The 56268-nt window shown below is 67.6% G+C and carries 56 protein-coding genes (2 of these 56 running past the window's edge); 16 read left to right on the top strand and 40 right to left on the bottom strand.

Annotation, left to right across the window (positions count from 1 at the left end; translation table 11 throughout):
• A protein-coding gene (locus DN412_RS11120) for a cupin domain-containing protein (protein WP_208647593.1) crosses the window boundary here: on the top strand, nt 1–821 show its 3' portion. 385 nt of this gene lie to the left of the window's left edge; only the last 821 of its 1206 coding nucleotides appear in the window; its start codon lies beyond the left edge, outside the window; the stop codon is at nt 819–821.
• A gap of 199 nt (nt 822–1020) precedes the next feature.
• Complete coding sequence (locus DN412_RS44465; protein ID WP_115014974.1) at nt 1021–1263, top strand: hypothetical protein; 243 nt, start codon at nt 1021–1023, stop codon at nt 1261–1263.
• A 105-nt stretch (nt 1264–1368) separates the two neighbouring features.
• Here DN412_RS44465 and DN412_RS11130 read toward each other — a convergent pair whose 3' ends face one another.
• The 7 genes from DN412_RS11130 to DN412_RS11160 form a co-directional block, all read right to left on the bottom strand.
• On the bottom strand, nt 1369–2157 hold the full coding sequence (locus DN412_RS11130; RefSeq protein ID WP_115014976.1) for an MBL fold metallo-hydrolase: 789 nt from the start codon (nt 2155–2157) through the stop codon (nt 1369–1371).
• Nucleotides 2158–2224: 67 nt separating this feature from the next.
• Complete coding sequence (gene bamC / locus DN412_RS11135) at nt 2225–3478, bottom strand: outer membrane protein assembly factor BamC (protein WP_115014980.1); 1254 nt, start codon at nt 3476–3478, stop codon at nt 2225–2227.
• 49 nt (nt 3479–3527) lie between these two features.
• Nucleotides 3528–4412: a 4-hydroxy-tetrahydrodipicolinate synthase gene (gene dapA, locus DN412_RS11140; protein WP_115014984.1), complete on the bottom strand. Its 885-nt coding sequence runs from the start codon at nt 4410–4412 to the stop codon at nt 3528–3530.
• Between the two features lie 137 nt (nt 4413–4549).
• On the bottom strand, nt 4550–5128 hold the full coding sequence (locus tag DN412_RS11145) for a class I SAM-dependent methyltransferase (protein ID WP_115014988.1): 579 nt from the start codon (nt 5126–5128) through the stop codon (nt 4550–4552).
• Nucleotides 5129–5144: 16 nt separating this feature from the next.
• Entirely contained in the window at nt 5145–5810 is a 666-nt protein-coding gene (locus DN412_RS11150) for a site-2 protease family protein (RefSeq protein WP_115014991.1), read from the bottom strand.
• A 79-nt stretch (nt 5811–5889) separates the two neighbouring features.
• Nucleotides 5890–6513, bottom strand: a complete 624-nt coding sequence (locus DN412_RS11155; protein WP_115014994.1) for an L-threonylcarbamoyladenylate synthase — start codon at nt 6511–6513, stop codon at nt 5890–5892.
• A gap of 80 nt (nt 6514–6593) precedes the next feature.
• Nucleotides 6594–7439 carry a 3',5'-nucleoside bisphosphate phosphatase gene (locus DN412_RS11160; protein ID WP_115014997.1) on the bottom strand — a complete coding sequence of 282 codons (846 nt, stop codon included), beginning with the start codon at nt 7437–7439 and terminating at the stop codon, nt 6594–6596.
• 168 nt (nt 7440–7607) lie between these two features.
• Between DN412_RS11160 and DN412_RS11165 the strand changes: the two genes are divergently transcribed.
• The gene (locus tag DN412_RS11165) at nt 7608–8684 is read left to right on the top strand and encodes an NAD(P)/FAD-dependent oxidoreductase (protein WP_115015046.1); all 1077 of its coding nucleotides are present in this window, start codon (nt 7608–7610) and stop codon (nt 8682–8684) included.
• 17 nt (nt 8685–8701) lie between these two features.
• On the opposite strand, the gene DN412_RS11170 is transcribed toward DN412_RS11165, so the two are convergent.
• Complete coding sequence (locus DN412_RS11170) at nt 8702–9601, bottom strand: alpha/beta fold hydrolase (RefSeq protein WP_115015049.1); 900 nt, start codon at nt 9599–9601, stop codon at nt 8702–8704.
• Between the two features lie 148 nt (nt 9602–9749).
• Here DN412_RS11170 and DN412_RS11175 point away from each other — a divergent pair, with 148 nt between their 5' ends.
• Nucleotides 9750–11480, top strand: coding sequence for an acetate--CoA ligase (locus DN412_RS11175; RefSeq protein WP_115015052.1), 1731 nt, complete (start codon nt 9750–9752; stop codon nt 11478–11480).
• A gap of 10 nt (nt 11481–11490) precedes the next feature.
• Here DN412_RS11175 and DN412_RS11180 read toward each other — a convergent pair whose 3' ends face one another.
• Nucleotides 11491–12372 (bottom strand): ferritin-like domain-containing protein, encoded by an 882-nt coding sequence (locus DN412_RS11180; protein ID WP_115015054.1) that lies wholly within the window; start codon nt 12370–12372, stop codon nt 11491–11493.
• A gap of 138 nt (nt 12373–12510) precedes the next feature.
• Here DN412_RS11180 and DN412_RS11185 point away from each other — a divergent pair, with 138 nt between their 5' ends.
• The 3 genes from DN412_RS11185 (at nt 12511) to DN412_RS11195 (ending at nt 14623) form a co-directional block, all read left to right on the top strand.
• Nucleotides 12511–13035, top strand: a complete 525-nt coding sequence (locus DN412_RS11185; RefSeq protein ID WP_078195843.1) for a gamma carbonic anhydrase family protein — start codon at nt 12511–12513, stop codon at nt 13033–13035.
• Between the two features lie 37 nt (nt 13036–13072).
• A complete protein-coding gene (gene hslO / locus DN412_RS11190; RefSeq protein ID WP_115015056.1) occupies nt 13073–14074 on the top strand; it encodes an Hsp33 family molecular chaperone HslO in 1002 nt (333 codons plus the stop codon).
• A 126-nt stretch (nt 14075–14200) separates the two neighbouring features.
• Entirely contained in the window at nt 14201–14623 is a 423-nt protein-coding gene (locus DN412_RS11195; RefSeq protein ID WP_115015059.1) for a hypothetical protein, read from the top strand.
• Between the two features lie 55 nt (nt 14624–14678).
• On the opposite strand, the gene ftsB is transcribed toward DN412_RS11195, so the two are convergent.
• From ftsB to edd, 12 genes are all read right to left on the bottom strand, one after another.
• A complete protein-coding gene (gene ftsB / locus DN412_RS11200) occupies nt 14679–15020 on the bottom strand; it encodes a cell division protein FtsB (protein ID WP_018006885.1) in 342 nt (113 codons plus the stop codon).
• A 168-nt stretch (nt 15021–15188) separates the two neighbouring features.
• Nucleotides 15189–16478 carry a phosphopyruvate hydratase gene (gene eno / locus DN412_RS11205; RefSeq protein WP_115015063.1) on the bottom strand — a complete coding sequence of 430 codons (1290 nt, stop codon included), beginning with the start codon at nt 16476–16478 and terminating at the stop codon, nt 15189–15191.
• Nucleotides 16479–16583: 105 nt separating this feature from the next.
• Nucleotides 16584–16877 (bottom strand): DUF1330 domain-containing protein, encoded by a 294-nt coding sequence (locus DN412_RS11210; protein WP_115015066.1) that lies wholly within the window; start codon nt 16875–16877, stop codon nt 16584–16586.
• Nucleotides 16878–16968: 91 nt separating this feature from the next.
• Complete coding sequence (gene kdsA, locus DN412_RS11215; RefSeq protein ID WP_078195839.1) at nt 16969–17838, bottom strand: 3-deoxy-8-phosphooctulonate synthase; 870 nt, start codon at nt 17836–17838, stop codon at nt 16969–16971.
• A gap of 28 nt (nt 17839–17866) precedes the next feature.
• Nucleotides 17867–19519 (bottom strand): CTP synthase, encoded by a 1653-nt coding sequence (locus DN412_RS11220; protein WP_078195838.1) that lies wholly within the window; start codon nt 19517–19519, stop codon nt 17867–17869.
• Between the two features lie 151 nt (nt 19520–19670).
• Nucleotides 19671–20477, bottom strand: coding sequence for an alpha/beta fold hydrolase (locus DN412_RS11225; protein WP_115015069.1), 807 nt, complete (start codon nt 20475–20477; stop codon nt 19671–19673).
• 22 nt (nt 20478–20499) lie between these two features.
• The gene (locus tag DN412_RS11230; protein ID WP_208647594.1) at nt 20500–21321 is read right to left on the bottom strand and encodes a proteasome-type protease; all 822 of its coding nucleotides are present in this window, start codon (nt 21319–21321) and stop codon (nt 20500–20502) included.
• 115 nt (nt 21322–21436) lie between these two features.
• Nucleotides 21437–22276, bottom strand: a complete 840-nt coding sequence (locus DN412_RS11235; RefSeq protein ID WP_206363365.1) for a transglutaminase family protein — start codon at nt 22274–22276, stop codon at nt 21437–21439.
• 47 nt (nt 22277–22323) lie between these two features.
• Nucleotides 22324–23277 (bottom strand): alpha-E domain-containing protein, encoded by a 954-nt coding sequence (locus DN412_RS11240; RefSeq protein ID WP_115015075.1) that lies wholly within the window; start codon nt 23275–23277, stop codon nt 22324–22326.
• Nucleotides 23278–23332: 55 nt separating this feature from the next.
• Entirely contained in the window at nt 23333–24808 is a 1476-nt protein-coding gene (locus DN412_RS11245) for a circularly permuted type 2 ATP-grasp protein (protein WP_078195833.1), read from the bottom strand.
• 341 nt (nt 24809–25149) lie between these two features.
• On the bottom strand, nt 25150–25656 hold the full coding sequence (locus tag DN412_RS11250; protein ID WP_208647595.1) for a gluconokinase: 507 nt from the start codon (nt 25654–25656) through the stop codon (nt 25150–25152).
• A 165-nt stretch (nt 25657–25821) separates the two neighbouring features.
• Nucleotides 25822–27702, bottom strand: a complete 1881-nt coding sequence (edd, locus tag DN412_RS11255; RefSeq protein WP_115015079.1) for a phosphogluconate dehydratase — start codon at nt 27700–27702, stop codon at nt 25822–25824.
• Between the two features lie 253 nt (nt 27703–27955).
• Here edd and DN412_RS11260 point away from each other — a divergent pair, with 253 nt between their 5' ends.
• Nucleotides 27956–28894: a MurR/RpiR family transcriptional regulator gene (locus DN412_RS11260; RefSeq protein ID WP_078195830.1), complete on the top strand. Its 939-nt coding sequence runs from the start codon at nt 27956–27958 to the stop codon at nt 28892–28894.
• Nucleotides 28895–28934: 40 nt separating this feature from the next.
• Here DN412_RS11260 and DN412_RS11265 read toward each other — a convergent pair whose 3' ends face one another.
• The 4 genes from DN412_RS11265 to DN412_RS11280 form a co-directional block, all read right to left on the bottom strand.
• Nucleotides 28935–31280: a DNA internalization-related competence protein ComEC/Rec2 gene (locus DN412_RS11265; RefSeq protein WP_244222629.1), complete on the bottom strand. Its 2346-nt coding sequence runs from the start codon at nt 31278–31280 to the stop codon at nt 28935–28937.
• A 111-nt stretch (nt 31281–31391) separates the two neighbouring features.
• On the bottom strand, nt 31392–32252 hold the full coding sequence (locus DN412_RS11270) for a TatD family hydrolase (RefSeq protein WP_115015085.1): 861 nt from the start codon (nt 32250–32252) through the stop codon (nt 31392–31394).
• Between the two features lie 13 nt (nt 32253–32265).
• Nucleotides 32266–33006: an ABC transporter ATP-binding protein gene (locus tag DN412_RS11275; protein ID WP_115015088.1), complete on the bottom strand. Its 741-nt coding sequence runs from the start codon at nt 33004–33006 to the stop codon at nt 32266–32268.
• Nucleotides 32999–34249 carry a lipoprotein-releasing ABC transporter permease subunit gene (locus DN412_RS11280; RefSeq protein ID WP_115015091.1) on the bottom strand — a complete coding sequence of 417 codons (1251 nt, stop codon included), beginning with the start codon at nt 34247–34249 and terminating at the stop codon, nt 32999–33001. The genes DN412_RS11275 and DN412_RS11280 overlap by 8 nt, the downstream gene beginning before the upstream one ends.
• A gap of 146 nt (nt 34250–34395) precedes the next feature.
• On the opposite strand from DN412_RS11280, the gene DN412_RS11285 reads away from it, so the two are divergent.
• Nucleotides 34396–35505 carry a hypothetical protein gene (locus tag DN412_RS11285; RefSeq protein ID WP_115015094.1) on the top strand — a complete coding sequence of 370 codons (1110 nt, stop codon included), beginning with the start codon at nt 34396–34398 and terminating at the stop codon, nt 35503–35505.
• Nucleotides 35506–35547: 42 nt separating this feature from the next.
• Nucleotides 35548–37245 carry a single-stranded-DNA-specific exonuclease RecJ gene (gene recJ, locus DN412_RS11290; protein WP_115015097.1) on the top strand — a complete coding sequence of 566 codons (1698 nt, stop codon included), beginning with the start codon at nt 35548–35550 and terminating at the stop codon, nt 37243–37245.
• Nucleotides 37246–37271: 26 nt separating this feature from the next.
• Here recJ and DN412_RS11295 read toward each other — a convergent pair whose 3' ends face one another.
• Nucleotides 37272–37982, bottom strand: coding sequence for a peptidoglycan DD-metalloendopeptidase family protein (locus DN412_RS11295; RefSeq protein WP_115015100.1), 711 nt, complete (start codon nt 37980–37982; stop codon nt 37272–37274).
• A gap of 191 nt (nt 37983–38173) precedes the next feature.
• Between DN412_RS11295 and prfB the strand changes: the two genes are divergently transcribed.
• The 5 genes from prfB to DN412_RS11320 all read left to right on the top strand — a co-directional run bounded on the left by prfB (nt 38174) and on the right by DN412_RS11320 (nt 43917).
• A protein-coding gene (gene prfB, locus DN412_RS11300; RefSeq protein ID WP_106062022.1) for a peptide chain release factor 2 occupies nt 38174–39278 on the top strand; the annotation gives its coding sequence in 2 pieces (ribosomal slippage) (nt 38174–38254 and nt 38256–39278; 1104 coding nt in all).
• Nucleotides 39279–39399: 121 nt separating this feature from the next.
• Nucleotides 39400–40158 carry an SDR family oxidoreductase gene (locus DN412_RS11305; RefSeq protein WP_115015103.1) on the top strand — a complete coding sequence of 253 codons (759 nt, stop codon included), beginning with the start codon at nt 39400–39402 and terminating at the stop codon, nt 40156–40158.
• A gap of 63 nt (nt 40159–40221) precedes the next feature.
• Nucleotides 40222–41766, top strand: coding sequence for a lysine--tRNA ligase (gene lysS / locus DN412_RS11310; protein ID WP_115015105.1), 1545 nt, complete (start codon nt 40222–40224; stop codon nt 41764–41766).
• 251 nt (nt 41767–42017) lie between these two features.
• Nucleotides 42018–42764, top strand: coding sequence for a glycine zipper 2TM domain-containing protein (locus DN412_RS11315; protein ID WP_115015108.1), 747 nt, complete (start codon nt 42018–42020; stop codon nt 42762–42764).
• A gap of 133 nt (nt 42765–42897) precedes the next feature.
• A complete protein-coding gene (locus DN412_RS11320; protein ID WP_115015111.1) occupies nt 42898–43917 on the top strand; it encodes a hypothetical protein in 1020 nt (339 codons plus the stop codon).
• Nucleotides 43918–43960: 43 nt separating this feature from the next.
• On the opposite strand, the gene iscX is transcribed toward DN412_RS11320, so the two are convergent.
• The 14 genes from iscX to uvrB all read right to left on the bottom strand — a co-directional run bounded on the left by iscX (nt 43961) and on the right by uvrB (nt 55560).
• Complete coding sequence (gene iscX, locus DN412_RS11325; RefSeq protein WP_115015115.1) at nt 43961–44155, bottom strand: Fe-S cluster assembly protein IscX; 195 nt, start codon at nt 44153–44155, stop codon at nt 43961–43963.
• A gap of 33 nt (nt 44156–44188) precedes the next feature.
• Complete coding sequence (gene fdx, locus DN412_RS11330; RefSeq protein WP_078195820.1) at nt 44189–44527, bottom strand: ISC system 2Fe-2S type ferredoxin; 339 nt, start codon at nt 44525–44527, stop codon at nt 44189–44191.
• A gap of 40 nt (nt 44528–44567) precedes the next feature.
• A complete protein-coding gene (gene hscA, locus DN412_RS11335) occupies nt 44568–46433 on the bottom strand; it encodes a Fe-S protein assembly chaperone HscA (protein ID WP_115015117.1) in 1866 nt (621 codons plus the stop codon).
• 106 nt (nt 46434–46539) lie between these two features.
• Nucleotides 46540–47058: a Fe-S protein assembly co-chaperone HscB gene (gene hscB / locus DN412_RS11340; RefSeq protein WP_115015241.1), complete on the bottom strand. Its 519-nt coding sequence runs from the start codon at nt 47056–47058 to the stop codon at nt 46540–46542.
• 63 nt (nt 47059–47121) lie between these two features.
• Nucleotides 47122–47343, bottom strand: coding sequence for a DUF3565 domain-containing protein (locus DN412_RS11345; protein WP_010809023.1), 222 nt, complete (start codon nt 47341–47343; stop codon nt 47122–47124).
• A 25-nt stretch (nt 47344–47368) separates the two neighbouring features.
• A complete protein-coding gene (iscA, locus tag DN412_RS11350; protein WP_010809024.1) occupies nt 47369–47689 on the bottom strand; it encodes an iron-sulfur cluster assembly protein IscA in 321 nt (106 codons plus the stop codon).
• A 43-nt stretch (nt 47690–47732) separates the two neighbouring features.
• On the bottom strand, nt 47733–48131 hold the full coding sequence (iscU, locus tag DN412_RS11355) for a Fe-S cluster assembly scaffold IscU (RefSeq protein ID WP_010809025.1): 399 nt from the start codon (nt 48129–48131) through the stop codon (nt 47733–47735).
• A 64-nt stretch (nt 48132–48195) separates the two neighbouring features.
• Nucleotides 48196–49419, bottom strand: coding sequence for an IscS subfamily cysteine desulfurase (locus tag DN412_RS11360; protein ID WP_279635176.1), 1224 nt, complete (start codon nt 49417–49419; stop codon nt 48196–48198).
• Nucleotides 49420–49473: 54 nt separating this feature from the next.
• A complete protein-coding gene (gene iscR, locus DN412_RS11365) occupies nt 49474–50031 on the bottom strand; it encodes a Fe-S cluster assembly transcriptional regulator IscR (protein ID WP_115015122.1) in 558 nt (185 codons plus the stop codon).
• A 105-nt stretch (nt 50032–50136) separates the two neighbouring features.
• Nucleotides 50137–52233, bottom strand: coding sequence for a site-specific recombinase (locus DN412_RS11370; protein WP_115015125.1), 2097 nt, complete (start codon nt 52231–52233; stop codon nt 50137–50139).
• A gap of 84 nt (nt 52234–52317) precedes the next feature.
• A complete protein-coding gene (locus DN412_RS11375) occupies nt 52318–52806 on the bottom strand; it encodes a low molecular weight protein-tyrosine-phosphatase (RefSeq protein ID WP_115015128.1) in 489 nt (162 codons plus the stop codon).
• A gap of 72 nt (nt 52807–52878) precedes the next feature.
• The gene (locus tag DN412_RS11380; protein WP_078195812.1) at nt 52879–53121 is read right to left on the bottom strand and encodes a hypothetical protein; all 243 of its coding nucleotides are present in this window, start codon (nt 53119–53121) and stop codon (nt 52879–52881) included.
• A gap of 41 nt (nt 53122–53162) precedes the next feature.
• Entirely contained in the window at nt 53163–53384 is a 222-nt protein-coding gene (locus DN412_RS11385; protein WP_115015131.1) for a hypothetical protein, read from the bottom strand.
• 91 nt (nt 53385–53475) lie between these two features.
• On the bottom strand, nt 53476–55560 hold the full coding sequence (gene uvrB / locus DN412_RS11390) for an excinuclease ABC subunit UvrB (protein ID WP_115015134.1): 2085 nt from the start codon (nt 55558–55560) through the stop codon (nt 53476–53478).
• 167 nt (nt 55561–55727) lie between these two features.
• On the opposite strand from uvrB, the gene DN412_RS11395 reads away from it, so the two are divergent.
• Nucleotides 55728–56268, top strand: partial view of an amino acid aminotransferase gene (locus DN412_RS11395; RefSeq protein WP_115015137.1) — the 5' portion only. It continues 656 nt past the right edge of the window; the window shows 541 of its 1197 coding nt (coding positions 1–541); the start codon lies at nt 55728–55730; the stop codon falls past the right edge of the window.

Raw genomic sequence — 56268 nt, forward strand, 5'->3', positions numbered from 1 at the left:
CGCGCCTGGACGACCTGATGATCAGCTACGCCTCGGACGGCGGCGGCGTGGGTCCGCACTTCGATTCGTACGACGTGTTCCTGCTGCAAGTCTCGGGCCGGCGCCGCTGGCGCATCTCGTCGCAGGCCAGCCTGGACCTGATTCCGGACATGCCGCTGAAGATCCTGGCCGACTTCAACGCCGAACAGGAATGGGTGCTCGAACCCGGCGACATGCTGTACCTGCCGCCACAGTATGCGCACGATGGCGTTGCCGAGGGCGAATGCATGACCTGCTCGATCGGCTTCCGCGCGCCGGCCTATCGCGAACTGGCCGGGCACTTCCTGGCCTGGCTGTCGGAAACGGTCGAGGATAACGAAGACCTCGGCGGCCGTTATGCCGACCCCGGCGAGCGCGCCGCCACGCGCCCCGCGCAATTGCCCGCCGGCATGACCAAGGCCGTAGCCGAACGGCTCAAGGCGCTGCAATGGAACATCCAGATGGTGTCGGAATTCCTCGGCAGCCATCTGTCCGAACCCAAACCCGGCGTTGAATTTGCGGAGATCGCCGACATCCCGTTGCGCTGTTATGCAACACTGGCGGCCCGCCATGGTGTCGTCCTTGCCCCGGCATCGATCGCGCTTTACGACCGCGCCAATTTCTTCCTGAATGGAGAAGCCTACGAACCGCCGGCCGAACTGATGCAGTGGTTGAAAAAATTGGCCGATTATCGGCAACTTAGTGGCGAAGATGTTGCTGCTTGCGCGGATCTCCCTGACCTGATGGAAACGTTCCATCACTGGGCGCTGGAAGGATGGTTGCAGTTGGGCCCGCGGCTGTAATAATGCGTAACATTGCGAATCAGTAAATTTCGGCGCTACACAAGCCGGGAAAACGCGGATATAATCGTCGGCTGGCTAGTACTGCGGACCACTGCATATGTCGGCACCCGGGAGGGCCTCTATTTTGCAGTTCAAGAGCGATAATTACCGGTAATTATTCATCGCCTGTTTTTCGTTATTACAAGTTAAAGGACGAACAATGAAGAAGTCTCTCCTGATCGCATCGCTGCTGGCCGCTGTTGCTCTCGCCGCTTGCGGCAAGAAGGAAGAAGCTGCCGCTCCGGCCGCTGACACGGCTGCTCCGGCTGCTGCTGCTCCCGCTGCTGAAGCTTCGGCCCCGGCTGCTGAAGCCCCGGCTGCTGCCGCTGCAGAAGCTTCGGCCCCGGCTGCTGAAGCCTCGGCTCCGGCTGCTGACGCTTCGGCTCCGGCTGCCAAGCAGTAATCGGTTCCACACCGATAAAAAAACCGGCCTTCGGGCCGGTTTTTTTATTTGGAGCGCTGCTACCGCACTGCGCTCCGCCGTGCTCACTTCGCACTCACTCATCCCTCAGGCGCGCACCGCCTGCCAGTCCAGCCCCTCGTCCTGGTCCGCCACCAGCACCTCGGAGGGCAGCGCTCCCAATGCCGCCGCCAGCGCCCCGGTGGCCAGCTCACGCGTGTTGTTCTGCTTGCTGAGATGGGCCGCGACCACGCGGTTCAGTCCGGCATGGGCAACCTGCGCCAGGATGCTGGCCGCGACTTCATTGGCGAGGTGGCCGAAGTCGCCGCCAATGCGCCGCTTCAGCGAGGCCGGATAGACCGAGTTGCGCAGCATCTCGCGGTCATGGTTGCATTCCAGCACCAGCGCATCCACGCCTGACAGGCGCGCTGTCACATAGGGCGTTTCCATGCCCGCGTCGGTCAGCACACCCAGCCGCGCCTGCCCGTCCGACAGCACGAACTGCACCGGCTCGCGCGCGTCGTGCGGCACGGTATAGGGCAGTACCTGCAGGCTCCCAATAGCGAAGGCATGGTCGGCGCAGCAGACCCGTACATCGGCAGCATCGGCGCCGCGCAGGTGCGAGGTCGCCAGCCACGTGCCGTGGCTGGTGTAGACCGCCAGGCGATGGCGCGCGGCAAAGGCATAGGCCGAGCCGACATGGTCGCCGTGCTCGTGCGTGACCAGCACGGCGTCAAGCTGGTCCGGCGTGACACCCAGGCGCTCCAGGCGCCGGGCGGTCTCGCGGATGCCGAAGCCGCAGTCCAGCAGCACGCGCGTCGTGGTGGTGTCTTCGCGGGATTCGATCAGCAGCGAGTTGCCCTCGCTGCCACTGCCGAGGAAGGCGAAGCGCATCATGGCCGCGCCCTACCCGCCAGGCACCGGCCAGGACGGCCGGCTGGCAAGCCAGCAGTCATGCGCCGGCTCAGTGCAGTTGCTCGTCGAGCAGCGACAGGATGCGCTTGCCGACTTCGCCGTTCTCCGGCTGGCCGGCTTCGTTGAGCACCGTCACCAGCGTGCCGCTGCTGGTGCCCTTGAGCGCCACGCGATACTTCTTGGCGGTCTTGGGATCGTCCGGCTTGGTGAACAGCTTGGAGAAGAAGCCGCGGCTGTCGACATTGGTACGCGGATCGACATAGCGCACGTAGTACAGGCCCTGGGCGCGGTCGCGGTCTTCGACGGTGAAGTTCACGCGATCCAGCGACAGGCCGACCGAGCGCCAGGCACGGTCGAACGGCTCGGGCAGCTGCAGCGCCGGGGCACCGTTGACCTGGGCCAGGTACGACTTGCTTTGCGCGGCGCCGTCGGCTGCCGCGGCAGTGCCAGCAGCAGCGGTCGCGCCGGCGGCGGCACCAGCAGCCTCAGTACCGGCCGCGGCGCCCGTGTTGCCAGCTGCCGCCGGGTTCTTGGCCATGCGGTCAGCCTGCTCCTTCTGCACACCCAGGCGCTGGGCCAGGCGCGACAGGAATTCGGCTTCCAGTTCGGGATCGGCCGGACGCGGGGTCCAGACCGTGGTCGACTTGTCGACGCCGGTCAGCTGTTCCTGCGCGCCGCGGTGGCTGATGAAGACCTCGAGCGTGCCGTTCTGCGCGCGCTCGACGCGGGTGCGGAACTTGTCGCGCTCGGAGGTCGAGTACAGGCCGTCGAACACCTTGCCGATGGTATTGCGGATGATGTCCTGCGGAATCTTGGCGCGGTTCTCGGCCCAGTCGGTTTCCATGATGCCGGTCTCGGGCGAGTCCTGCACCAGCAGGAAACCGCTTTCCTGCCAGAAGCCGCGCAGCTGCTGCCACAGCTGGTCGCCGCGCATGCCGTTGCTGATCACCAGCCAGCGCTGGTTGCCGTCGCGCTCCATGCGGATGCCCTGCGCCGAGGGCAGCACGTTTTCGCTCGGGGATTGCTCGCGGACCTTGGTGGCCTGGCTGTAGGTCGACAGCGTCGAGGTGCCGTTCGCATCGGGTACCGAATAGCGGCGGTCGCCTTCCAGCTTGGTCAGGTCGGGCGGCACGTCCAGCGTGGGCGTGCGCTTCGAGGCCGACGACTTGTAGTCGATCTTGTCAGGCTGCATCGCCTCGTTGATGCTGCTGCAGCCGGTGATCAGGCCGGCGGCAAGCACGGGCACAACCAGGGCGGCACGGCGGACTTGCGTCGCGCCGCGGCGGTTAAGCTTCTGTTTCATTGACACGCAATCCTAGTAGATGGGGCGGACAGCAGGACGCCGTGGAGAATCAGGCCAGCAGGCCGGCGGCGGCCAGTGCCTTGCGGACATAGTCGTGGTTGCTCTCGGACAGCGGGGTCAGCGGCAGGCGGATACCACCTGCCATCCTGCCCATCTGCTGGAGCGCCCACTTGACCGGGATCGGATTGGCTTCGATGAACATGGCCTGGTTCAGCCCGATCAGTTCCATGTGCAGGCGGCGCGCGGTGACGACGTCGCCCTTCAGTGCCGCAGCGCACATCTCATGCATCTTGCGCGGCGCCACGTTCGCGGTGACCGAGATATTACCGTGTCCGCCCAGCAGGATCAGCGCAACCGCCGTGGGGTCGTCGCCGCTGTAGATGGCAAAGCCTTCCGGCGCGTCCTTGATCAGCTGCGCGGCACGGTCGATATTGCCGGTGGCTTCCTTGACGCCGACGATGCCCGGCACCTGCGCCAGGCGCAGGATGGTCTCGTTGTTCATGTCCGCGACCGTGCGGCCCGGCACGTTGTACAGCAGCACCGGCAGGTCCACCGCCTCGGCGATGGTGCGGAAATGCCGGTACATGCCTTCCTGGGTCGGCTTGTTGTAGTACGGCACGACCTGCAGCGAGGCATCGGCACCCACCTTCTTCGCGAAGGCGGTCAGCTCGATGGCTTCCTTGGTGGAATTGCCGCCGGTACCGGCGATGATCGGGATGCGCTTGCCGGCCTGTTCCACGGCAACGCGGACCAGTTCGCAGTGCTCCTCGACGGTAACCGTCGGGGACTCACCAGTGGTGCCCACGATCACGATGGCGTCGGTGCCCTCGGCCACGTGCCAGTCGACCAGTGCGCGCAGGGCCGGGAAGTCCAGGCTGCCGTCCTCATGCATCGGGGTGACGATGGCGACAATGCTGCCGGTAATCTGTGTCATAACGTTAAGGAATTCGGGATGCGAATAACGGGATTGTACCGGAACCGCAGGCCGCTTCGACCGCTGCCCGGACAGGGGTTGATACCAACTGTTTCAACGCGTGCCGCGCGATTCCCGCCGACAGCACGGCGCCCCGCTCAGGGATCGAGCCGGTAGCGTGGCGGCGCGGGCGCATCGGCGGCCGCCGCCACCTCGCGTACCGCACAAATGCGCTGCACGAAGGCTGTTTTCGGCACTTCTGCGAGGCCATCCTCATAGGCGACCACACGCAGGCCAGACTCGCGCGCCACCTCGAGCAATTCGCCCGGCCGCAGCAGAAAATCTGGCCGCGACGGCTTGCCGACGGTCTCATTGCCGACGGCGAAGGTCTCATGGATCCAGAACCCGCCCGGCGCTAGTGCCGCCGCCAGGTGCGGCCACAGCGGCCGGTGCAGGTAATTGGTGACGACGATGGCGTCGAACGGCGCCTCGCCGGCCAGCGGCCAGGCGCCCTGCTCCAGGTCCGCCACCCGCCCGGTTACGCCGGCCGGCAGGCCGGCAATCGCTTCGGTATCGCGGTCGACCGCCAGCACCGTGTGGCCGCAAGCGGCCAGCCAGGCGGCGTGGCGGCCGCTGCCGCAGGCCAGGTCCAGCACCCGCGCGCCGGGGCGCAGCAGGTGCGCCCAGCGGGTGACCCAGGCGGACGGGGCTGAAATACCGGCATGTGTAAGCTTCATTGCGTTCCCCGGCACCTCAATGCAGCAGCATCACGATCGGGCGCAGCAGCAACTCGATCAGCGCCATCAGCACATTGACCACCGGCGTCATCCAGATCGTGGTGATCACGCCCGCGGCCACCAACGCCAGCACCACGAAGATGCCATACGGCTCGATGCGCGACACCGCGCGGGCAATGCCCTGCGGCAGCAGCGCGGTCAGCACGCGGCCGCCGTCCAGCGGCGGCACCGGGAACAGGTTGAAGGCGGCCACCACCAGGTTGACGCGCACGCCCGCCAGTGCCATCTCGCCGAAAAACGGCTCGCGCACCCCGCCCCAGGTCAGGCCGATGGCCAGCAGCACCCAGACGAAGGCCTGCACCACGTTGCTGGCCGGGCCGGCCAGCGCCACCCACATGCCATGCCAGCGCGGGTTGCGCAGGCGCTCGAACACCACCGGCACCGGCTTGGCGTAGCCAAACACGAACTGGCCGCTGGTCATGATGTAGAGCAGCAGCGGCACCGCGATGGTGCCGATCGGGTCGATATGGCGGATCGGGTTCAGGCTGACGCGCCCGAGCGCGTAGGCCGTGTTGTCGCCGAACACCTTGGCCACGTAGCCGTGTGCGGCTTCGTGCAGCGTTATGGCGAACAGCACCGGCAGGGCATAGACCGCGAAGGTCTGGATAAGGGAGGAATCCATGGTGTCTATTGTAACGGTCCGGCGGCGCCCAGGCGCACGCTGGTGCACCCGTCTGCGGAGGTAGCGGCGCCGGAGGAACTCAGAGCCCGAAGCGCTCGACGTCGCCGCGGCCCGCGCGGATCAGCTCGGGTTCGCCGCTGGTCAGGTCGATCACCGTGGTCGGCTGTGCCGGCGCCGGGCCGCCGCATACCACCAGGTCGAGCTGCTTTTCCAGCCGCGCGCGGATTTCCGCCGGATCGTTGAGCGGTTCCTCGTCACCCGGCATCTGCAGCGTGGCCGAGATCAGCGGCTCGCCGGTCTCGCCCAGCAGCGCCAGCGGGATCGCGTGTTCAGGCACGCGCACGCCGATGGTCTTGCGCGCCGGGTGCGACAGCCGCCGCGGCACTTCCTTGGTGGCTTCGAGGATGAATACGTACGGGCCCGGCGTGGCGCCCTTGAGCCAGCGGTATTGCCGGTTGTCGACGCGGGCAAAGTTGCCCAGCTCAGACAGGTCGCTGCACATCAGCGTCAGGTGGTGGCGGTCGTCGATGCCGCGCAGCCGGCGCAGGCGCTCGACGGCGGCCTTGTCGTCGAGCCGGCAGGCCAGCGCATAGCTGGAGTCGGTCGGCAACGCGATCAGCCCGCCCTTCTGCAGGATCTGGGCGGCCTGCTTGATCAGGCGCGACTGCGGATTGAGCGGATGGATCTCGAAGTACTGTGACATGGGCCAGGGGGGACGGATTCGGACGGGACGGAGCGGAATCTGGGGGGGTACCCCGGCCAGGCCGGGCACGCGCCTGCCACCTACCAGTCGTGCCAGACGGGGGTGACCGAGGCCGGCAGCGGCGGCAGCGTTCCCAGCCCCACGCGCCCTTCGCCGGGGCCGTGGAAGTCCGAGCCGCGCGAGGCCAGCAACCCATAGTGGCGGGCCACCTCGGCGTAGCGGCGGTACTGGTCGGGCGTATGGCTGCCGGTCACCACCTCGACCGCGCCGCCGCCCAGCGACGTGAATTCATCGAACAGCGCGTCGTGCTGGGTATCGGTGTAGTGGTAGCGGCCCGGGTGCGCCAGCACGGCGATGCCGCCGGCCGTGCGGATCCAGCTTACCGCTTCGGCCAGGCTGGCCCAGCGGTGGCCGACATAGCCGGGACGGCCTTCCGACAGGTACTCGCCGAACACGTCGCCAATCGTGGCGCAGCGGCCCTGGTCGACCAGCCAGCGCGCAAAGTGCGTGCGCGAGATCAGGTCCGGGTTGCCCACGTAGCGCAGCGCGCCTTCATAGGCGTCGGTGATGCCGACCTTGGCCAGCGCGTCGGCGATATCGCGCGCGCGGCGCGCGCGGCCCGAGCGGGTATCGGTCAGGCCATCGATCAGTTCCGGGCAGTGCGGGTCGACCTGCAGGCCGACGATATGCACGGTCTGCCCGGCCCAGGTCACCGAGATTTCCACGCCCGGCACGTAGCGCATGCCGAATTCCTCGGCCGCGGCGCGTGCCTCGGCCTGCCCGCCCAGTTCGTCGTGGTCGGTCAGCGCCCAGTACGCGACCCCCGCGTCGCGGGCGATTGCCGCCACGGCGCGCGGCGCGAGCGTGCCGTCGGATACGGTCGAATGGCAATGCAGGTCGGCATTGATGGCGTGGGCGTTTTGCATGGTGTCATTCTACTCCCGTCGCCCCCCATGCGTGACCCCGGAGCACCCTGGCGGGCCACGCCAAAGCCATGCCGGCAACGCTGGCGTCGGCGGAAACCGGGGTGGCGCGGGGTATAGTCGGGCTTTGCACCGTCTATTCGCGGGCACCTGGCGTGTCCGCCATGCCCAATGCCCACCGCTACCCCTGCAGCCGCCGCACCCGTCACCACCACCGATGTCCTGATTGTGGGCGCCGGCCCGGTCGGCCTGTTCGCCGCATTCCAGGCCGGCGTGCTCGGCCTCAAATGTGAACTGATCGATGTGCTCGACCGCGCCGGCGGCCAGTGCACCGAGCTCTATCCCGAAAAGCCGATCTACGACATCCCCGCCGTGCCGGGCTGCCTGGCGCAGGACCTGGTCGACCGGCTGCTGGAGCAATGCGCGCCGTTCGCCTTCCCGATGCACTTCGGCCAGCGCGCGGAAAGCGTGTCCGAAACCCCGGCACCGGACGGCCATGCCGCCCACGAACGCCTGCTGGTAACCACCGACGGCGGCAAGCGCTTCGACGTCGCCGCGGTGCTGATCTGCGCCGGCGTGGGCGCGTTTGCGCCGCAGCGCGTAGCGCTGCCGGAAGCGCCGGCGCTGGAAGGCCGCCACGTGCACTACGCCGTGCGCGATGTGTCGCGCTTTGCCGGCAAGCGCGTGATCGTGGCCGGCGGCGGCGACTCGGCGCTGGACTGGGCACTGGCGCTGCGCAAGGTGGCCGCGCGCGTGACGCTGATGCACCGGCGCGAAGGCTTCCGCGCGGCGGACGGCACCGTGGCGGAAATGCGCAGGGCGGTGGCGGCCGGCGAGATGGATTTCGTGGTCGGCATGCTGGGCGCCCTGCGCACCGAAGGCCAGGACGGCCCGCTTACCGAGGTCGAGATACGCACCCGCGACGGCAGCACAGTGCTGCCCGCCGATGAACTGGTGGCGCTGTACGGCCTGGTGTCCGAGCCGGGGCCGATCGCGCACTGGGACATGGACATGCGCGCCGGCCGCATCCTGGTCGACACCACCACCTATGAGAGTTCGCGCCGCGGCATCTTTGCCGCGGGCGATATCGCCTACTACACCAACAAGCAGAAGCTGATCCTGTCAGGCTTCCACGAAGCCGCGCTGGCGCTGCGCCGCGCCTACCACTACACCTTCCCGGAAAAGGCGCTGGTGCACGTGCACACCAGCAACAACGCCGCGCTGAAGGAAAAGCTCACGCACGCCTGAACGGCCGCGCGCCGCGCCTACACCGGACCGCAGAACGATTCCACCAGCGCCGCCACCGCGGCGGGCTGGTCGTGATGCAGCATGTGGCCGGCATCTTCCACCACCGCCTCGCGGAAATCGCGGAAGGCGCGGAAGCGCTCCTTGAACTCGTCGATGGTCTGCTTGTGGGCGATATGGCGCAGCGTGTCCGAATCGCGCGCCTCCACATGCAGCACCGGCGCGCTGACCTGCTCCCAGATCGCCATCACTTCATCGACCCGGTACAGCATCGGGTTGACCAGCTTGTGCGCGGGGTCGCCCAGGATCTCCCAGCGGCCGTCCACGTTGCGGCGCGACCAGTGCGCGGCCAGGAAGGCGGCTCGGTCGTCGGGCAGGCGCGGGTTGGTCTTCTGCAGCCGGGCGGCGACGCCGTCCACGCTGTCATACGTCTTCATTTCCGCGCCGGCGCGCAGTTCGTCGAGCCAGCGCGCGTAGCGCTTCGGCGCATGCACCGGCCGCGTCGCCGTCATGCCGAAGCCCTCCAGGTCCACCACGCGGCGCACGCGCTGCGGGCGGATGCCGGCATACAGGCAGATCACGTTGGCGCCCATGCTGTGGCCGACCAGGTCGACCTGGCCGTCGGGCGCGTAGTGGTCGAGCAAGGCCTCCAGGTCGGCAATGTAGTCGGCAAACCAGTAGGACTGCGTGCCCGGGTAGCGCGTCGGCCAGTCGGTCTCGCCAAAGCCGCGCCAGTCGGGCGCGATCACGTGCCAGTCGCCGCGCAGGTGGTCGACCAGGAACTGGAACGACGCAGCCACGTCCATCCAGCCGTGCAGCATGAACAGCTTGCGCGCGCCGGGCGTGCCCCAGTGGCGCACGTGGTAGCGCAGCCCACGCAACGTGATAAATTCAGACTGCGAGGTTTCCTTGATAGTCATTGTCTCCACCCTTGCGTCGGGGTCTTCCTGCCGCTGGGGCTGGCGCGGGAAGCCACGACAAAATAGAACGATCGTTCGCTTGCGGGCATTATAGCGGCCAGCGCCGTTGGCAACTTGCCGCGCCAGGCGGACCTACCGGAGACCCTGGATGGCCGCAGCTGCCTTGCCGGAAAGCCGGCGCGACGACTACCGCGCCCTGTACGAATCCTTCCGCTGGGAAATCCCGCCGCAGTTCAATATCGCCGAGGCCTGCTGCGGGCGCTGGGCCCGCGACCCGGCCACGATGGACCGCATCGCGGTCTATACCGAGCATGAGGACGGCCGCCGCAACGCGCATACCTTTGCCCATATCCAGGCCGAGGCCAACCGCCTGTCGTCGGCGCTGCGCGCGCTCGGCGTGGCGCGCGGCGACCGCGTGGCGATCGTGATGCCGCAGCGGATCGAGACCGTGATCGCGCATATGGCGATCTACCAGCTAGGCGCCATCGCCATGCCGCTGTCGATGCTGTTCGGCCCCGAGGCACTGGCCTACCGCATCGCGCACAGCGAGGCCAGCGTGGCGATCGCCGACGAGACCTCGACCGATAACTTGCTGGCCGCGCGCCCGGAATGCCCGACGCTGGCGACGGTCATCGCCGCCGGAGACGCGCACGGCCGCGGCGACCACGACTGGGACGTGCTGCTGGCGGCGCAGCTGCCGACCTTCATCGCCGAGCAGACCAAGGCCGACGCGGCCGCGGTGCTGATCTATACCAGCGGCACCACCGGCCCGCCCAAGGGCGCGCTGATCCCGCACCGCGCGCTGATCGGCAACCTGACCGGCTTTGTCTGCTCGCAGAACTGGTATCCGCAGGACGACGACGTGTTCTGGAGCCCGGCCGACTGGGCCTGGACCGGCGGCCTGTGGGATGCGCTGATGCCGGCGCTGTATTTCGGCAAGCCCATCCTCGGCTACCAGGGACGCTTCTCCGCCGAGCGCGCCTTCGAACTGCTGGAGCGCTACGCCGTCACCAACACCTTCCTGTTCCCGACCGCGCTCAAGCAGATGATGAAGGCCTGCCCGGAGCCGCGCCAGCGCTACGACATCAGGCTGCGTGCGCTGATGAGCGCCGGCGAGGCCGTGGGCGAGACCGTGTTCGGCTGGTGCCGCGAGGCGCTGGGCGTGATCGTCAACGAGATGTTCGGCCAGACCGAGATCAACTACATCGTCGGCAACTGCACCGCGCAGAACGACGACGCGCGCCTGGGCTGGCCGGCGCGGCCGGGTTCGATGGGACGCCCCTACCCCGGCCACCGCGTGCAGGTGATCGACGATGAAGGCCGCCCCTGCCCGCCCGGCGAGGACGGCGAGGTCGCGGTCTGCGCCACCGACAGTGCCGGGCATCCGGACCCTGTCTTCTTCCTCGGCTACTGGAAGAACGAGGCCGCCACTGCCGGCAAGTACGCCGAGCGCGACGGCCTGCGCTGGTGCCGCACCGGCGACCTGGCGCGCGTCGATGCCGAGGGCTACCTGTGGTACCAGGGGCGTGCCGACGATGTGTTCAAGTCCTCGGGCTACCGCATCGGGCCCAGCGAGATCGAGAACTGCCTGCTCAAGCATCCGGCGGTGTCCAACTGCGCCGTGGTGCCCTCGCCCGACCCCGAGCGCGGTGCCGTGGTCAAGGCCTTCGTGGTGCTGACGCCGTCGGTGGCGCGCTCGTTCGACGGCGACGCGGCGCTGGTGGCTGATTTGCAGGCCCATGTGCGCGGCCAGCTGGCGCCCTACGAATACCCGAAGGAGATCGAGTTCATCGACCAGTTGCCGATGACCACCACGGGGAAGATCCAGCGGCGGGTGTTGCGGCTGCTGGAGGAGGAGCGAGCGGGCAAGCGGGCATAGGCCTCACAAACTACCCGGCAGAAGCCTCCAGCCACGCCAGCTCATCCTCATCGAAGCCGGCCGCGCGCCGCGCATCGAGGTTGAACGGCCCGCGCAGCTTCGGCGCGCGGTACTGCTCGGCCAGTTGCGCGTAGGTGGCGACCGGGTCCAGCCCGCGCTGCGCGCACAGCCAGCGGTACCAGTGGTTGCCGATGGCCACGTGGCCAACTTCGTCGCGCAGGATGATGTCGATGATGGCCGCGGCGGCGTGGTCGCCCGCGCCGGCCAGCCTGGCGCGCACCGGCGGCGAGGCGTCGAGCCCGCGTGCCTCCAGCGTGCGCGGCACCAGCGCCATGCGCGCCAGCACGTCGCCGGCGGTCTTGTCGGTCATCTCCCACAGGCTGTTGTGCGCCGGGAAATCGCCATACGCCGCGCCGAGCGTGCCGAGGTGGTCGGCCAGCAGCGTGAAGTGGTACGCCTCTTCATCGGCCACGCGCATCCAGTCGCGGTAGTAGCCGGGCGGCATGCCGGCAAAACGCCAGGCCGCGTCCAGCGCGAGATTGATGGCGTTGAACTCGATATGGCACAACGCATGGATCATCGCCGCGCGCCCGGCCGGGGTATGCAGCGAGCGGCGCCGCTCGACGCCCTGCGGCGCCACCAGCAGCGGTCGCACGGGGCGGCCCGGAATGGCGTGGGCGGCGTCAGCCTGGATCGCCTCGCCGGCGGCGAGCGCTTCGTCCGGCAACGTCATCACGAGTCGGTAAAGTGCCCGCGCCGCCACGGCTTTCTTCCGCGGATCCGTCATGCACAGCACCGCCAGCGCCTGGTGGCGCGGCGAAAGTGACGGATCAGGCAAAGCGGCGGCGGGTGTTTTTTCTGGCATGGGCGTAAAATCCGGGACTGCCGCCATTGTAGGGCCTGGCCGGTGCCCGACTGCCGTGCAAGCCGCGCAGTCGCCGTGGCGCCGCGCGCCCGCACCCCACCCCGGCCCTTTAAAGTCCGGCGGCAACCCCCACTTCAACAAAAGCCTTTCAGTGCAGGAGACCTCATGGCGCTTTACCAGCTCGGCGACGTCAAGCCCAATATCGACAGCGATGCCTACGTGGCCCCAGAAGCCACCATCATCGGCAACGTGACCCTCAAGTCCCGCGCCAGCGCCTGGCCCGGTGTCGTGATCCGCGGCGACAACGAACCGATCGTGGTGGGCGAGGACACCAATATCCAGGAGGGCTCGGTGCTGCATACCGACCCGGGCTGCCCGCTGACCCTGGGCGACAAGGTCTCGATCGGCCACCAGGCCATGCTGCATGGCTGCACCGTGGGCGAAGGCACGCTGATCGGCATCCAGGCCGTGGTGCTGAACCGCGCCGTGATCGGCAAGGAATGCCTGGTCGGCGCCGGTGCCGTGGTGACCGAGGGCAAGGTCTTCCCGGACCGCTCGCTGATCCTGGGCGCGCCGGCCAAGGTAGTGCGCGAGCTGACCGACGCCGACGTCGCCAACCTTTACCGCAACGCCGAGACCTACGCCACGCGACAGGCCATGTACAAGCAACAGCTCAAGCGGATCGGCTGAACCGCAGCGGCATTTACCGAATCATCGACAGATTATTGTGACCGATACCACCACCCCCGACACCCTGCAGAAATTCCTGTTCGACGCGGCTCCCGTGCGCGGCGAGCTGGTGCGCATGGAAGCCACCTGGCAAGAAGTGCTGGGCCGCCACAGCTACCCCGCACCGGTGCGCCGGCTGCTGGGCGAGATGATGGCCGCCGCGGCGCTGCTGTCGGCCAACCTGAAGTTCAACGGGGCGCTGGTCATGCAGCTGCACGGCGACGGCCCGGTGCCCATGCTGGTGGTGGAATGCCTGTCCGACCTGTCGATGCGCGCCACCGCCAAGCTGGCCGAGGGCGCGCAGATCGCCGACGACACCACCCTGGCGCAGATGGTCAATGTCCACGGCCACGGCCGCTTTGCCATCACGCTGGACCCGAAGGACAAGCTGCCGGGCCAGCAGCCCTACCAGGGCATCGTGCCGCTGGCCGACGCACATGGCCCGCTGGCCTCGATCAGCGCCGTGCTGGAGCACTACATGCAGGCGTCCGAGCAGCTCGACACGCGCCTGTGGCTGGCCGCCGACGACCATGTCGCCGCCGGCATGCTGCTGCAGAAGCTACCGGCCTACGGCGGCACCGCGGAAGTCGGCGAGACCGGCGCGCCGCTGGTCAGCCATGCCCGCGCCCAGGACCTGGACACCTGGGACCGTGCCGTGCAGCTTGGCACCACCCTCAAGGCCGACGAACTGCTGGCCGAGACGCCCGACACCCTGCTGCGCCGCCTGTTCTGGGAAGACCTGCAGGACGCCGGCCTGCGCGTGTTTGAGCCGCTGACACCGCATTTCCACTGCTCATGCTCGCGCCCCAAGGTGGCGGGCATGCTGCAGTCGCTGGGCCAGGAAGAGATCGAAGGCATCATCACCGAGCGCGGCCATGTCGAGATCCACTGCGACTTCTGCGGCCAGCGCTATGAGTTCGACCCGGTCGACTGCGCCCAGCTGTTCTCGGCCACCCATATCGCCACCGGCGCCGGTGCCGGCGCGCAGCAGCACCACTGAGCCGCCACGGCGGCGCGGCCCCGGGCAGGCACGGGGTGGCAAGGCGGAAACATCCGCCTTGCCGTCCGGTCCAACGGCTGTACGATGGCAGCATCCAGTTGCCGACCAGCGAGCCTGAGAACAACCATGTCCGCCCGAGCCATCTCCCCCGTGCCAGAACCCCCCGCCACGACACCGCGCGTGCTGCGCCGCATTGCTGCCTGCGCTGCGCTCGCGGCCCTGCTGCTGGCCGCCGGCTGCGCGGAAATCCCGCGCGACGCCAACGGCTCGCCGCCCACCGCGCGGCTGGCGCCCAACGCCATCCCGCCAGCATCGCTGACGACGGAGGACCAGCAGAAGCTGAGCGCGCTGAACCAGCAAGTCCTGCGCGACCAGGCAGCCGCCATCGCGTTCGACCAGCAGGCCGCGGCCGCGCGCGCGGCCTATGGCTATCCGAACACCAGCTGGAACCTGTATTACGGGGGATGGGGTGGCGGCCACTGGGGTGGCGGCGTCAGCGTCGGCATGCCCGGCTGGGGCTGGGGCGGCTATCCGTACGGCTGGTGGTGACAGGCAGGCGGCGGGCTGGATCCAAGCCCACCGACAGTGAGAGACAAGGCGCCTCTTAGTGGCCGCCTCTTCCGGCCACCGAATTCGGTGGCGGCGGCAACGGCGGCGTGGCGCTGACCTTGGGTGCCGGCGCGACAAACTGCACGAAGACCTCGCCTTCCCGCACCATGCCCAGCTCATAGCGAGCACGTTCCTCGATCGCACCGGTGCCGTCCTGCAGGTCGGCGACTTCCCCTTCCAGCTTGGCGTTGCGCAGCTTGAGCGTCTGGTTGCGGGTGCCCTGCTCAGTCAGTTGCCGGTTCAGGTCCCACACGCGCAGCCACCCCCCCTTGCCCAGCCAGAGTGGATACTGGATGGCAAGCAGCAGCACGAACAACAGCAGCGAGATCAGGCGCATGAAGGATTGCGGACAGGAATTTCCGCACAATGATCTGCGAACTCAGCCTAGAAGGCAATTGCCAGGCAGATTTCGATACAAAAACGGCGGCGGCCGGGCAAGGCCGGCCGCCGCCATTTCATCCGCTTGCCGCCGCTCCCGCGCAAGCGGGAACGACGGGGCAAGGTGTCAGCGCAGGTTGTAGAACGCGCCCTTGCCCGGGTAGCTGGCGATGTCGCCCAGGTCTTCCTCGATGCGCAGCAGCTGGTTGTACTTGGCCATGCGGTCCGAGCGCGACAGCGAGCCGGTCTTGATCTGGCCGGCGTTGGTGCCCACTGCGATGTCGGCAATGGTGCTGTCTTCGGTTTCGCCCGAGCGGTGCGAGATCACGGCGGTGTAGCCGGCGCGCTTGGCCATCTCGATGGCTGCAAACGTTTCGGTCAGCGTGCCGATCTGGTTGATCTTGATCAGGATCGAGTTGCCGATGCCCTTCTCGATGCCTTCCTTCAGGATCTTGGTGTTGGTGACGAACAGGTCGTCACCCACCAGTTGCACGCGGGCGCCCAGCTTGTCGGTCAGGGTCTTCCAGCCGTCCCAGTCGCCTTCGGCCATGCCGTCCTCGATCGACACGATCGGGAACTTGTCGCACAGGTTGGCCAGGTAGTCGGCGAACTGCGTCGAGGTCAGCTTCAGGCCTTCGCCTTCCAGCTGGTACACGCCTTCGGCCTCGTGGTAGAACTCGCTGGCGGCGCAGTCCAGCGCCAGCAGCACGTCTTCACCGGCGCGGTAGCCGGCCTTCTCGATGGCCTGCACCACGGTGTTCAGGCATTCCTCGTTGGACGAGAAGTTCGGCGCGAAGCCGCCTTCGTCGCCCACCGCGGTGGACATGCCCTTGTCGGCCAGGATCTTCTTCAGCGCGTGGAAGATCTCGGCGCCGCAGCGCAGGGCTTCGCGGAAGCTGGTCTGCGACACCGGCATGATCATGAATTCCTGGATGTCCAGGCTGTTGTTGGCATGCGCGCCGCCGTTGACGATGTTCATCATCGGCACCGGCAGCTGCATCGCGCCCGAACCGCCGAAGTAGCGGTACAGCGGCAGGCCGGCTTCTTCAGCGGCGGCCTTGGCCACGGCCATCGACACCGCCAGCATGGCGTTGGCACCCAGGCGGCCCTTGTTCTCGGTGCCGTCGAGGTCGATCAGGGTGCGGTCCAGGAAGGCCTGCTCGGAGGCGTCCAGGCCCATGATGGCTTCGGAGATTTCGGTGTTGATATGCTCGACAGCCTTCAGCACGCCCTTGCCCAGGTAGCGGCTCTTGTCGCCGTCGCGCAGTTCGATGGCTTCACGCGAACCGGTGGAGGCGCCCGACGGCACGGCCGCACGGCCCATCACGCCGGATTCCAGCAGCACGTCGCATTCGACGGTGGGATTGCCGCGCGAGTCGAGAACCTCGCGACCGATGATATCTACGATTGCACTCATGAATTCCTCTCTGACTGTTGATTCTTGCTGCTGCTGGTTACTTCAACCTGTGCACGTGTCAGGCGCATGTCATGTGCGCATGACAGCTGCCAGGCACCGGCCTGCTCAGGCGGCGCCCTCGACCACGATCATGTTCATCTTCGCCGCGTGCTCGCGCGCCTTGCGCGCGGCGCGGTAGGCCTCGCCGTCGTGGAAGGCCTTGGCGGCTTCATAGCTGGGGAATTTCAGCACCACGACGCGCGTCGGCGCCCACTCCCCTTCGAGCGGCTCGGTCTTGCCACCGCGCACCAGCACTTCGGCGCCATGGATCTGAATGGCCTTGCTCGAAAGCACCTTGTATTGCTCGTACTGCTGGGGGTCGGTCACGTCGACGTAGGCGATGATAAAGCCCGCGGCCATGGAGTATCTCCCGATTTTTTGTATGGTCTTTCGATATGGTTTGTCACCGCCGGCGGCCAGCAAGGGCGCGGCGGCGACAAACAGGGCCTGCTCAGGCGCAGGCCGGCCAGCCGAAGTTGTCTTCCAGGAACCCGGCGCGCTTGACCAGCGTGTCCAGGTCCTTGAGCACGGCCAGCAGTTCCTTCATGCGCGACAGCGGCACCGCGTTGGGACCATCGGACATGGCCTTGCTCGGGTCCGGGTGCGTTTCCATGAACAGGCCCGCCACGCCGGTGGCGACGGCGGCACGCGACAGCACCGGCACGAACTCGCGCTGGCCGCCAGAGCTGGTGCCCTGGCCGCCCGGCAGCTGCACCGAGTGGGTGGCGTCGAACACCACCGGGGCACCAGTCTCGCGCATGATCGCCAGCGAGCGCATGTCCGACACCAGGTTGTTGTAGCCGAACGAAACGCCGCGCTCGCAGGCCATGAAGACATCGTCAGGCAGACCGGCTTCGCGCGCGGCATCGCGCGCCTTGTCGATCACGTTCTTCATGTCGTGCGGCGCCAGGAACTGGCCCTTCTTGATGTTCACCGGCTTGCCGCTCTGGGCACAGGCGCGGATGAAATCGGTCTGACGGCACAGGAAGGCCGGCGTCTGCAGCACGTCCACCACGGCCGCGACGGGCTTGATCTCGTCGATCTCGTGGATGTCGGTCAACACCGGCACGCCGATCTCGCGCCTGACCGTCGCCAGGATCTCCAGGCCCTTTTCCATCCCCAGGCCGCGGAACGACTTGCCCGACGAACGGTTGGCCTTGTCGAACGACGACTTGTAGATGAATGGAATGCCCAGTTCCGTGGTGATGGCCTTGAGCTCGCCGGCCGTATCCAGGGCCATCTGCTCCGACTCGATCACGCACGGACCCGCGATCAGGAAGAACGGCTTGTCGAGGCCGGCCTCGAATCCACAGAGTTTCATGACAATCTCCTCTCGTGCCGCCCGGGGCTCAGGCGCCCTTGCGCTGCTGGCTGGCCAGCGCGGCTTCGACGTAGGCCTTGAACAGCGGATGGCCGTCGCGCGGCGTCGAGGTGAATTCCGGGTGGAACTGCACGCCGACGAACCAGGGGTGCATCGACTCGGGCAGTTCCATCATTTCCGGCAGGTTTTCCGTCGGCGTGCGGGCCGAGATCACCATGCCGGCCTTTTCCAGCGTCGGCACATAGTGGTTGTTGACCTCGTAGCGGTGACGGTGGCGTTCATTGACCTCGGCGCCGTAGATCGCGGCGGCCTTGGTGCCTTCCTTGACCGGTACGCGCTGCGCGCCCAGGCGCATGGTGCCGCCCAGGTCGGAATCGGCCGAGCGCTGCTCGACCTTGCCTTCGCGGTCCACCCACTCGGTGATCAGCGCGACCACCGGGTGTTCGGTTTCCAGGTTGAATTCGGTCGAGTTGGCGTCGGTCATGCCGGCCAGGTGGCGGGCGATTTCGATCACGGCCAGCTGCATGCCCAGGCAGATGCCGAGGTAAGGGATATTGTTTTCGCGGGCGTACTGGATCGCGCGGATCTTGCCTTCCGTGCCGCGCTTGCCGAAGCCGCCCGGCACCAGGATGGCATCCAGCGGAGCCAGCACTTCGAGGTGGCCCGATTCCAGTTCCTCGGAATCGATGTACTCGATGTTCACGCGGGTTGCCGTATGCATGCCGGCGTGGCGCAGCGCCTCGATCAGCGACTTGTACGACTCGGTCAGGTCGACGTACTTGCCGACCATGCCGATGGTGATCTCGTGCTCGGGATTTTCCTGGGCGTTGACCAGCTTCTGCCACATCGACAGGTCGGCCGGCTTGGGATCCAGGCGCAGTTCCTCGCAGATCAGGCGGTCGAGGCCCTGCTCGTTGAGCATCTGCGGGATCTTGTAGATGGTGTCCGCGTCCCACACCGAAATCACGGCGTCCTGCGGGATATTGGCGAACAGCGAAATCTTGGCGCGCTCGTCGTCCGGGATCGGGCGGTCGGCGCGGCACAGCAGCGCGGTCGGCGAGATGCCGATCTCACGCAGTTTCTGCACCGAGTGCTGGGTCGGCTTGGTCTTCAGCTCGCCGGCGCTGGCAATGAACGGCACCAGCGTCAGGTGCACGAAGGCGCAGTGGTTGCGGCCCATGCGCAGGCTCATCTGGCGCGCGGCTTCCAGGAACGGCAGCGATTCGATGTCACCGACGGTGCCGCCGATCTCCACCAGCGCCACGTCGGCCTTGCCGTCGTGCGAGGCGGCGGCGCCGCGCTCGACAAACGCCTGGATCTCGTTGGTGATATGCGGAATCACCTGCACGGTCTTGCCCAGGTATTCACCGCGGCGTTCCTTGCGGATCACCGATTCGTAGATCTGGCCCGTGGTGAAGTTATTGGACTTGCGCATCTTGGCCGATACGAAACGCTCGTAGTGGCCGAGATCCAGGTCGGTTTCCGCACCGTCTTCCGTGACAAACACCTCGCCATGCTGGAAAGGGCTCATCGTGCCGGGATCGACGTTGATGTAGGGATCGAGCTTGAGGAGGGTGACTTTGAGGCCGCGCGACTCAAGAATGGCCGCGAGCGAGGCAGCAGCGATGCCCTTGCCGAGAGAAGAGACGACGCCACCGGTGACGAAGACGAATTTGGTCATAAACCGAGCTTGCCGGGGAAATCGGGATTATACATGAGAGCCCGTTCCCCGCCGACCCGGAAATTGTGACAGCACCCCTCCACGGCAGGGCTGCAACAGGCTTTCCTGGCGCGTTGCGGCGCATGCGCCGCACGCCCGCTGCACGCCAGCCTCAGCGCCCCTCGCGGCGCATCGCGCCGATCAGGTCGCGCACCAGTTGCGCCGTCTCCTGCGGCCGTTCCATGGGGTACAGATGGCCGCCTTCGATAAAGCGCAAGTTCGGCCCCACCAGCTTGCGGGTCGCACCCAGTCCGCACTGCCGTACCTCGCGCGAGCGCGTGCCGGCGACAAAGCCGACCGGCACCGGGGCGCCGCGCGCCACCTTGCGCCCGAGGCTGGTCGGCAGCGTGCGGTAGATCCAGTATTCGACCTCGCGGTCAAAGCGCAGCCGGCGCTCGTTGTCCTTGCCGGTCGGCTCGGTGCCGTAGATGGCATAGTCGCGCAGCACCTCCTGGTCCCACACGGCAAAGTTGGGCTTGGAACGGAAGTGTTCCCACACCGCCTCGGCATCCGGCCAGTGGGTGCGCCGGTTCCTGGTCACCGCCGCCGGGCCGGGCTTTTCATCCATGCCCAGCATCTGGGCGGTCTTCAGCAGCGATGCGCGCCAGCCGGCGATGATCGGCGAATCCAGCATGACCACGCCGCGCACCCGTTCCGGGCGGCGCAGCGCTGCCATCAGCGACAGGAAGCCGCCCAGCGAATGGCCCACCAGCCACACCGGCTCGCGGTACTGGCGGTCGATCTCGCCCAGCAGCTCCTCCACCAGGTGCGGCCAGCCGCGCGTCACCGGGAATTCGGGCTTGTGCCCGTAGCGGTCGACGGCGCGGAATTCGAAGTCGCCGTCCAGTTCGCCGAACAGCTTGCGGTAGGTGGTCACCGGAAAGCCGTTGGCATGGGAAAAATGAATGATCTCGCGCATCGCGTGTTTCCCCGTCCCGCCCTCAGTCCTGGGTACGCGACGGATTGCGCTTGGCGCGCACCGGCTGCCCCCAGCGGTCGGCCTCGCCGGGCCGCGCGAGCGAGAATTCGGCGGGCACGCCGGGATCCCACTCCGGGTTGTGGATCTCGCCGAAGACCTGGCGCAGGCGCTGCCCCCAGGTGTCGCGGATCATGCGGAAATAGGCATTGCGCTCGTCGATATTGACAAAGCGGGTCACTTGCAGCGAATCGGCCTCATAGACCAGCAGGTCCAGCGGCAGGCCGACCGAGATATTCGACTTGAGCGTCGAATCCATCGAGATCAGCGCGCACTTGGCGCCCTCCGCCAGCGGCAGCGACGGGTGCACCACGCGGTCGACAATGGGCTTGCCATACTTGGCCTCGCCGATCTGGAAGTAGCAGTTTTCGGGCGTGGCCTCGACGAAATTGCCGGCCGCGTAGATATTGAACAGCCGCACGCGCTCGCCGCGCACCTGGCCGCCGAAAATCAGGCTGACATTGAACTCGATGCCGGCGTCGCGCAGCGCATGCGCGTCGCGCTTGTGCACCTGGCGCACCGCTTCGCCGACGATGGAGGCCGCCTCGAACATGTCGCGCGCAGTCCACAGCGAGCGCTTTTCGTCGTGGTTCTCGGCCAGGATCTGGCGCACCGACTGGCTGATGGCCAGGTTGCCGGCGGTCATCAGCACCATCACGCGGTCGCCGGGTTCCTCGAACACCGTCATCTTGCGCGACGTGGAGATCGCGTCCACCCCGGCATTGGTGCGGGAATCGGACAGGAATACCAAGCCGGCATCCAGCCGCATGGCTACACAGTACGTCATGGTTTGTCTTGGTCTTCTTCGCGGCGGCCGGAAGTGGCCAGCCGTGGGCCTGCATCACCCCGGATTCTAGCGCCGGTGCACCGGCACCGCGCCTCGTCTGGAATCAGGCACCTAATCAGGTATAAAGCGGCGTAATAGTTACATTCACTTCCAGCGTTTCGCCGGAGCCTCCTTCCAGGATGCCCCGGACTGGTGCCGCCGAAGCGTAATCGCGCCCCACCGCCAGCCGCACATGGCGCTCGTCGGTCAGGCAGCCGTGCGTGATGTCGACGCTGCACCAGATCTCGCGCGCCGGGTCCAGGCATACGTCGGCCCAGGCATGACTGGCCAGATCGGTGGCGCCCGGGTCGCAGAAGTATCCGCTCACATAGCGTGCAGGGATACCCAGCGCCCGGCACGCCGCCACCATCACCTGCGCCTGGTCCTGGCATACGCCGCTTCCCAGCGCAAAGGCATCGGCGGCCGAGGTGCCGACATCGGTCGTATTGGGCTTGTAGCGCACCCGCTCGGCAATCCCTTGCGCCAGTGCCAGCAGCGCGGGAATGTCATGCCCAGCGGCCAGGAATGGCGCGGCAAAGGCCTGCATCTCGGGGGGTGCCGTTGTCAGTGGCGTGCTACCAAGGTAGTACAGAGGCGACACCCGTGATTCGCCAGGCGGCGGCGCGTCGCAGAACGCATGGTGGCCGTCGCGGTCGAGGTCGCCATGCGGCGGCAGCACTTCCACCTCCCCGGTGGCTTCGATGGAGAGGGTGCTGGTCGGCCCGGCCACGGTAAAGTTGTGCACGATATTGCCGAAGCCATCGCGCGCCGCCGACGGATTGCCGGGCGTCACCAGTTGCCAGCTGTGCACGGACTGCAGCGGGCCCGAGCGCGGCTCGAGCCGCACTTCGTGCACGCTGCGCCGCACCGGTTCGGCGTAGCGGTAGACAGTATGGTGATGGATCTTGTATTTCACGGTATCAGGGCGCGGCGGCGGCACATGGAGGCTGCCGGCGGCCCATCTCAGGCAGCCAGCAGTGGCACGAGGAAGTCCCGGCTGATGCCATTGCCGAGGTCGCCGATGCGCTCCAGGAAGCTGGTCAGGTACGCATGCAGGCCGACGGCGAAAATATCGTCGATCCGCGCGTACTTCAGGTCGGCGTGGAGTTTACCAGCCTGCCGTTCGGTTTCCGCCGATTGCTGGTTCCGCACCGTGTGGAGAATGGCCACCACCTCGTCCATGCTCGACACCAGCGAACGCGGCATGTCCGGGCGCAGGATCAGCAGCTCGGCCACGCGCTGCGGCGTGATGACCGCGCGATAGACCTTGCGGTAGACCTCGAAGCCCGATACCGAGCGCAGCACCGCGGCCCAGTGGTAGAAGTCGTTCTGGCCGCGGTTGGCGTCGCTCTCGTCGCTGCCCGAGGCCTGGAACTTGACGTCCAGGATCCGCGCGGTATTGTCGGCGCGCTCCAGGAAGGTGCCCAACCGCATGAAGTGGAAGGCATCGTCCTTGAGCATGGTGCCGAACTGCACCCCGCGCGCCAGGTGCGAGCGGAACTTGACCCATTCAAAGAAGCGCGCCGGGTCTTCCTTCAGCACGCCGTCGGCGATCAGGCGCTGCACCTCCAGCCAGGTGGTGTTGACGGTCTCCCAGACCTCGGTGGTCAGCGAGCCGCGCACCGCGCGCGCGTTCTCGCGCGCCGCGCGCAGGCAGCTCATGATGGACGAGGCATTGGTCATGTCGCGCACCATGAAGTCAATCACATCGTCGCGCGACAGCAACCCGTACTTGTGGTCAAAGACGTCGGTGAGCTCGGAGATATCGAGCATGGCCCACCAGCCCTGCTCGGCCACTTCGGCCGACTGCGGCAAGAGCGAGGTCTGGTAGTTGACGTCGAGCATGCGCGCGGTATTCTCCGCGCGCTCGGTGTAGCGGGCCATCCAGAACAGGTGGTCGGCGGTGCGGCTCAGCATGTGGGCTCTCCTGGCGTGGCGGTGGTCGTCATGGCGATCATCACGTTGTCGGGGTTCATCGTTCCAGCACCCAGGTGTCCTTGGTGCCGCCCCCTTGCGAGGAATTCACCACCAGCGAACCTTCACGCAGCGCCACGCGGGTCAGCCCGCCGGGCACCATGCGCACTTCCTTGCCCGATAGCACGAACGGGCGCAGGTCGATATGGCGCGGGGCGATGCCCGCCTCCACATAGGTCGGGCAGGTCGACAGCGCCAGCGTGGGCTGCGCGATGTACTGCTCCGGCCTGGACCTGACCACCTCGCGGAAGGCATCGATCTCGGCCCGCGTCGCGGCCGGCCCGACCAGCATGCCGTAGCCGCCGGCGCCGTGGGTTTCCTTGACCACCAGCTCGTCCATATGGTCCAGCACGTACTGCAGGTCGTCCGGGCGCCGGCACATATAGGTGGGCACGTTGCTGAGGATGGCCTCTTCGCCCAGGTAGAAGCGGATCATGTCCGGCACGTACGGATAGATCGACTTGTCGTCGGCCACGCCGGTGCCGATCGCATTGCAGATGGTCACGTTGCCGGCGCGGTAGACCGACAGCAGCCCCGCCGCGCCCAGCGACGAATCGTGGCGGAACACCAGCGGGTCGAGGAAATCGTCGTCGACGCGCCGGTAGATCACGTCGATGCGCTGCGGGCCCTGCGTGGTGCGCATGAACAGGTGGTCGTCCTCGACGAAGAGGTCGCTGCCTTCGACCAGCTCCACGCCCATCTGCTGCGCCAGGAAGGCATGCTCGAAGTACGCCGAGTTGTACATGCCCGGCGTCAGCACCACCACGGTGGGATCGGCGATCGCCTGCGGCGAGACGCCGCGCAGCATGTCGAGCAACAGGTCAGGATAGTGCGCCACCGGCGCCACGCGGTTGCGCGCGAACAGGTCGGGGAATAACCGCATCATCATCTTGCGGTTCTCCAGCATGTACGACACGCCCGAGGGCACGCGCAGGTTGTCTTCCAGCACGTAGAACTCGCCCTCGCCGGCGCGCACCACGTCGATGCCGGCCACGTGCGCATAGATGTCGTGCGGCACGCTCACGCCGAGCATCTCGGGCCGGTACTGGGCGTTGTTGTAGATCTGGTCGGGCGGGATCACGCCCGCGCGGATGATGTCCTGGCCGTGGTAGATATCGTGGATAAAGCGGTTCAGCGCGGCCACGCGCTGGCGCAGGCCTTTTTCCAGCAGCGCCCATTCGCTGGCCGGGAAGATGCGCGGGATCACGTCGAACGGTATGGTGCGCTCGGTGCCGCTGTTGGCTTCATCCTTGTCGCCGTAGACGGCAAAGGTAATGCCCACGCGCCGGAAGATCAGGTCAGCCTCGGCGCGCTTGTTGCCCATCGTGCTTTCGGACTGCCGCGCCAGCCAGTCTGCGAAATGCCGGTAATGCGGGCGTACCGCCCCTTCAGGCAATGCCTGTCCCGCCTGGATAACCATCGGCGCCCCGTCCGTGCGCCAGTCCAGCATCTCGTCGAAATACCGCCCCGCCATGATGGCCGTTCCTCCATGTCGCGGGCTTCCGGTGCTACCGCTTCACCGCGACTTCGCGGTCGCTGCCGGCTGCCCTGGTTTTGCCCTGGCTTTCCTGCCCTGGCCCGCCGCGCCCCCCAGTCCTGCGGGTGCCGCGGAGATGCCGTCGAGTCACTGGCCCTTTCAGCATACCCGTGCCGGCGAAAGCCGCAAGGTGACTAACCCGCACTGGTACGAAAAATGGACTAGCAAGATGCCTGCCAGCGCACGCAAAAACGGCCACCAGCAAGGCTGGCAGCCGTTTGCGAGAAACCTGGGAGCGCGCCGCCCGGAACGATTGGCGGCGCCAGCGGATCAGGAGGTCAGCGTGCCACGCCGGCTCCCTGGGGCACCGTAGCCTGCAGGATGGTGGCGACCAGCGCCTCGGGGGACTGGCGGATATCAAGCACCAGCGCGTCGCTGGGTTCTTCCAGGGTATCGAACTGGCTTTGCAGCAGGTCGGCGTTGAAGAAGTGGTCGGTGCGCGCGGACAGGCGCTGGCCGATCAGCGACGCGTCGCCCTTCATGAAGACGAAGGTCACGCCGCCGTCAGGCGGGGTCAGCCGGTCGCGGTAGGCCTGGCGCAGCGCCGAGCAGGTGAACACATGGGTGCGGCCTTCGGCCCGGGCCGCGTCGATGGCGGCGCGCATGGCGGCCAGCCAGGGCCAGCGGTCGTCGTCGGTCAGCGGGGTGCCCGCGTGCATCTTGGCCTTGTTGGCCTCGCTGTGGAAGGCATCGGCATCATGGAAGCCGCAGCCCAGGCGCTGCGCCAGCAACTGGCCGACCGTGGTCTTGCCGCTGCCGGAAACGCCCATCAGGATATAGATCATGTCTGCTCCGTCGGTCTTGGTATCGGATGGTGTCGCCATCCTTATCTGTCCTTGTCGGTCCAGCCGGACGTCCTTGCGGCGGCGCAAAGGCGTCCCGGGGCGCTGCCGCCCCGCAGGGAACTTCAGGGGAAAAATCGGCCTCTGGCCTGGCTATTGTGCGACGGATTACGCCGCCGCGGTACGTTCGCGCCCGCCTGCGCCGGCTTCGGCATCCGCCTCGGACAGGTCGAGTGCGCTGCCGCCCTCTTCCGCGATGCGCGCATGGCGCCGGAACAGGCCGAACAGGCCGCGCCCGAGGCTGAATTGCGCGAAGTCGTCGGCCGGTGCCGGGGCCAGCTCGCGCGCGGCAAACCCGGCTTCGTCGCCCAGCCATTGCAGCGTGCCGGCGACGGCATCGACCCGGATGCGGTCGCCGTCGCGCACGCGCGCCAGCGCGCCGCCGGCCAGCGCCTCGGGGCCGACGTGGATCACCGCCGGCACCTTGCCCGACGCGCCCGACATGCGGCCGTCGGTCACCAGCGCGACCTTGTGGCCGGCGTCCTGCAGCGCGCCCAGCACCGGCGTCAGGCGGTGCAGTTCGGGCATGCCATTGGCGTTCGGCCCCTGGAAACGCACCACCGCGATCACGTCGCCGGTCAGTTCGCCCGCCTCGAAGGCCGCCTGCAGCGCCTCCTGCGAATCGAACACGCGCGCCGGCGCTTCCACCACGCGGTGCTCCGGCGCCACCGCCGAGACCTTGATCACGCCGCGGCCCAGGTTGCCCTGCATCAGCCGCAGCCCGCCTTCGGCGGAGAAAGGCGCCGCGGCCGTCGCCAGCACCTGCGCGTCGCCACTCTGCGCCGCGCCGTCGCGCCAGCGCAGCACGCCGTCGGTCATCACCGGCTCCTGCGCATAGCGGGCCAGCCCGGGGCCGGCCACGGTCTGCACGTCCTCGTGGAGCAGCCCGGCCTGCAGCAGCTCGCGGATGACGAAACCGGCGCCGCCCGCGGCATGGAAATGGTTCACGTCGGCCGAGCCGTTCGGGTAGACACGCGCCAGCAGCGGTGTGACGCGCGACAGCAGGTCGAAATCGTTCCAGTCGATCACGATGCCCGCGGCGCGCGCCATCGCCACCAGATGGATGGTGTGGTTGGTGGAGCCGCCGGTGGCCAGCAGGCCGACCATGGCGTTGGCAATGGCGCGTTCGTCGACGATGCGCGCCAGCGGCAGGTATTCGTCGCCGCGCGCGCGCAGGGCGATCGCGCGCTGTGCCGCCGCGGCCGTAAGCGCGTCGCGCAGGCCGCTGTCCGGGTGCACGAAGGCCGCGCCCGGCAGGTGCAGGCCCATGATTTCCATCAGGAACTGGTTGCTGTTGGCTGTGCCGTAGAAGGTGCAGGTGCCGGCGCCGTGATAGGCCTGGCATTCGGCCTCGAGCAGCGCCTCGCGCCCGACCTGGCCGGTGGCGTAGAGCTGGCGCACGCGCGCCTTTTCCTTGTTGGGCAGGCCGCTGGCCATCGGGCCCGCCGGCACGAACACCATGGGCAGGTGACCGAACTGCAGCGCGCCCATCAGCAGCCCGGGCACGATCTTGTCGCACACGCCCAGCATCAGTGCCGCATCGAAGGTGTTGTGCGACAGCGCCACCGCGGTGCCCATGGCAATCGCGTCGCGCGAGAACAGCGACAGCTCCATGCCAGGGTTGCCCTGCGTGATGCCGTCGCACATCGCCGGCACGCCGCCCGCCACCTGCGCCACCGCGCCCACCGCGCGCGCGGCCTCGCGGATCACGGCGGGGTAGCGCTCGTACGGCTGGTGCGCCGACAGCATGTCGTTGTACGCGGTGACGATGCCGAGATTGGGGGCATGGTCGACGCGCAGCTTCAGCTTGTCGTTGGCCGGCAATGCGGCAAAGCCGTGCGCCAGGTTGGCGCAGGACATGCCGCGCAGCGGCCCCAGTTCGGCCTGCGCGCGCTCGCAGCGGGCAAGGTAGGCGGCACGGCTGGCGCGGCTGCGCGCAACGATGCGGTCGGTAACGGCAAGAAGCTCGGCATGGACAGCAGAAGGCATGGCGGAGACGTTCCTTGTGGGCTGGGTGGCGGCGCGATAATCCGCGCCATCGCATGTAGATTTTCTACATATCGACGCCATTATACCGAGCACAAACGCGCCGTCGACCCGCTCATGCATCACAATCGCGCAGAAATTCCCGAAATCAGGGCAAACCCCGAGGGCGGGCCATGCACCATTTCGGGCAAGATGCGACGCCATCAGATGTAGAATCTCTACATACCCGCAACCCCGACTCCCCAGCCCTGCCGCCATGCGCGACCGAATCCTAGCCGTCTACGACACGCTCCGCCCTTCTGAACGCCGCCTGGCCGACTACGTCGCCCGGCATGGCGCCGCCGTGATCCGGCTGTCCATGCCCGAGCTGGCCGAGCGTGCCGGCGTGTCGCAGCCCACCATCGCACGCTTCTGCGCGGCGCTGGGCTACGACGGCTTCCGCGAATTCAAGCTGCAATTCGCGCAGAACGTCGGCGGCGGCACGCCCTTCGTGCACCAGGACGTCGCGGCCGACGACCGACCCGCGGACATCGCCGGCAAGGTTTTCGACCGCACCATCGCCACGCTGATGAGCGTGCGCAATGCCCTGTCGGCCGACCAGATCGAGCATGGCATCCAGCTGCTCGCCGGCGCGCGGCGCATCGAGTTCTACGGCTGCGGCAACTCGGGCATCGTCGCGCTGGATATCCAGCACAAGTTCTTCCGCCTGGGCATGCCGACGGTCGCGTATTCCGACCCCCATGTGTTCAGCATGTCCGCCGCGCTGCTGGCCCGTGGCGACGTGGCCGTGCTGGTCTCCAACAGCGGCCGCACCTGGGACATGCTGACCGCCGCCACGCTGGCGCGCAGCAGCGGCGCCAGCGTGCTGGCGATCACCCACAGCGGCTCGCCGCTGGCGCGGCTGGCCGATGTCTGCGTGTTCTCCGACGTCGAGGAAGACAGCGAGGTCTACACGCCGATGACCTCGCGCATCAGCCACCTGGTGCTGGGCGACGTGCTGGCTGCCGGCGTGGCGCTGGCGCGCGCGGACACCGTCGCCCCCCGCCTGCAGCGCGCCAAGGCGCATCTGCGCGAACGGCGCATCGCCGGTGCGGAACCGGCGCCGGCAAGAAGCCGCGCCACGACGGCGGCAGCGCCGGAGCCGGCCACCCCCGCGCCGGCAGCCACGCGCACGCGCCGCCGCAAGGGCAGCTAATCTTGGCAGCCTAGCGTGGCGCCGGCGGCCGCGCCCGCCATTAGCGCGGCTGCGCCTGCCGGAACATCGACAGCGCGTACCCCGATGGCGCAGTGGCCATGGTCACCGCGCCGGTTTCATCGGTCCGGTAGCGCAGGACGCCGGCGCGGCCGTACCTCTCCCACACCTCGGCACCCGGATGCCGATAGCGGTTGGCATGGCCCAGCTGGAACACCGCCGCCGACGGACCCACCGCTTCCACCCAGGCCGCGCCCGACGAGGTGCCGCTGCCATGGTGGGCCACCACCAGCACGTCGGCACGCAACGCCCCGGCTGGCAGCCGGTCGATCAACGCGCGCTCCTGTGCCACGCCGATATCGCCGGTCAGCAGCAGGCTGTGCGCCGCCGTGTCCACGCGCAGCACGCAACTGCGCGCATTGCTGGCCACGGCGGACTGCTGCGCGTCCCCGGCCAGCGGATGCAGCACGCTAAAGCGCACGCCTTCCCACTCCCATTGCTGCCCCGTCGCGCACGGCGACCAGTTGTCTGCCGCCGGCCCAAGCAAGGTGTGGCCGACGGGCGCACCGGTGCTGCGCGCGGCCACGGCCAGCGCCGCCTCGACGTCTGCCACGCCGCCGGCATGGTCGGTGTCTTCATGGCTGACCATCAGGTGGTCGAGCCGGCCGATCCCCTCGCCACGCAGCCACGGCACCACCACCTGCGCACCGGCGCTGGACCCCGACCCATAGGCTGGCCCGGCGTCATACAGCAACGCATGCGAACGCGTGCGCACCAGCACCGCCGTGCCCTGCCCCACGTCGAACATCACCGCGCGGAACTGGCCATGCGCTACCGGCGGCCCGCGCGCCAGCAGCATCGGCAGCATCAGCAGCCCGCCGCGCAGCCGCACGCGCGCCGTGGCCACAGGCGCGACCAGCAGCCCGACCCCGAGCGCAGCCAGCACTAGCGCCAACGGCCCCGCACCGGCCGCTTCCCACATCGCCCACGGCAGCACCGCAAGCCAGTCCAGCACCGCAGCCAGCGCCGCCATCGCCAGGTGCGCCATGGCCAGTACCGACACGGCAAGCGTCGCCGGCAAGGCAGCGCCGAGCAGCGCCAGCGGCGTCACCAGCAGGCTGACCACTGGAATCGCCACTGCATTGGCCAACGGCGACACCACCGATACCTGCCCGAACAGCAGCAACGTCAGCGGCACCAGCCCGATGGTCACGGCCCACTGCGTGCGCGCCCCGGTGGCGAGCGTGGCGCGCAGGCGTTGCCAGCGCCCTGCCTTCGCTGCATCCCGACCCGGCCGGGCGGCGAAGAAGATCACCGCCACCGCGCCGAACGACAGCCAGAAGCCAGGCAGCATCACCGCCCACGGATCCAGCAGCAATGCCACCAGCGCCGCCCACGCCAGCACCACCGAGAGGGGCGGCGCGCGCGCTCCCCACACCGCAACGGCCGCCACGCAGAGCATGGCCACGGTGCGCAGCGCCGGGATCTGCATGCCAGCCAGCAGGCCGTACGCCAGCGCACTGGCCACCGCCACCACCAGCGCAGCCTGCCGGGCCGGCAGCCACAGCGGCAAGGGCCGGCGCAGCCAGCGGCCGAGCCCGAGCGAATGCCGCCACAGCAGCCCGGCAAGCGACCCCGCCATGCCGGCGATCATGGTGATATGCAGCCCGGAAATGGCGACCAGATGGCTCACGCCGGTGCGCCGGAACAGCTTCCAGTCGTCCGCCTCGATGCCGCGCTGGTCGCCAATCACCAGCGCGATCAGCACCGCGCCAAAGCGCGCATCCTTCGGCAGGGCCGCGCGCAGATGCTCGCGCACGGCGGCCCGTCGGGCCTCGATACGCCACGCCAGCCGCTCCCCCGACGCATCCTGCGGCGAACCCTGTGCGCTGCGCACATAGCCGGTGGCGCCATAGCCTTGCGCCAGCAGCCAGTAGGCGTAATCGAAACCGAATGGATTGGCGAGCCCGCGCGGACGCCGCAGGCGAACTGTCAGCGCGAGGCGCTGCCCCGGACGCAGGTCGGGGGGCGCACCACGCCAGTTGAGGATCACGCGGCGAGGCAGAGGCTGGCCCGCTTCGCCCTGCTCCACGGTAAAGGCAAAACGCGTCCCGGCGGCAGCATCGGCCGGCAGCCCTGATACCACGCCACGAACGTCAAGGTCGCGTGCCTCCAGCGTCGTTGGCAGCCAGTCGCGCATGCGCAGATCGGCCCGCCAGGCAGCCCAGCAGAAGGCAGCGCCGAATGCCACCCCGGCAAGCAAAAGGCCATGCAGCACGACATGCAGGCGTCTGCCCCACAAGGCCATGCCGAGCACGACCAACGCCAGTACGACTACGCCCAGGCGCACGTCATCCTGCGGCGGCAGCGTTGACTGCTGCTGCAGCATCCAGCTCCCCGCCACGAATGTCAACACGAACCGACGCACGGCACCTCCCCCGACTGATCTTGCATAGCCGGAGTTGTACCCGCGCCAACGCGCGGCAAGCTTGTCAGCCTGTCAAGAAGGATTGGAAGTTGTGTGTCCGGTGGGAACCCGGGGCGCCATGGTGTCTGCAAACGCAGCCAGGCGCGGCATCGCCTCCACGGCGTTGCGCCATGTCGCCTGCGCGAGCGTCATCGCGTCGATGCCGCGCAATTCGCCCATCACACGCGCCACGCCCGCCACCTCCGCCGGCGTGTTGCGCGCCTTGTGCTGTTCCCCGAACTGGTCGTCCGACAGCCACGCCGGCGCAATATCTGGCGCGTCGGTTTCCAGCACCAGCGCTTCCAGTGGCAGTTCCGTCGCCAGCCGGCGGATCTGCCGCGCACGGCTGAAGGTGACGTTGCCGCCGAAGCCGAGCTTCAGGCCCTGCTCGACAAAGCGCCGCGCCTGCTCGTTGCTGCCATTGAAGGCGTGGGCAATGCCGCGCTTCACGCCCAGCTTGCGCAGTTGCGCGCCGACCTGGTCCTGCGACTTGCGCACATGCAGCAGCACCGGCAGGTCGAATTCGCGCGCGATCTTCAGTTGCTCGGCGTAGAGCCAGGTCTGGTGATCCGCATCCAGCCCCGCGACGAAAAAGTCCAGCCCGATCTCGCCGATGCCGACAAAGCGCGGATCGCCCATGCTGGCCGCCACCTCGCGCCGCAGCGTGTCGAGGTCGGGCTGGCCGGCGCCCGGCGAGCACAGCGGATGGATGCCCAGCGCGTAGACGCAGCGCGCGTTCTGCCGCGCCAGCGCGCGCACGGCCTCGAAGTTCCACACTGCCACCGCCGGCACCACGATGCCGCGCACGCCGGCGGCCTCGGCCGCGTCGGCGACCTGCTCGCGGTCAGCGTCGAACTCGCTGGCGTCGAGGTGGCAATGGGTGTCGATCCACATGGGCGCAGCCGGCTCAGCGTTCCTGGTGCAGGTGCCCGTCGCGCAGCCGCAGCACGCGGTCGCAGCGGCCGGCGAGGTCCAGGTCGTGCGTGACGATGACAAAGCTGGTGCCGAGCGTGCGCGACAGTTCCAGCATCAGGTCGTAGACGCCGCCGGCGGTGTGGTCGTCGAGGTTGCCGGTGGGCTCGTCGGCCAGCACGCAGGCGGGCTGCCCCACCAGTGCGCGGGCGACGGCCACGCGCTGGCGCTCGCCGCCGGACAGTTCGCCCGGCCGGTGCCTGGCGCGCCCGCCCAGCCCCACCCGATCCAGCATGGCCTGGGCGACGCCGCGCGCGTCATGCTGGATCAGGCCGCGGATGCGCATCGGCATCGCCACGTTGTCCAGCGCGGTGAATTCCGGCAGCAGGTGGTGGAACTGGTAGACAAAGCCCAGCGAGCGGTTGCGCACCACGTTGCGCTCGCGCTCGCGCAGCGCCGTGAAGGGCTTGCCGAGCAGCGCGACGCGGCCGGAGTCGGGCTCGTCGAGCCCGCCCAGCACATGCAGCAGCGTGCTCTTGCCCGAGCCCGAGGCGCCGACGATGGCAACCTTCTCGCCCGCATTGACGCGCACGTCGACGCCGCGCAGCACCTCCACGTCGAGTTCGCCCTGGCGGAAACGCTTGGTGAGTCCTTCGGCCACCAGCACCGGCGAGCCGATGCTGGGGTGCCCTGCGGCGGGCGTGGAAGTATCGGCTTGCAGCACGGCTTCACTCATAGCGCAGCGCCTCCGCCGGGTTGACGCGGGCGGCACGCCAGCTGGGATAGAGCGTGGCCAGCGTGGCCAGCACGAAAGAGATGATGCCGATGGTGGCGATGTCGTTCACGCGGGGATCCGAAGGCAGTTCGCTGATGAAATAGATGTCGCGCGGCAGGAACTGCACGTGCAGCAGCCGCTCGATGAAGGGCACGATCACGTCGATATTGGTGGCGATCAGCGTGCCGCCGACCACGCCCAGCAACGTGCCGATAAAGCCGATGGCCACGCCCTGCACGATGAAGATCTTCATGATCGAGCCCGGCTGCGCGCCCATGGTGCGCAGGATGGCGATATCGGCCTGCTTGTCGGTGACGGTCATCACCAGGGTGGAGACGAGGTTGAACGCGGCAACCGCGATGATCAGCGTCAGGATGATGAACATCATGCGCTTCTCGGTCTGCACCGCGGCAAACCAGTTGCGGTTCTGCTTGGACCAGTCGCGCAGGTAGAGCTCGCCCGACATGGTGCCAGCCAGCTCCTGCGCCACCTGCGGCGCGCGTTGCATATCCTGCAGCTTCAGGCGCACGCCGGTGGGTCCGCTCAGGCGGAACAGGGTCTCGGCGTCATGCATGTTGATCAGCGCGAGCGCGCTGTCGAACTCGAAGTGCCCCGACGAGAACACGCCCACCACGGTGAACTGCTTGAGCCGCGGCAGCACGCCCGCCGGCGTGATGGTGCCCTGCGGCGCCACCAGCGTGACCTTGTCGCCGACCTGCACGCCCATGGCGTTGGCCAGCTCGTTGCCCAGGGCGATGCCGAAGCCGCCCGGCTCCAGCGCGGTCATGCTGCCGGACCGGAACTGGCTGCCGATGTCGGAGACCTTGGGCTCCTGCGACGGCTCCACGCCGCGCAGCAGCACGCCGCGCACGGCGTCCTCGCGGGTCAGCATGGCCTGGGCCGCCACGTAGGGCGCGGCACCGACCACTTCCTTGTTCTGCAAGGCCTCTGCCGCGGTCTTCTGCCAGTCCGGCAGCGCCGACGGCCCGATCACCTCGATATGCGACAGCACCGACAGCATGCGGTCGCGCACTTCCTTCTGGAACCCGTTCATCACTGACAGCACCACGATCAGTGCAGCCACGCCAAGGGCGATCCCCAGCATCGAGATCATCGAGATGAAGGAAATGAAGGTGTTGCGGCTGGCGTGCTTGCTTGCGCGGGTATATCGCCAGCCGATCTGCCATTCGTAGGGAAAGTTCAAGAGGATTCCTGTTGTTTCGGGAAAGCGCCGGTGCCCGGTGGAGGGGCGCCGGCGGCACGCATGCGGGCCGTCTGGTGCGCCGCCTGCCTGTCGCCGGACGGGACAACACTGGCGCCGGCCAGCCGGGAGTTTACAATCTCGCCACCATGATGACGCACCTGACCCTGATTGTGCCCTTTTCCGTCCCGCCGGGCGCCGGCGACGACGGCCGGGACGATGTCGTTCCCGGCGCCCTGCTGCGGCAATTGGAGCTGCCAGCGCTCGGAAAGTTGCTGACCCGGGCCGCGCCCGGACCGCGCGAGTGGCACGACGACCCCTTCCTGCGCAGCCTGCCGCAGGAGCGCTGGCTGGCCGGCAGGGCTGGGTTGGACACGGCCCGGGTGCCGCTGGCGCCCTATATGCGGCTGGCCGACGGTGGCGGCGCCGTGCCGGCCGCCCCCGACGGCCAGTCCTGGACCTGCCTGCAGCCGGTGCACATCCACGCCGCGCGCGATCACCTGGTGCTGATGCCGCCCGCCCAGTTGGGCATCCGGCAGCAAGAAGCCACGGCCCTGCGCGCCGCCGTCGACGAACTGCTGCAGGAATCCGGCATTGCGCTGGAAACGCCCTGCCCCCAGCGCTGGTATCTGCCCGAGGCCGTGTTCGGCCCGCTGGAGGCCACCACGCCGCTGCGCGCGGCGGGCCGCAATATCGATATCTGGATGCAGGCCGGCGAGCGCGCCCGCGACTGGCGCCGCCTGCAGAACGAGATCCAGATGACCTGGTACGACCACCGCGTCAACCAGGCCCGCGAGGCCGCCGGCGAGGCGCCGGTCAACTCGGTCTGGCTGTATGGCGGCGGCGCGCTGCAGCCGGTGCCGCGGCTGGCCGACACGGTGCTGAGCAACGATCCCTTCCTGAGCGGCCTGGCGCTGGCAGCGGGCAGCCGCGCGGTGCCGGTTCCGGCCAGCCTGGCGGGTGCTGCCGGGTCGGAGGGCACGGTGCTGGCCATGCTCGACAGCGCCACCGAAGCGCATATCGCCGAAGACTGGGGCCTGTGGCTGGACCGCATGCATGCGCTGGATGCCGACTGGTTCGCGCCGGCGCTGGAAGCGCTCGTGGCCGGCCAGATCGGCGCCATCACGCTGGTGCTGGGTGGCGAGAACCACTTTGCCGAGTTCACCGTGCGCCGCGCCGACCTGCGCAAGTTCTGGCGTGGCATGGGCCAGCGCGGCGACTGGCGCGCGCTGCTGTCCGACCTTGCCTTCGCCGCCTGACACGCGCCGCCTCCTCCCGAAACATCACCTGCCGCCCCGCCCATGACCCGGATCGCCATCCGCCAATATTCCTCCGAACACGCCAGCTCGCTGGCCGCCGCCGGCCTGCATCCCACGCTGGCCCGCATCCTGGCCGCGCGCGGCGTCGCCCGCGCCACCGAACTGGCGACCGACCTGCCCGAACTGGTGCCGCCCGCGGCGATGAAGGGCATCGGCCACGCCGCGGCCTACCTGGCCGACGCCATCGCCGCCGGCAAGCGCCTGCTGATCGTGGCCGACTATGACTGCGACGGCGCCACCGCCTGCGCGGTGGGCGTGCGCGGGCTGCGCATGCTGGGCGCGCGGGTCGAGTACATCGTGCCGAACCGCTTCGAGTACGGCTACGGCCTGACTCCGGAGATCGTGGCGCTGGCGGCAAAGCAGCAGCCGGACGTGATCGTCACGGTCGACAACGGCATTGCCAGCGTCGACGGCGTGGCCGCGGCCAATGCGCTCGGGATCGACGTGGTGGTGACCGACCACCACCTGCCGGGCTCGGAACTGCCGCAGGCCGCGGTGATCGTCAACCCGAACCAGCCCGGCTGCGAATTCCCCAGCAAGAACCTGGCGGGCGTGGGCGTGATGTTCTACGTGCTGCTGGCGCTGCGCGCCGAGCTGCGCCAGCGCGGGGTCTACACGCAGGCCACCCAGCCGCCGCTGCAGACGCTGCTGGACCTGGTGGCGCTGGGCACGGTGGCCGACGTGGTCAAGCTGGACACCAACAACCGTATCCTGGTGGCGCAGGGCCTGCGGCGCATGCGCGCCGGACGGATGCAGCCGGGCGTGGCGGCGCTGTTCCGTGCCGCCGGGCGCGAGGCGCCGCGCGCCAATACCTTCGACCTGGGCTTCGGGCTGGGTCCGCGGCTGAACGCGGCCGGGCGGCTGGCGGACATGTCTCTGGGCATTGAATGCCTGCTGACCGACGACGCCAACCGCGCCTGGGAGATCGCGCAGGAACTGGACAGCATGAACCGCGAGCGGCGCGATATCGAGGCCGGCATGCAGCAGGAGGCGCTGCAGATCCTGGAGCAGCCGCTGGCCGGCCCGGACCCTTCGGCGCGCTACACCGTCAGCGTGTTCAACGACACCTGGCACCAGGGCGTGATCGGCATCGTGGCGTCGCGGCTCAAGGACAAGTTCCACCGCCCCACCATCACTTTCGCCCCCGGCGACGAGACCACCGTCAAGGGCTCGGGCCGTTCGATCCCCGGCTTCCACCTGCGCGATGCGCTGGACCTGGTGTCCAAGCGCCATCCCGGCATGCTGCTGAAGTTCGGCGGCCACGCCATGGCGGCCGGGCTGACCGTGCGTGCCGAGCGCTTTGCCGAGTTCCAGGAAGCCTTCGAGGCGGTCGGGCGCGAATGGCTGACCGACGACCAGCTGGCGCGCGTGATCGAGACCGACGGCGATATCGAGGACCAGTGCTTCAGCCCGGAATTCGTCACCCTGCTGGAGCAGCAGGTGTGGGGCCAGGGCTTCCCGGCGCCGACCTTCTGCGGCGAGTTCGACGTGCTGCGCCAGAGCGTGCTCAAGGGCAAGCACCTGAAGCTGCAGCTCGGTCGCGGCAGCCAGCGCTTCGACGCGATCTGGTTCAACCATGCCGACTCGCTTGGCGCAAGCGCACAGGTGGCGTATCGGCTCGACAACAACACCTTCAATGGCGTCACCCGCGTGCAGCTGGTGATCGAGCACGCGCAGTAGCGTGCTCCGCGGGGCGTTACCCCCGTTCAGCCGCGCGACGGCAGGTAGGCCATCGGGTCGACCGGCTTGCCGTTGCCGCGCACCTCGAAATGCAGCTCGCTCGCGCTGGCGCCCATGCGGCCCACTTCCTGTCCGGCCGCGACCGAGGCGCCTTCGGTGACCAGGGGCTGGTCGAGGTTGCCATAGACGGTCAGCCAGTCGTCGTTGTGCTTGACAATCACCAGCATGCCGTAGCCACGCAGGTTGCCCACGTGGATGGCGCGCCCCGCGGCGGCGGCGCGCACCGTGCCATTGGCCGGCACGGCAATGCGCAGGCCCTTGCTGGCCGGCGGCGCATAGCCGCCGGTGACGCGGCCATCGGCCGGCCACTGCAGGCGAATGCCGGTGGCGGGCGGCCTGGACGAGCCGCTGTCGACGCGCGGCGTATCGGTCACGGCCTGGCCGGTGCCGGTTGAGGCCGCGGCGCTGCCGCCGGGCGGCCGCACGCGGACCAACTGGCCCACCTCGATCTGGCCCGGGCTGGTGATGTCGCTGTTCCAGCGGGTCAGCTCGCGCACGCTGCGGCGATGCTTGCGCGCGATCGAATACAGCGTGTCGCCGCGTTCCACGCGGTAGTAACCGTCCGGCACGGGCCCGCCCGTGGTGCCGCAGCCGGCCGCGACCGCGGCCGCGGCGGCCAGCAGCAGGCCCAGCGCGCGGCGCCGGCCTGGTTCGATGTCATGTCTGGTTTGCGTCATTCGTCCCTGTTCTTTGTCCTGCCGGGGGCGGCTTGCGACCCGTATTATCGCCGCGAGCGTCGCCCGGCACCGCCGGATAGACCGCGCGGGCGCCGTTCCGTTCGGTTTGCGGCGCGTCCGAAGCGGCCCGGCAGCCCCGATCTGCCGCGCCGATCCGCTATAATTCGAGGTTTTCGACGCGCAGGAACATCATGGAAGCAGAACGCCTCAACGCCATCTCCGGTGCCATCTCCGATCTCCGTTCCCGGACGGAAGATCTACGGGGGTATCTTTGACTACGATGTCAAAGTAGGAAGGCTGGACGAAGTCAACGGCTTGCTGGAAGACCCCGACGTCTGGAACAACCCCAAGCGGGCCCAGGACCTCGGCAAGGAAAAGAAGGCCATCGAGGGCGTGGTGAGCGTGCTCGGCAAGCTCACCGACGACCTTGGCGGCGCCGACGAGCTGTTTGAGCTGGCCAGGGAAGAAGGCGACGACGACACGCTTGAAGCGATCGAGGCCGACGTCAAGGGCTTCGAGGAGATCGTCGCGGGCATGGAATTCCGCCGCATGTTCTCGGGCGAGATGGACCAGGCCAACGCCTTTATCGACATCCAGGCCGGCGCCGGCGGCACCGAAGCGTGCGACTGGGCCTCGATGCTGCTGCGCCAGTACCTGAAGTACTGCGAGCGCAAGGGCTTCAAGGCCGAGGTGCTGGAAGAGTCCGAAGGCGACGTGGCCGGCATCAAGAGCGCGACCATCAAGATCGAAGGCGAATACGCCTTTGGCTACCTGCGTACGGAAACAGGCGTGCACCGCCTGGTGCGCAAGTCGCCGTTCGATTCGTCGGGCGGGCGCCATACGTCGTTCTCGTCGGTGTTCGTCTACCCCGAGGTGGACGATTCGTTCGAGGTCGAGGTCAACCCGGCGGACCTGCGCGTGGATACCTACCGCGCTTCGGGCGCGGGCGGCCAGCACATCAACAAGACCGATTCGGCGGTGCGGATCACGCACATCCCGACCGGGATCGTGGTGCAGTGCCAGAACGACCGCTCGCAGCACCGCAACCGCGCCGAAGCCATGTCGATGCTGAAATCGCGCCTGTACGAGCACGAGATGCGCAAGCGCCAGGCCGAAGCCGACAAGCTCGAGGCCGGCAAGACCGACGTGGGCTGGGGCCACCAGATCCGCTCCTACGTGCTGGACCAGAGCCGCATCAAGGACCTGCGCACCAACGTGGAAATGTCCAACACCCAGAAGGTGCTGGACGGCGACCTGGACCCGTTCATCGAGGCCAGCCTCAAGCAGGGCCTGTAAGCAGTACCCGCCGTCCGCCCTGCCGGCGCGGCCGGCGGCGGCACAGCAACCCATCCACCGCTGTACCGCCGCCCACGCCACACCAGTACGGCGGCAGGGCGACATCTCCGACCGGGGCACCATGAGCGAAGCCAATCACCTCTACATCATCACCGGCGCCTCGCGCGGGCTGGGCGCGGCACTGACCAATGCCCTGCTCGTGCCGGGCAACCGCCTGATCTGCGTGGCGCGCAGCCGCAACAGCGAGCTCGAGCGCATCGCCACCATGAGCGGCGTGCCGGTGGCCTGGCACCTGCAGGACCTGTCGCAGGCCGGCCCCGCGGCATCCTGGCTCGCCAGCGTGCTCGACACGCTCGACATCCCGCCGACCAGCGCCACGCTGATCCTGAACGCGGGCGTGGTCGAGCCGATCGGCCCGGTCGCGAGCCTGCAGGAAAAGACCCTGGTGCCGCATCTGCTGACCAACCTGGCGGCGCCGATGACGATGACCGCGGCGTTCCTGGAGCGCACCGAGAGCTTCGACTGCCCGCGCAAGGTACTGGCGATCTCCTCCGGCGCGGCGCGCCGCCCGATCGAAGGCTGGAGCGCATACTGCGCCGGCAAGGCCGGGCTCGACATGTTCATGCGCTCGGTCAGCGCCGAGTACGCCCAGGCCGAGGCACCGCGCACCGTGCGCGCGGTGGCGCTGGCGCCGGGCGTGATCGACACCGGCATGCAGGCCACCATCCGCAATGCCGACTTCGCCCAGGCACAGCGCTTCCGCGACCTCAAAGCCAATGAGCAGCTGGCGTCGGCCGAGGAAACCGCCGGCCGCATCGTCGCCTACCTGCACCGCCCGGATTTCGGCAGCACCGAGCTGGACGATCTCCGCAACTACTAAGCCGCACCCATCAAGCCATCTGAATCCGCGCGCGGCACGCCGCGCGCGATCCGACAAGACATCATGACTGAACCGAACCGCGCCCAGGCCAAGCCAGCCGCCGCAGACACCCCCGCCGTCGACGAGAACAAGATCATCGCGGAGCGGCGCGAGAAACTGGCCGCGCTGCGCCAGCAAGGCGTGGCCTTCCCCAACGATTTCCGCCCCACTCACCAGGCCGCCGCGCTGCAGGCGCAGTACGCCGAAACCGAGCAGGCCACGCTCGAGGCCGCGCCGGTCGAGGTCGCCATCGCCGGGCGCATGATGCTCAAGCGCGTGATGGGCAAGGCCAGCTTTGCCACGGTGCAGGACGGCAGCGGCCAGATCCAGTTCTACATCACCCGCGACAAAGTCGGCGAAGAGGTCTACGCCGCCTTCAAGCACTGGGACCTGGGCGACATCATCAGCGCCCGCGGCGAACTGTTCCGCACCAACAAGGGCGAGCTGTCGGTGCAGGTGCGCGAACTGCGCCTGCTGTCCAAGTCGCTGCGCCCGCTGCCGGACAAGTTCCACGGCCTGGCCGACCAGGAAATGAAGTACCGCCAGCGCTATGTCGACCTGATCGTGTCGCCGGAGACGCGCAACACCTTCCGCGCCCGCACCAACGCGATCTCGTCGCTGCGCCGCCATATGGCCGACGCCGGCTTCATGGAAGTCGAAACCCCGATGCTGCACCCGATCCCGGGCGGCGCCGCGGCCAAGCCCTTCATCACGCACCACAATGCGCTGGACATGCAGATGTTCATGCGCATCGCGCCTGAGCTGTACCTGAAGCGTCTGGTCGTGGGCGGCTTCGAGCGCGTGTTCGAGATCAACCGCAACTTCCGCAACGAAGGGGTGAGCCCGCGCCACAACCCTGAGTTCACGATGATGGAGTTCTACGCGGCCTACACGGACTACCGCTGGCTGATGGACTTCACCGAGGACCTGATCCGCAAGGCCGCCATCGATGCCCGCGGCAGCGCCGTGCTGACCTACCAGGACCGCGAACTCGACTTGTCGAAGCCGTTCCATCGCCTGACCATCTGCCAGGCGATCCAGAAGTTCGCGCCGCAGTACACCGACGCGCAACTGGCCGATGCCGACTTCCTGCGCACCGAGCTGAAGAAGTTCGGCGTCAATACCAACGCGCCGCAGTTCCTCAACGCCGGCCTGGGCACGCTGCAGCTGGTGCTGTTCGAGGAAACCGCCGAAAGCCAGCTGTGGGAGCCGACCTTCATCGTCGACTACCCGGTCGAGGTCTCGCCGCTGGCGCGCGCCTCGGACACGGTGCCGGGCATCACGGAGCGCTTCGAGCTGTTCATCACCGGCCGCGAGATCGCCAACGGCTTCTCGGAGCTGAACGATGCCGAAGACCAGGCCGACCGCTTCCGCAAGCAGGTCGAGCAGAAGGACGCCGGCGATGAAGAAGCCATGTATTTCGACGCCGACTACATCCGCGCGCTGGAATACGGCATGCCCCCGACGGGCGGCTGCGGCATCGGCATCGACCGCCTGGTGATGCTGCTGACGGACAGCCCGAATATCCGCGACGTCATTCTGTTCCCGCACCTGCGCCAGGAAGACTGAGCAGGCACTTCGGCAGTGAAATAGCCCCACCGATCCGGTGGGGCTTTTCCTTTGGGGCAACGCCGAAGTCATGCCAGGCCGCCGAATGTTACAGTCCGGCCCAGGGATACGCGCCCCGGATAAGCATAAGTTATTGATAAAAAAGACTTTTCCCGTCTACATATATTTACAAAATCAAACGGAAAACGTCGCCCGCTTCGGCCACACTGGTTCCATCCCAACGCGGCCTTCGCCGCACCGGAGCCATAACAATGCAAAGCCAAGCCACCCCGAACGACAACACCCCTGCCCCGCTGCCGCCGCAACGCCGGCTGCATCCGCTTGTCGGTGCGGCAGCCGTCGCCGTGGTGATCGCCAGCCTGACCGCAGTCGCCGCCGTGACCGGCGTGCTGCCGATCGGCAAGGCCAGCCCGGACCTGCAGGCGCAGGCCGGTGCGCAGGGAGACCCGCAAGGACCGCTGCCGGTCACTGCGTCCCCTGCCCCGGGCAGCACCACCCGGCCGCCGGTCTACGACGACGGCCAGCCGCGCCTGGCCAACCAGGACGCCGCCCGTTCGTCGCAAGCCGCACCACGCACCGCGCCGGCACGCCAGGCCGCGCCGCGCGACAGCGAAGCCGGCAGCAGCCAGCGCGCCGATGCCGAACGCCAGCCCGCCAAGGGTAGCCCCTATGCCGGCCGCATTGTCGCCGTGACGCCGATCCAGACCCAGAAGCCCAACACCAGCGGCCTGGGCGCGCTCGGTGGCGCGGTGGTTGGCGGCCTGCTGGGCAACCAGGTCGGCAAGGGCAACGGCCGCATCGTCGGCACCGTGGTCGGTGCCGTGGGCGGCGGCGTGGCCGGCAACCAGATCGAGAAGGCCGTCAGCAAGGACACACACTACGAAGTGCGCGTGCGCATGGACGACGGCAGCCACCGCAGCTTTACCTACGAGCAGAACCCTGGCGTGCAGGTGGGCCAGCGCGTGCACCTGGAGAACGGTGCGCTGGTCACCGGGTGACCGCCCACGGTACGCGCCGGCGCGTTTAACGTGCCGTTGCAAACCAAGGCCGGCTTGTCGCCGGCCTTTTTCATGGTTGCTTTGCTATGATTCCTGGGCGCCGCCCCCCTCCCGGTGGACCGGAGTCCATACCATGCAGCCCGCTCCCCTCAATCCCTGCAGGATCTGGCAACGGCTTCTCCCACTGGCCAGCGGACTGTTGCTGGCGCTGTCGCACCACGCGGCGTACGGGCAGGAGCTGCTTCTGCTCGGCGGCCTCCAGTCGACCAAATCCCTTGGCGAACATAGCTACGGCTATGCCTACTCTTACCAGCACAACCTCGGCGAGAACTGGTACGCGACCTTCACCTACCTGAATGAAGGCCATGTCACCGACCATCACCGTGACGGCCACAGCGTCCAGCTGTGGTGGCGCTACCTCGCCCTGGACCGCAGACTGACGCTGGCCCTCGGCGCCGGCCCCTATCGCTATTTCGATACCACCGACCAGCGGCCGGACGGCACCTACGACAACCACCACGGCTGGGGCGCGCTGCTGAGCGCCTCGGCAACCTGGTATGTGGACGGCGGGCCCTGGATGTTGCAGGCGCGCTACAGCCGCACACAGACGCCTTCCAGCATCAAGACCAACACGCTGCTGGTGGGCGTCGGCTACCAGCTCGATCGCGGTGACCGCGGCGGCCCGGTAGTCCCGCCGCCGCGCCGGACCGACAATGTCACGCAAAATGAACTGACGGTGTTTCTCGGCGAAACCATCGTCAACAGTTTCAATTCGCAGACCTCCACGGCCAAGGCGGTGGAATACCGGCGCGGGCTGTGGCGCTATGTGGACGGAACAGTCAGCTATATCAACGAGGGTGAAAACGCGGCGCTGCGCCGCAACGGTGTGGCCGCCCAGGCGTGGCTCACGCGCGCGTTCTTCCACGACAAGCTGACACTGGGAGTCGGGGTGGGCCCGTACTATGCGATCGACCTGAGCCAGCAAGGCCTGGGCGCGGCCAGCCCGCCGTCGCGCTGGTCGGGCCTGATGTCGATGTCGGCCAGCTACCGGCTCGGCGACCACTGGCTGACGCGGCTGACATGGAACCGCACCGTGACCGGCTACGACCGCGATACCGACGTGATCCTGGCGGGCGTCGGCTACCGCTTCTAAGCAAACAGGCCGGCAAAGCCGGCCTGTTTCAGGACTTTCCAGTCTATTCGGATTCTTCGATCCAGGCGGCCTGGATCGCCTCCAGGATCTTCTCGCCGGAACGCTCAGGCGCATCGGCGAAGCCATCCAGCTCCAGCACCCAGCGTCGCAGGTCGGTGAATCGCACCGACATGGGATCCACATCGGGATACTTGTCGTACAGGGCTGCCGCGATATCGTAGGTATCGGTCCACTTCATGGGATTGTTCTCCGCTGAGGTCTGCCGGGCCGCTCAGTGGCCTTCCTTGGCGTGGTTGATGGTGTACTTCGGGATCTCGATGGTGAGGTCTTCCTCATCGACGATGGCCTGGCACGAGAGGCGCGAATTCGGCTCCAGCCCCCAGGCCTTGTCGAGCAGGTCTTCTTCCTTCTCTTCCGCCTCGTTGAGCGAATTGAAGCCCTCGCGCACGATCACGTGGCAGGTGGTGCAGGCGCACGATTTCTCGCAGGCGTGCTCGATCTCGATGCCGTGCGAGAGCAGCGCGTCGCAGACGCTGACGCCCTTGTCGGCTTCAATCACCGTCCCTTCCGGACAGTATTCAACGTGGGGCAAAACAATGATCTGAGGCATGTGGTGTCCTGATGTCTGTATGTCGGTGCGGGCCCGGTGATCAGCCCAGCTCCTGCACCTTGCGCCCGGCCAGCGCGCTCTTGATCGAGCGGTCCATGCGGCGGGCTGCGAATTCGTCGGTACCGTGCGACAGCTTTTCCACTGCGGCGTGGATGGCGTGATGGTCCTCGCCGGCGGCGATCTCGCGCACCGTGGCCATCAGCGCTTCCACCGCGGTGCGCTCTTCGGCCGAGAGCAGGTCGCCATCGGTTTCCAGTGCGCGCTGCGTGGCCTCGAACAGCCGGTCCGCATCCACGCGCGCTTCGGCCAGCGCGCGGCTCTTCATGTCGTGCTCGGCCTCGCGGAAGCTGTCCTGCAGCATGCGCGCGATATCGTCGTCGGCCAGGCCGTACGACGGCTTGACCGTGACCGAGGCTTCCACGCCCGAATGGGTCTCGCGCGCGGTCACCGACAGCAGCCCGTCGGCGTCGACCTGGTAGGTCACGCGGATGCGCGCCGCGCCCGCCACCATCGGCGGGATGCCGCGCAGCTCGAAGCGCGCCAGCGAACGGCAGTCGCTGGCCAGCTCGCGCTCGCCCTGCAGCACGTGGATCGCCATCGCGGTCTGGCCGTCCTTGAAGGTGGTGAACTCCTGCGCGCGCGCCACCGGGATGGTGCTGTTGCGCGGGATGATCTTCTCGACCAGGCCGCCCATGGTCTCCACGCCCAGCGACAGCGGGATCACGTCGAGCAGCAGCCAGTCTTCGCCCGGGGCATGGTTGCCGGCCAGAAGGTTGGCCTGCATGGCGGCGCCCAGCGCGACCACGCGGTCCGGGTCCAGGTTGGTCAGCGGGGTCTGGCCGAAGTAGTCGCCGACGGCCTTGCGGATCGACGGCATGCGTGTTGCGCCACCGACCAGCACCACGCCCTTGACCTCGTCAGGGGTCACACCGGCGTCGCGCAGCGCCTTGCGCACCGGCGCCACCGTTTTCTGCACCAGGTGCGCTGTGATCTGCTCGAAGGTCTCGTCGGTCAGCGCCAGGTGGACGATCTCGCCGGAATCGAGCACGGCATCGATCACGGTACTGTCCGCTTCCGACAGCGCTTCCTTGGCGGCACGCGCACGCACCATCAGCAGGCGCATGTCCTGCGCCGACAGCGGCTGCAGGCCGGCCTGCTCGACGATCCAGCACAGCACGCGCTGGTCGAAATCGTCGCCGCCGAGTGCCGAGTCGCCGCCCGTGGCCATCACTTCGAACACGCCGCGCGTGAGCTTCAGCACCGAAATATCGAAGGTACCGCCGCCCAGATCATAGACCGCGTAAATGCCTTCCGAGGCATTGTCCAGCCCGTAGGCGATGGCAGCCGCGGTCGGCTCGTTGAGCAGGCGCAGCACTTCCAGGCCGGCCAGGCGCGCGGCATCCTTGGTCGCCTGGCGCTGGGCCTCATCGAAGTACGCCGGCACGGTGATGACCGCGCCGACCAGATCGTCGCCAAGGGTGTCTTCTGCGCGCTGGCGCAGCGTGGCCAGGATCTCGGCCGAGATCTCCACCGGGCTCTTCACGCCCGCGGCGGTCTTGATCTGCAGCATGCCCGGCGCATCGACAAAGTCATACGGGCTGTGCTCGATATTGGTCACATCGCGCAGGCCGCGGCCCATGAAGCGCTTGACCGAAACGATGGTGTTCTTGGGGTCGCGCACCGCTTCTTCCTGGGCCCGGTACCCGATATGGGTGGTACGGTCCGGCAGGTAGCGCACGACCGAGGGCAGCAGCGCGCGGCCGCGCTCGTCGGCCAGCACTTCGGGAACGCTGCTGCGCACCGCGGCCACCAGCGAGTTGGTGGTGCCGAGGTCGATGCCGACGGCCAGGCGGCGTTGGTGGGGCGCCGGCGACATGCCGGGTTCGGAAATCTGGAGCAGTGCCATGGTAATTCTTCGCTGTCTTGTACGGCAGGGAAACCGCCATGCGGGCGGCATGGAGGCGGTTTTCGCGCCGGGCGCCATTGTGTCACGGCCCCGGCAATCTTGCCGGTCAGTCTTCCAGCCGGTCGAGGGCCTCGCTGGTATCGTGCTCGATCTTCTCGATAAACATCAGTTGCCGCACCGCGCCGCCGGCCGCGTCGTTGTCGCCGGCATCCAGCAGCGCGCCCAGTGCTTCGTGGCGCTCGCGCTTTTCCTGGCGCAGGCTGCGCAGCAGCGCATCGAGCCGGTCCACCGCGCGCTCTTCCACCGCCTCCTGCAGCGCTTCGCGCCATTCCATCTGCTGCATCAGGAAGGCCGGCGTCATGGCCGTGTTGTTCTCGGCCTGCACATCGACGCCGCGCAGTTTCAGCAGGTAGGTCGCGCGCCGCAGCGGTTGCCGCAGCGTACGGTAGGCTTCATTGGCATGCGCGGCCCACTGCATGGCCACGCGACGCTCGGCGTCGCCCGCCTTGGCAAAGCGGTCCGGATGCGCCTGCGACTGCACGGTGCGGTACGCCGCATCCAGCGCGGCTTCATCGACGCCGTACTGCGCCGGCAGGCCGAACAGCGCAAAAAAATCGTCTTTCAACTGCTTCCCCAAGAAAAAGGAGCGACCGCGCCGCCCCTTTGTCCATTGCCGCCACGGTGCCGCTCAGGCGGGCTTGCGTGCCCACTCGGCTGGCGGTTCGTTGCGGTCGCACTTCAGGCAGTTCACCCGCATGCCGATCATGCCGGCGCGGCCCTGCTCGCTTTGCGTCCATGGCCGCGACTGCCACGGCGGGTCGTGTCGCATATGCTGGCCGTGCCCGCATTCGAGTTCGGCCACCCAGTGGCCTTCCTCGTCCCGGCGGAACCCGACGATGCTGCGCTCCACCGGGGCTTGCTTGCGCTGGCGCGCCTCAGACCGTGAAGGACTCGCCGCAGCCGCACTCGTCCTTGACGTTGGGGTTGTTGAAGCGGAATCCTTCATTCAACCCTTCACGCGCGTAGTCGAGTTCGGTGCCGTCGATATACGGCAGGCTCTTGGCGTCGACAATGACCTTGATGCCGTGCGATTCGAACACCGCGTCTTCCGGCAGCAGTTCGTCCACGTATTCCAGCTTGTAGGCCAGGCCCGAGCAGCCGGTGGTCTTCACGCCCAGGCGCAGGCCCACGCCTTTGCCGCGGCGTTCCAGATAGCGGGCCACATGCTTGGCCGCCTTCTCGGTCATGGTGATCATCGTTGCGTCTTCCTTCGTCGATGCCGTGGTCAGTGCGACAGAATCAGGCAGCCTTCTGCTCGGCGCCGTGCTTCTTCTTGTAGTCTTCGACGGCGGCCTTGATCGCGTCTTCGGCCAGGATCGAGCAGTGGATCTTCACCGGCGGCAGGGCCAGCTCTTCGGCGATCTGGGTGTTCTTGATCTCCAGCGCCTGGTCCACGGTCTTGCCCTTGACCCACTCGGTCACAAGCGAGGACGAGGCGATGGCCGAGCCGCAGCCGTAGGTCTTGAACTTGGCGTCTTCGATCACGCCAGCCTCGTTGACCTTGATCTGCAGCTTCATCACGTCGCCACAAGCCGGCGCACCGACCATGCCGGTGCCGACCGCATCGTCGTTCTTGTCGAACGAACCGACGTTGCGGGGGTTTTCATAGTGGTCGAGAACCTTCGTGCTGTATGACATTTGCTTACCTCTTGCGTATCTTTTGCGGGGGTATTGCTATTGCTCTGCTTGTCCGGCGGACGCGTCAGTGCGCGGCCCACTGGATCGAATTCAGGTCGACGCCGTCCTTGAACATCTCCCACAGCGGCGACAGGTCGCGCAGCTTGCCGATCTTGCTCTTGAGCAGCTCGATGGTGTAGTCGATCTCCTGCTCGGTGGTGAAGCGGCCCACCGTGAAGCGGATCGAGCTGTGGGCCAGTTCGTCGTTGCGGCCCAGGGCGCGCAGCACATACGACGGCTCCAGCGAGGCCGAGGTGCAGGCGGAACCCGACGACACCGCCACGTCCTTGATCGCCATGATCAGCGACTCGCCTTCGACAAAGTTGAAGCTGACGTTCAGGTTGTGCGGCACGCGGTGGTCCAGGTCGCCGTTCAGGTAGACCTCTTCCATGTCCGACAGGCCGTTCCACAGGCGGTCGCGCAGCATGCGGATGCGTTCGTTCTCGGTCGCCATCTCTTCGCGGGCGATGCGGAAGGCTTCGCCCATGCCGACGATCTGGTGCGGGGCCAGCGTGCCCGAGCGCATGCCGCGCTCATGGCCGCCGCCGTGCATCTGCGCCTCGATGCGCACGCGCGGCTTGCGGCGCACGTACAGCGCGCCGATGCCCTTGGGGCCGTAAGTCTTGTGGGCCGAGAACGACATCAGGTCGCACTTCAGCTTGCCCAGGTCGATCGCCACCTTGCCGGTCGCCTGCGCGGCGTCGCAATGGAAGATGATGCCCTTCTCGCGGCAGATCTCGCCGATCTGCTCGACGTCCTGGATCACGCCGATCTCGTTGTTGACCAGCATCACCGAGACCAGGATGGTGTCCGGGCGCAGCGCCTGCCTGAACACGTCCATGTCGAGCAGGCCGTTTTCCTTGACGTCGAGGTAGGTCACTTCAAAGCCCTGGCGCTCCAGCTCGCGCGTGGTGTCCAGCACGGCCTTGTGCTCGGTCTTCAGGGTGATGATGTGCTTGCCCTTGCCCGAATAGAAATTCGCGGCGCCCTTGATCGCCAGGTTGTTCGATTCGGTCGCTCCCGAGGTCCACACGATCTCGCGCGGGTCAGCGCCGACCAGTGCTGCGACCTGCTCACGCGCCTCTTCCACCGCGCGCTCCGCCTCCCAGCCGTACGCATGGCTGCGCGAGGCGGGGTTGCCGAACTGCTCGCGCAGGTACGGAATCATCTTGTCCGCCACGCGCGGGTCCACCGGCGTGGTGGCCGAGTAATCCATGTAGATGGGGAAATGTGGGGTGCTCATCGTTATGACTGCCTTGTTAGGGACCGCTGATCGCTGTTTGCTGTCGTTGCCCGGGCGCGTTCAGGACTGCGCCAGGCTGAAAACTGAATTCACCATTCTGGCCCGGACCGGCTTTTCCTGCTTGTCGGCCTTGCCGCGCGCCGCGGCCGCGACCGGCTGCGCGGCGTCTTCGCGCATGTCGTGCAGCACCGTCGCGGGCTGGCGCTCGCGCTGCTGGTCCACCAGGTTCTTGAGGGAAACGGAGTCGAGGTACTCGACCATCTTCTGGTTCAGCGTGGCCCACAGTTCGTGGGTCATGCAGCGCCCGGAGCCGTCATCTCCGTTACAATTGCCCTTGCCGCCGCACTGGGTGGCATCCAGGGGCTCGTCCACGGCGATGATGATGTCCGCAACTGTGACGTCTTCGGCCTTGCGCGCCAGACTGTAGCCGCCGCCCGGGCCGCGCACGCTTTCGACGATCTCGTGCCGGCGCAGCTTGCCAAACAGCTGCTCCAGGTAGGACAGCGAGATCTTCTGCCGCTGGCTGATGCCGGCGAGCGTGACCGGTCCCTGGTCCTGGCGCATGGCCAGGTCGATCATCGCAGTGACCGCGAAGCGGCCTTTGGTGGTCAGTCTCATGGTGCAGGGCTCTGGGGATGAAGCGAATACTTGATCGTTTCCGTCAAGTATAAAGGTACCCGACTAATTCAGTCAACTACCCCTGCCGCAGCGCACCACCGGCCGTCAGGCCTCGCGCCCGCCGGCGGCCGTCTCCGGGCCTGCCACGTGGGGCGGCATCACCAGCGACAACGGGTGTTTCAGGATGCGCCGCCGCACGGCCGCGCTCAGCTCGGCCCGGTCCACGCGCCGCAGGTTGCGTGACCGCAACGCCATATTGAACGCCAGCGCAAAGCTCACCGCCACGTTCAGCATCCCCATCAGCGCAATGCCCGCCACCGCCAGCCACAGCGCCGGCATGCGCAGCGCATCCAGGCCCAGCACGCCGATCGCGGCGCCGACCGAGCCGGTCGACAACGTCACATGGCGCACTTCCATATGCGGCCCGAAGAAGCTCAGGATCTCCGGCCCCAACCCCAGCAGCAGGCCCAGCGACACGTTGGCGACAATGCCGGACAGGTTGCGCCTCCAGAAATCCGCCAGCCGGGTGGCGCCGCGCGCACCCAGCACGTACTGCAGGCGCCGGTTGTAGGCCATCACGTCATGCACGCGGTGCAGCGCGAACCAGTTGTCGGCCCAGCCGGCGATCAGGCTGGAGAGCCACAGCAGCACGCCGGTGAAGGCGGCATAAAGCGGCGTGAGACCCAGGATCGAGAAGGATTCGATGGTGGCAATCGCCTTGGCCGGCGTGATCAGGTTGGCGCCCAGCAGCTTGTACGCCAGCCACTGGATCCCCAGTGCCACCGGGAACACCACTGCCAGGTTGCCGACGATGGCCGCCGCGTTGGAGCGGATCATGGCGATGGTGTCGTCGATGAAGATCTCGCGCCCTTCCGGCCGCCCCGCCCCGTCCAGCCGGTGCGCCAGCGCGGGCCCGGTCATGGCCGGCTGCTTGGTCGCCAGCGTGAAGTGCGCGAAATGGATGGCCAGGAAGCTGCCGGCGTAGTTGAACGAGGCCAGCAGCCCTTCGCTGAATTTGTCCAGGTGCAGGCCGTAGATCAGGAACTTCAGGTACACCGTGGCGACCGAGACCAGGCCGCCGCCGGCCGCGGCGCGCACCAGTTCGGCGTACTCCTTGCGGTCGCGCGTGATGTAGTGCTCGCCGGTCTCGGCCGAGCGCTCCACCACCTTGCGCGCCAGCTGCGCGAACGAGGTCCCGGCCAGGTGCGAGATGCTGCGCCGGGCCTGGGTCGAGCGGATCAGCTCCGCCACCAGGTGCGCCTGCATGCCGGCGCGGCCGGGCTCGACCCAGGCCGCCAGCAGCAGCTCGATGCGGCTGAGCTGCACCTTCATGCGCTCGATCTGGAACACCACCTCGACCGACACGCCGTTTTCTTCCAGGTCCTCGTACACATGGCGGGCCGCCGCATGGCAGCCATCGAGCAGCGCGCGGAAGTAGTTCAGGCGGTGGCCGAAGCGGCTGTCGTCATGGCGCAGGCCATCTTCCCGCAAGGCCTGGATGGCCTCGTCCAGGCGGAAGAACGGGGTGTCCTCGACACGCCCGGCCAGGCGCGAACGAATCGCCTGGCTCAGGCCGGTGGCGCGCACCTGGCTGACCAGCACCGCGATGCTGGTGGCCAGGGTCTTGCCCAGCGCATCGCGATACTGCGCCATGGCCGCCGCCTCGTCCTCGGCGCTGCCGGCCTGCAGCACGCGCGCCAGCCGCGCCATCAGTTCATCGTCGATGGCCTCGACCCACCCGGCATCCTCGTCGCCGACGAATACCAGCGCAAACAGCCCGGCCATGTCGCTGCGGTTGGGCGGCGGCGGCAGGAAGCGGTTCTGCAGCCGGCTCACCATCTCGCTGACGAAGCCCGGGTGCAGCGCCACGCCGGTATCGCAGAACAGGCCCGTGGGATCGTTCTCGCGCACCAGGCTGCGCACCGTCAGCGCGAAGCGTCCGGCCCAGTCGGGATGCCGTTCCAGCACCTGCAGCAGGTAGCGCAGGCGCACATGCTCCGGATGGCGGCGCTGCGCGCCGGCTTCCTGGCTGTCGGCGTCGGCGCCGAGCCCGCCGTCGCGGCGGATCCAGAAGCCCAGCTCGATCAGCCAGCCGTTGCGCTCGGCCAGCGGGGCATCCGGGTCGGCCGCGGCCAGGATGGCGTCGAGCTGCAGGCTGGCATTGCGCGACTCGCGCCATTTGCGGAACAGTTTGCGAAGCATGGATTCTCGTGGGATCGGGCCATCGGCCGCGGCGTTCGTGACGGCGCGGCGCAAGCGGCGGGAAGACAGCGGATGGTGCCGGCGTCAGCCGGCGTTGCCCTGGAGGCGGCGGCGCAACTCGGCCACCAGGCCGTCGCAGGCATCCTCGATATAGTCGAGCACGCGCTCGAAGCCATCGCCCTCGCCATAGTACGGATCCGGGACTTCGTCGGCGTCATGGCGGGTGGCGAAGTCCATCAGCAGGCGCACCTTGTCGCCGGCATCCGGACACAGCCGCATCAGGCCGGCCAGGTTCTCACGGTCCATCGCCAGGATCAGGTCGAAGCGGTCGAAGTCGGGCACGCCGACCTTGCGCGCACGCAGCGCCGACAGGTCATAGCCGCGCTGCAGCGCGTGGCGCTGGGTGCGGGGATCAGGCGCGCGGCCGAGGTGGTATTCATGCGTGCCCGCCGAATCGAGCGCCACCAGCGGCTCCAGCCCGGCGGCCGCCAGCTTGGCGCGCAGCACGCCTTCCGCCGTCGGGGAACGGCAGATGTTCCCCATGCAACACATCAGGATGGCGTATTTCTTCATCGGATCAAGGCTTGGCGGGAGTGGCATGGCAGGCGCAATTCTACCCGCCGCCCCTGCAGCGCCAGGGGCAGACTAGGCCAGCTGCCTGGCCAGCCGCTCGCCGTGCGCAAACCCGGCCACTTCCGCGGCCTCGGCCGATTTGTAGTGGTCGGTGATGAGCGAGGTCTCAGTCAGCGTGCCCGCGGCCCGGATATTGGTGCTGGGGCGGCAGACGCGCACGGTGTAGGACCATTCGCTCTGCGAGCGCTGCCTGACCTGCACCTGCACTTCGTGGGTTTCATAAACCTTCTTCTTCCATTCGCCGATTTCGGTCATTGTGGTTCTCCACGGAAAATGGGGGATGCCCGGCTGGCCGGTTAGTTGACCTCGCCCGCGTCGATCGCGCGCATGGCGCCCGCCTCCGCGAGGGCAATGGCCGCTTCTTGCGTGGGCGCGTCGCCCGCTATCGCCTCGAAACTTGGGCCGGAAGACTCGCCGAAGGCATCGGCGATGCGCATCCGCGCCGCAAACCCGCCAGCGGCATTCGGGATCGCGCTGACCACGATCGCGTAGCCGCCGTATTCAAACTGGCGTTCCATCGCAACTCCTCCTCGGCGCTCACGACAGCCTGGCCGCCACGCCTCCATGACGCATTTCACTATAGGCGAGCCCGGGGCGGCATCGTGCGAATCAGGCCGGCGGCAGCGCGCTCTCGCCGCTGGCGCCGAACACCTGCGCCTTGAGCTTGGCCAGCTGGTCGCGTACCTGCGCCGCCTGTTCGAACTCCAGGTTGCGGGCATGGTCGAGCATGAGCTTCTCCAGCCGCTTGATCTCCCTGGAGACCTGCTTCTCGCTCATATCCTCGTAGCGGGCCTGCTCCTGCGCGGCCTGCAGCTCAGCCCTGGCATCGCTCACGCTGTAGACGCCGTCGATGATGTCCTTGATGCGCTTGACCACGCCGCGCGGCGTGATGCCGTTGGCCTCGTTGAACGCAATCTGCTTGGCGCGGCGGCGCTCGGTCTCGCCGATGGCCTTCTTCATCGATTCCGTCATGCGGTCCGCGTACAGGATGGCGGTGCCGTTGACGTTGCGCGCGGCGCGGCCGATGGTCTGGATCAGCGAGCGCTCGGCGCGCAGGAAGCCTTCCTTGTCCGCATCGAGGATCGCCACCAGCGACACCTCGGGAATATCCAGGCCCTCGCGCAGCAGGTTGATGCCCACCAGCACGTCGAAGGTGCCCAGGCGCAGGTCGCGGATGATCTCCACGCGCTCGACGGTGTCGATATCCGAGTGCAGGTAGCGCACCTTGACGCCGTTCTCGGACATGAACTCGGTGAGCTGCTCGGCCATGCGCTTGGTCAGCGTGGTCACCAGCACGCGCTCGCCGGCCTCGACGCGGGCGTGGATCTCGGACAGCAGGTCATCTACCTGCGTGGTCGCCGGGCGCACCACGATGATGGGATCGACCAGCCCGGTCGGACGCACCACCTGCTCCACCACCTGCCCGGCATTCTCCTGCTCGAACTGCGCGGGCGTGGCCGAGACAAACATCACCTGGCGCATCTTGCGCTCGAACTCGTCGAACTTCAGCGGCCGGTTGTCCAGTGCCGACGGCAGCCGGAAGCCGTAATCCACCAGCGTGGTCTTGCGCGCGCGGTCGCCGTTGTACATGCCGTTGAGCTGGCCGATCAGCACATGCGACTCGTCCAGGAACATCAGCGCGTCCGGCGGCAGGTAATCGACCAGCGTCGGCGGCGGGTCGCCGGGGCGTGCACCGGACAGGTGCCGCGAGTAGTTCTCGATGCCTTTGCAGAAGCCCAGCTCGGACAGCATCTCCAGGTCGAAGCGGGTGCGCTGCTCCAGCCGCTGCGCCTCCACCAGCCGGTTTTCCTTGTGGAAGAACTCCAGCCGCTCGCGCAGCTCCGACTTGATCGCCTCGATCGCGCGCAGCACGGTCTCGCGCGGGGTCACGTAGTGGCTCGACGGATAGACCGTGAAGCGCGGGATCTTCTGGCGCACGCGGCCCGTCAGCGGGTCGAAGAATTGCAGCGATTCGACTTCGTCGTCGAACATCTCCAGCCGCACCGCCATCTCGGCGTGTTCGGCCGGGAAGATGTCGATGGTATCGCCGCGCACGCGGAAGGTGCCGCGCTGGAAGTCGGTCTCGTTGCGGGTGTACTGCATCGCGATCAGGCGTGCGATCACATCGCGCTGGCTGATCTTGTCGCCGGCGCGCAAGGTGAGAATCATCTGATGGTATTCGGTCGGGTTGCCGATACCATAGATCGCTGAGACGGTCGCCACGATGATAGTGTCGCGGCGCTCCAGCAGGCTCTTGGTCGCCGACAGCCGCATCTGCTCGATATGCTCGTTGATCGACGAGTCCTTCTCGATAAACAGGTCGCGTTGGGGGACGTAGGCCTCGGGCTGGTAGTAGTCGTAGTAGCTGACGAAGTACTCGACGGCGTTGCGCGGGAAGAATTCACGGAATTCCGCGTAGAGCTGCGCCGCCAGCGTCTTGTTCGGAGCAAACACGATGGCCGGCCGCCCCATCCGGGCGATCACATTGGCCATGGTGAAGGTCTTGCCCGAGCCCGTGACCCCCAGCAGTGTCTGGAAAGACAAGCCGTCTTCCACGCCCTCCACCAGCTGCCGGATCGCCTCCGGCTGGTCGCCGGCGGGCGGGAACGGCTGGTACAGCTGGAACGGGGAACCGGGAAATGTGACGAATTTGTCTTCGTCCAGGGCCGGCGCGGCTTCGGCAAGGTTCGTCATAGGCGGGATTAGGGAAATACCTCAGGAAAACGGACGGATACGCTAGAATCTTGGGGTTGTCAGCCCCTGCTTCAAGCCGAGAAGCAAACGGGGCTTGCCAGCCCCCAGCGCAGTACGGAGCATTCTACGCCTTCCGTTTTTTTACATAGCCGACCACGAGATTCCAAATGAGTTTGTTTTCTGCCGTCGAGATGGCCCCGCGCGACCCGATCCTGGGCCTCAACGAAGCCTTCAATGCCGACTCCCGCCCGACCAAGGTCAACCTGGGCGTTGGCGTGTACTTCACCGACGAAGGGAAAATCCCCCTGCTGCGCGCCGTCCAGGAGGCAGAAAAGGCCCGTCTGACCACAGCCACCCCGCGTGGCTACCTGCCGATCGAAGGCATTGCCGCCTATGACCAGGCTGTGCAGACGCTGCTGTTCGGCAAGGAATCACCACTGATCACGGAAGGCCGCGTGGTGACGGCCCAGGCACTTGGCGGCACCGGTGCGCTGAAGATCGGCGCCGACTTCCTGAAGCGCCTGTACCCGGACGCCAAGGTCGCCATCAGCGACCCGAGCTGGGAAAACCACCGCGCACTGTTCGAATCCGCCGGCTTCCCGGTGGTCAACTACGCCTACTACGACGCCCCCAGCCACGGCCTGAACTTTGCCGGCATGGTGGAATCGCTGAAGTCGTTCGCGGCCAACACCATCGTCGTGCTGCACG

The sequence above is a fragment of the Cupriavidus lacunae genome (genome assembly GCF_003353055.1).
Lineage (GTDB): Bacteria > Pseudomonadota > Gammaproteobacteria > Burkholderiales > Burkholderiaceae > Cupriavidus > Cupriavidus lacunae.

Bases quoted from the DNA above. Each gene is read 5' to 3' on its own strand.
- DN412_RS11130 (WP_115014976.1), bottom strand. From the start codon at position 2,157: ATGATGCGCTTCGCCTTCCTCGGCAGTGGCAGCGAGGGCAACTCGCTG.
- DN412_RS11380 (WP_078195812.1), bottom strand. From the start codon at position 53,121: ATGACCGAAATCGGCGAATGGAAGAAGAAGGTTTATGAAACCCACGAA.
- dapA (WP_115014984.1), bottom strand. From the start codon at position 4,412: ATGACACAGATTACCGGCAGCATTGTCGCCATCGTCACCCCGATGCAT.
- DN412_RS11220 (WP_078195838.1), bottom strand. From the start codon at position 19,519: ATGACCAAATTCGTCTTCGTCACCGGTGGCGTCGTCTCTTCTCTCGGC.
- DN412_RS11210 (WP_115015066.1), bottom strand. From the start codon at position 16,877: ATGGCCGCGGGCTTTATCATCGCCTACGTCGACGTGACCGACCCCCAG.
- DN412_RS11275 (WP_115015088.1), bottom strand. From the start codon at position 33,006: ATGAGTGAAGCCGTGCTGCAAGCCGATACTTCCACGCCCGCCGCAGGG.
- DN412_RS11165 (WP_115015046.1), top strand. From the start codon at position 7,608: ATGCCCACCGCTACCCCTGCAGCCGCCGCACCCGTCACCACCACCGAT.
- DN412_RS11185 (WP_078195843.1), top strand. From the start codon at position 12,511: ATGGCGCTTTACCAGCTCGGCGACGTCAAGCCCAATATCGACAGCGAT.
- ftsB (WP_018006885.1), bottom strand. From the start codon at position 15,020: ATGCGCCTGATCTCGCTGCTGTTGTTCGTGCTGCTGCTTGCCATCCAG.
- edd (WP_115015079.1), bottom strand. From the start codon at position 27,702: ATGCCTTCTGCTGTCCATGCCGAGCTTCTTGCCGTTACCGACCGCATC.
- uvrB (WP_115015134.1), bottom strand. From the start codon at position 55,560: ATGACGAACCTTGCCGAAGCCGCGCCGGCCCTGGACGAAGACAAATTC.
- DN412_RS11240 (WP_115015075.1), bottom strand. From the start codon at position 23,277: ATGCTGAGCCGCACCGCCGACCACCTGTTCTGGATGGCCCGCTACACC.
- hscA (WP_115015117.1), bottom strand. From the start codon at position 46,433: ATGGCACTGCTCCAGATTTCCGAACCCGGCATGTCGCCGGCGCCCCAC.
- DN412_RS11370 (WP_115015125.1), bottom strand. From the start codon at position 52,233: ATGCTTCGCAAACTGTTCCGCAAATGGCGCGAGTCGCGCAATGCCAGC.
- DN412_RS11170 (WP_115015049.1), bottom strand. From the start codon at position 9,601: ATGACTATCAAGGAAACCTCGCAGTCTGAATTTATCACGTTGCGTGGG.
- DN412_RS11160 (WP_115014997.1), bottom strand. From the start codon at position 7,439: ATGCAAAACGCCCACGCCATCAATGCCGACCTGCATTGCCATTCGACC.
- DN412_RS11145 (WP_115014988.1), bottom strand. From the start codon at position 5,128: ATGAAGCTTACACATGCCGGTATTTCAGCCCCGTCCGCCTGGGTCACC.
- DN412_RS11385 (WP_115015131.1), bottom strand. From the start codon at position 53,384: ATGGAACGCCAGTTTGAATACGGCGGCTACGCGATCGTGGTCAGCGCG.
- DN412_RS44465 (WP_115014974.1), top strand. From the start codon at position 1,021: ATGAAGAAGTCTCTCCTGATCGCATCGCTGCTGGCCGCTGTTGCTCTC.
- DN412_RS11265 (WP_244222629.1), bottom strand. From the start codon at position 31,280: ATGCTGCAGCAGCAGTCAACGCTGCCGCCGCAGGATGACGTGCGCCTG.
- DN412_RS11225 (WP_115015069.1), bottom strand. From the start codon at position 20,477: ATGCGCGAGATCATTCATTTTTCCCATGCCAACGGCTTTCCGGTGACC.
- bamC (WP_115014980.1), bottom strand. From the start codon at position 3,478: ATGAAACAGAAGCTTAACCGCCGCGGCGCGACGCAAGTCCGCCGTGCC.
- fdx (WP_078195820.1), bottom strand. From the start codon at position 44,527: ATGCCTCAGATCATTGTTTTGCCCCACGTTGAATACTGTCCGGAAGGG.
- DN412_RS11195 (WP_115015059.1), top strand. From the start codon at position 14,201: ATGTCCGCCCGAGCCATCTCCCCCGTGCCAGAACCCCCCGCCACGACA.
- DN412_RS11270 (WP_115015085.1), bottom strand. From the start codon at position 32,252: ATGTGGATCGACACCCATTGCCACCTCGACGCCAGCGAGTTCGACGCT.
- eno (WP_115015063.1), bottom strand. From the start codon at position 16,478: ATGAGTGCAATCGTAGATATCATCGGTCGCGAGGTTCTCGACTCGCGC.
- lysS (WP_115015105.1), top strand. From the start codon at position 40,222: ATGACTGAACCGAACCGCGCCCAGGCCAAGCCAGCCGCCGCAGACACC.
- DN412_RS11150 (WP_115014991.1), bottom strand. From the start codon at position 5,810: ATGGATTCCTCCCTTATCCAGACCTTCGCGGTCTATGCCCTGCCGGTG.
- DN412_RS11375 (WP_115015128.1), bottom strand. From the start codon at position 52,806: ATGAAGAAATACGCCATCCTGATGTGTTGCATGGGGAACATCTGCCGT.
- DN412_RS11245 (WP_078195833.1), bottom strand. From the start codon at position 24,808: ATGGCGGGGCGGTATTTCGACGAGATGCTGGACTGGCGCACGGACGGG.
- iscR (WP_115015122.1), bottom strand. From the start codon at position 50,031: ATGAGACTGACCACCAAAGGCCGCTTCGCGGTCACTGCGATGATCGAC.
- DN412_RS11230 (WP_208647594.1), bottom strand. From the start codon at position 21,321: ATGACGTACTGTGTAGCCATGCGGCTGGATGCCGGCTTGGTATTCCTG.
- DN412_RS11260 (WP_078195830.1), top strand. From the start codon at position 27,956: ATGCGCGACCGAATCCTAGCCGTCTACGACACGCTCCGCCCTTCTGAA.
- recJ (WP_115015097.1), top strand. From the start codon at position 35,548: ATGACCCGGATCGCCATCCGCCAATATTCCTCCGAACACGCCAGCTCG.
- DN412_RS11315 (WP_115015108.1), top strand. From the start codon at position 42,018: ATGCAAAGCCAAGCCACCCCGAACGACAACACCCCTGCCCCGCTGCCG.
- DN412_RS11180 (WP_115015054.1), bottom strand. From the start codon at position 12,372: ATGGCGGCAGTCCCGGATTTTACGCCCATGCCAGAAAAAACACCCGCC.
- iscA (WP_010809024.1), bottom strand. From the start codon at position 47,689: ATGATCACCATGACCGAGAAGGCGGCCAAGCATGTGGCCCGCTATCTG.
- DN412_RS11320 (WP_115015111.1), top strand. From the start codon at position 42,898: ATGCAGCCCGCTCCCCTCAATCCCTGCAGGATCTGGCAACGGCTTCTC.
- DN412_RS11285 (WP_115015094.1), top strand. From the start codon at position 34,396: ATGATGACGCACCTGACCCTGATTGTGCCCTTTTCCGTCCCGCCGGGC.
- DN412_RS11250 (WP_208647595.1), bottom strand. From the start codon at position 25,656: ATGATCTATATCCTGATGGGCGTTTCCGGCAGCGGCAAGACCACGGTC.
- DN412_RS11175 (WP_115015052.1), top strand. From the start codon at position 9,750: ATGGCCGCAGCTGCCTTGCCGGAAAGCCGGCGCGACGACTACCGCGCC.
- kdsA (WP_078195839.1), bottom strand. From the start codon at position 17,838: ATGAAACTCTGTGGATTCGAGGCCGGCCTCGACAAGCCGTTCTTCCTG.
- DN412_RS11305 (WP_115015103.1), top strand. From the start codon at position 39,400: ATGAGCGAAGCCAATCACCTCTACATCATCACCGGCGCCTCGCGCGGG.
- DN412_RS11155 (WP_115014994.1), bottom strand. From the start codon at position 6,513: ATGTCACAGTACTTCGAGATCCATCCGCTCAATCCGCAGTCGCGCCTG.
- iscX (WP_115015115.1), bottom strand. From the start codon at position 44,155: ATGAAGTGGACCGATACCTACGATATCGCGGCAGCCCTGTACGACAAG.
- iscU (WP_010809025.1), bottom strand. From the start codon at position 48,131: ATGTCATACAGCACGAAGGTTCTCGACCACTATGAAAACCCCCGCAAC.
- DN412_RS11295 (WP_115015100.1), bottom strand. From the start codon at position 37,982: ATGACGCAAACCAGACATGACATCGAACCAGGCCGGCGCCGCGCGCTG.